This window comes from Janthinobacterium sp. FT14W (assembly GCF_009208755.1).
GTDB classification, from domain to species: Bacteria; Pseudomonadota; Gammaproteobacteria; order Burkholderiales; family Burkholderiaceae_D; genus Janthinobacterium; species Janthinobacterium violaceinigrum.
Genome location: NZ_WFLL01000023.1, coordinates 1 through 56,717, shown reverse-complemented (window position 1 = coordinate 56,717; position 56,717 = coordinate 1). Strand labels below are relative to the sequence as shown.

Sequence of the window (56,717 nt, the reverse complement as noted above, 5' to 3'; positions counted from 1 at the left end):
GCACATGTTCGTGCAAGTCGATGCGCCGCGGTTTGTCGTGCTGGAAAGCCTGGTGCAGGGAGAGCAAGCGTTCCTGACGTGGGAGTTTCGCTTTCGCATGAAACGCTTGGTATCTGGCGAACAATGTATTCGCGGCGCAAGCCATATCCGTTTCGATGGGCAGGGACGGGTGGTCGTGCACCGCGATTATTGGGATGCCGCGGAAGAATTGTATGAAAAACTGCCATTGCTGGGCCCTTTCATGCGCCTGCTCCGGCGGGCCAGCCAGCGTTAAGCCTGTCTGTTGATGCTTTTAAGCAAAAAATAGAAAAAAGAAAAAGTAAATTGTGTGAAATCGGGCAGCGGAAAACTTGATTTCGATCAATGTGTCGTTTTTTTGACACAAATATGTCGAAATATTGAGAAGGCAACATTGTAAGAAATTGTTTCAACTGATGCGCAATTTGCAAGCAAGAGTCGTCCTCATCCGTTCCATGCCGGTAGCGGACTCTTGTGCAGAAAAACATGGAAAACATTTCTATGTGAGCAATTTAAATTACTGAAAAGTCAGTAATTGTGTTGATATTCTGCCTATTTTCCGGCCGCCCGCGCCGACGTGCGAAATGGCGCCTACGCCCCTGAATAATGCGGCAACGCACCAAAACAGGGCGCGATATTTCCCGTTTTTGGGCATCCGGCAGCAAACATTGGCGATGCCGTGTATGCTTCGTCCCGTTTATCCATTATCGCCTGACAAATTGCGCGCTTTGTCGCGTAAATGATGCAGGGCAAATGATGGGTAAAGCATGTTGACGTTTTAATCACTCGCCTGATACTGTTGCACTAATACAACGGGTGCCAGCAAGCCATGCGCTATGATGGAATAGTCAATCAGGCCAATGCATTGGTTGGCAAGGGGCACTGGCTCTGTCGCGTAGTACGGTTGGCGATGGTCGGGATGCCTGAAAAAGCCCCCGGCCTGGTACCGGAAGTAACATGTTGGAACTTGATGGAATGTGAAACGGTCGTTATAGTGCCGCTTCCGGTGCCCTTTGAGCACCCGAAATGGCGCACGAATGACGGTCGTTATGCAGCCTTCAAGCTTATCGGTGCAATAGCGTGCCGATACCGATATGAATGTTCCCCTGACCGGAACAGCAATGTGGCAGGTGGAGACCTTGCCCTCACTCATAAAAAGCGCTCTGCTAGAGCGCAGCTCGAGATGCATAGGCTGTATTACTTTTTGCTTCAAAAATTAAAGGAAATTGCAATGAAAAAAACTCTGATCACCCTGGCAGTTCTGGCAGCAGCCACTGGCGTAGCCCAAGCTCAATCGAGCGTTGTTATCTACGGTACCGTTGACGCTGGTTTCGTCAGCGAGCGCGGCGGCGTTAACGGCAACGTTAACAAACTGGACAGCGGCGTTGCTTCGGCTTCCCGTCTGGGCTTCAAAGGCACCGAAGATCTGGGCAGCGGCCTGTCGGCTCTGTTCCTGTTGGAATCGGGCTTCAGCGTTGACAACGGTCAACAAGACGTTGCAGGTACCTTGTTCAATCGTCAAGCTTACGTTGGTCTGAGCAGCAAAACGACCGGTACCCTGACCCTGGGTCGTCAATACACCCCTTGGTACAACACCCTGTCGAAAGTTGCTGACCCATTCGCAGCTGGCTACGCTGGTTCGGCCAAGAACTTGTTCCCATCGAACACCCGCACCAGCAACACCGTGCTGTACACCTCGCCAAACTTCAACGGTTTTGACGGCGACGTAGCGTACACCTTCGGCGAAAACGCTGACTCGAACAAAATCGGCCGCAAAATCGGCGCGTCGGTTGGTTACAGCAATGGTCCTTTGAATGCTCGTCTGGCATACAACAACACCAGCAACGACACCGCAACGACCGAAGCCGGTAGCGGCCGTAACTGGTTGGCTGCAGCTAACTACGACTTCGCAGTTGCTAAAGCTTACGTTGCATACGGCGTGAACAAAGGCGCAAACAGCGCAAACCACAACAATGCAGACCGCTTTGCTTACAGCCTGACCCAAGCATCGGCAGCTCCTAGCATCGACAGCAACAACATCCTGGTCGGCGCAACCGTACCTGTTGGCCCAGCTGGCACCGTAATGGCTTCGTTCATCCGCACGAACGACAAAACCGCTGCCAACGCTGACGCTGATCAATGGGCACTGGGCTACTCGTACGCTCTGTCGAAGCGCACCAGCACCTACGCTTCGTACGCTAAAATCAAGAACAAAAACAACGCTGGCTACACCGTTGGTAACAACAGCAATGTTGGTACGGGCGATAAAGCCTTCAACGTTGGCGTTCGTCACTCGTTCTAATATTCGCGCAAGCGAAGCTTAGTACCGCTGCCAGCATCCCTTCGGGGATGCTGATAAGCAAGGAAACGCGTCTCCAGGCTAGTCCTGGGGGCGCGTTTTTGCATTGATGGCGCAGTTATAATGTTGCCGTCACTACAGTAAAGGAATGCCATGTATCCATACACATCGCCGCGCCTGGCCGCCATGCTGGCCGCCTTGTTGCTCGCCAGCGCCACGGGTGCCGCTTTTGCCGCGGCCAAGGGCAAGAAACCGGCCGGACTGGAGCGCTATGGCGTGGCCGTCTATTCGGACCTGTGCCTGCAAAAGGATAGCGGTGAAATCGGCGGCCAGCGCGTCACCCTGCACCGCTTTGCCGAGGCCGATTCCGTCATCTATGAATTCACGGCCGGCGCCCTGAGCTGGCCCATCGTCGCCAACGACGTCAACCTGGACGCGGCCACGGGCGCCTTCGACTTCACCATCGCCGGTGCCGACAGCGAAGAGCGCACCATCGTCGGCAAGTTTTCCAAGGATGGGCAGACCCTGACCCTGGAAGGCGATTACTGCGGCGGCAATGTGCGCATGCCCATGAAATTGAGCCGCGTGCGCGATTTCGCCCGTCCCCTGAAGCATTGCACGCCATGCCCGCCCGCGCCGCCCGCGCCGGCGCAGGACGGCGCCGAGGCGCCTGTCGCGTAAGCGTTTTGACTGTCTGACAATGAAAAAGGCCCGGTATCGACCGGGCCTTGTTGTTTGTAGTGCTGAAACGGACTTACTTGGCCGCCTGCGCCTTTTCCGCCGTGGCGCGGATGGTGGCCAGGGTGGCGTTCGGCGTGATCAGGTTGCCGTCGTAGCGCAGCTCGATCAGGGCCGGCAAGTTGTTGGCTCTGGCGTGCGCCAGCGCCCGTTGCAGGGCAGGGGCGAACTCTTCCGTCGTATTCACCACTTCGCCATGCGCGCCATATGCTTGCGCCAGCGCCGCAAAATCCGGGTTGTGCAGGGTCGTGCCCGAGACGCGACCCGGGTAGTCGCGCTCCTGGTGCATGCGGATGGTGCCGAACATCTGGTTATTGAAGACGATGATGACCACGCCCGCCTGGTATTGCACTGCTGTGGCCAGTTCCTGGCCATTCATCATGTATTCGCCATCGCCGGCAAAGGTGATCACGGTGCGCTCCGGATGCACGATCTTCGCCGCCACGCCGGACGGCACGCCATAGCCCATGGCGCCGTTGGTGGGCGCCAGCTGCGTGCGCATGCCGCCGTAGCGGTAGAAGCGGTGCGCCCACGAGGCGTAATTGCCGGCGCCGTTCGTCAGGATGGTGTCCGCGGGCGCCTGCGCCATGATCTCCTGCGTGACTTGCCACAGGTCCAGCGGCGCCTGGCCATCCCGGAAGATGGGCGGCTGCTCCTGGTAGGCAGCCAGTTCGGCCTTCGCTTCGGCCGGCGTATGCAGCCAGGCGGACGCGTCGACGGGTTCCATGGCGGCCAGCATGGCGCACACTTGCGGCATGCCGCTGTTGATCATCAGTTCTGCCTGGTAAACGCTGCCCAGCTCTTCGGCATCCGTATGGATGTGCACGAGGCGCTGGCGCGGCACGGGCGAGTCGAACAGGGTGTAGCCGCCCGTCGTCATTTCGCCCAGGCGGGGGCCGATGGCGATGACGAGGTCGGCATTTTTCACGCGCGCGGCCAGTTTCGGGTTGATGCCGATGCCCACATCGCCGATGTAGTTCGGGTGGGCATTGTCGAGCAAGTCCTGGAAGCGGAAGGCGCAGGCGACGGGCAAGTGATTCGTTTCGGCAAACTGTTGCAGGTCGGCGCACGCCTGCGGCGTCCAGGTGGTGCCGCCCAGCAAGACCAGCGGCCGCTTCGCGGTGGCCAGCATGGCGCGCAGCTGCTGCAGCTGCGCATCCGATGGGGCCGCCTGCACGGGCTGGTAGGCGCGCGTGTCGGCCACCGTGGCCAGCGAAATGAGCATGTCTTCCGGCAAGGCCAGCACGACGGGGCCGGGTCGGCCGCTGGTGGCCACCTGGAAGGCGCGCGCCAGGTATTCGGGAATGCGCTCGGCACGGTCGATCTGCGCCACCCATTTGGCCATCTGGCCGTACATGCGGCGGTAGTCGATTTCCTGGAACGCTTCGCGGTCGACGAAATCGTTGCCCACCTGGCCGATGAACAGAATCATCGGCGTGGAATCCTGGTAGGCCGTGTGCACGCCGATCGAGGCGTTGGTGGCGCCCGGTCCCCGCGTTACGAAGCAGATGCCCGGCTTGCCCGTCAGCTTGCCGTAGGCTTCGGCCATGAAGGCGGCGCCGCCTTCCTGGCGGTTGATGATGAAGCGGATGCCCGAATCGTGCAGGGCGTCGAGCACGTCCAGGTAGCTTTCGCCAGGCACGCCAAAAGCGGTGTCGACACCGTGGATCTGCAGGGCATCGACCAGGATCTGGCCGCCGGTACGGGATTGTTGCGTCATGTTCGGCTCTTTATATTCTAGTTGGGTGGCAAAGAAGTGGGGCAAGCGGTACGCATGCGCTTGCATGCAAGCAGCTTGCCCCATTCTATGTGAGCCGATTTGGCCCGGCTTTTGAAATGGCGACACCGAATTACACAATCTCCCGGGCCGGGGCGGCGGCGCGGGCGCGCGGCGCCTGCGCAGGCCTTTTTGCAGAAACATGCTGCGGCGCGGTACAATGGCGGGTGAAGCAGGCCAGACAGTCGCTGGCCGGCGCAGCAATGCGCTGGCGGGAGGAAGGTCCGGACTCCATAGAGCGGGGTGACGGTTAACGGCCGTCCGCCGAAAGCCGCAAGGTATAAGGCGAGGAATAGGGCCACAGAGACGAGCGTATTAAGTTACGGTGAAACGCGGTAACCTCCACCTGGTGCAATTTCAAATAGGCACGCGATGATGCTGCTCGCGGAGCGTGCGGGTAGAAAGCTTGAGCGCCCGAGTAATCTGGCGCCTAGAGGAATGACTGTCATAGCGCCAACCTGCAAGGGAAGGTGCCGTAACAAAATCCGGCCTACCGGCCTGCTTCACTTGAATTCCTGCTCCCTGGCTTGCCGGGGAGCATACCGGCCGCAGCGGTTTGCCCGCTGCGCGCCACCCAAAAGCCCCCGCAACGGGGCTTTTTTTGTTTCTAAAAGTATAGCAATCAAGATAAAGTTGTATATACAACTAAAGTGAACAATTGGTTAAAGTTTCTTCGTTCTAATTAATTGCTGCATTGCAAAAATAGTTTTTCCGCTGCAGGCCAGGCCCGGAAAACAGGGGTGGTATGCGGCACGGAGGATTTTTCTTTGCCTGAAACCAAGTCTTTTGCAGCCGATGATTACTGTTGTGTCCGGATGACGAAAATATTGTCATGTGTCAACTAACTGTAAAAAATTCAATTTTTCGATTTCGTTTTTTTCGATGTTTACGGTAGGAAAACACATGTGTGCAGATGAGGTAGCACATTCACTATCTTCCATAAGTATCTAATTTATCGATATATTTTTATTTGAGACTCCTTCAACGATATGCGCTAAGTCCTTAATTTCATTAATAAAATTCCTGTTTTGCCAATCGGAAACCGCTTGACCACTATCTTTGCTTCCTCTAAAGTGGGCAACTGTGTGAAAAAGTGTGTTTTTGTGGGAAATTTTCCCTTTTCATCATGATGCGCAAGCGTCGCAACCCAAGCTCAAAAAAGGTCTTTCGTGTTTCAAGGCGCGTCCGCAATCAATCTCGATGCCAAAGGCAGGATGTCTATCCCTGCCAAGCACCGTGACGCGCTGGCGATTCAATGCGAAGGCCGCTTGACCCTGACCAAACACCCCGATGGCTGCCTGCTGTTTTTCCCCCGTCCCGTGTGGGAAAGCCACCGCCAGCAAATCGCCGCCTGGCCCATGTCGGCGCGCGCCTGGCAGCGCATCTTCCTCGGCAACGCCGTGGACGTCGAGCTGGACTCGGCCGGCCGCGTGCTGATCTCGCCTGAATTGCGTAACGCCGTGGGACTGGCGCGCGAAGTCATGATGATCGGCATGGGCAGTCACTTTGAAATATGGGATGCCGCCAAGTTGGCCGACAAAGAACAGCAGGCGATCGATGCCGGCACCCCCGATGTACTTTCCAATTTTTCTTTCTAAGGCTCCGTAATGACACAACTCACGGTGCCGGAATTTCAGCATCGCACGGTGCTGCTCGATGAAGCGGTCGATGCGCTCGACCTGACGGGCGACCGCGCGCATGGCGTTTACGTCGACGGCACGTTTGGCCGCGGCGGCCATAGCCGTCTGATCCTGTCGCGCCTGGCCGCCGATGCGCGCCTGATCGGCTTCGACAAGGACTTGCAGGCGATCGCCACGGCCGAACAGATCGGCGACTCCCGCTTTGAAATCGTCCATGACAGCTTTGCCACCATGACGGCCAGCCTGGCCGCGCGCGGCGTGCAGCAAGTGGACGGCATCCTGCTCGATCTGGGCATCTCGTCGCCGCAGGTCGACGACGCGGCGCGCGGTTTCAGCTTCCGCAACGACGGACCGCTGGACATGCGCATGGATACCACGCGCGGCATCTCCGCGGCCGAATGGCTGGCGGTGGAAACCGAGCAGAATTTAGAGAAAGTGATACGCGATTATGGGGAAGAACGGTTTGCTTTTCAGATTGCAAAGGCGATTGTTGCTGGCCGGGCAGTCCAGCCAATTTCAAGCACACGACAGCTTGCCGGCATCGTGGCAGGCGCCGTCAAGACCCGCGAGAAGGGTAAGGACCCCGCTACCCGCACCTTTCAGGCCATACGCATTTTCATTAACAAAGAGCTCGAGGATCTCGAGATCGGTCTGAACCAGGCCTATGCCTGCCTGGCGCCCGGCGCGCGCATGGCCGTGATCAGTTTTCATTCGCTGGAAGACCGCATGGTCAAGCGCTTCTTCGCCTCGAAGGCGAACGTGGAGCAGCCTGACCGCCGCCTGCCGATCCGCGCGGTGGACTTGCCGCAGCCGGAAATGAAGCTGATTTCGAAGATGAAGCCGTCCGACGCCGAGATCGAGGGCAATCCCCGCTCGCGTTCGGCCGTGATGCGCGTGGCGCAGCGCCTGCCGCTGGCCGCCCCTGCACATGGCGGCGCCCGATGACTGGCAAGCTGTGTGTCGTGCTGTCGGCCCTGCTGGTGTGCTGCGGCCTGTCGCTGGTGAACGCGCAGTACCAGTCGCGCCACCTGCTGATCGACCTGGAACGCGCGCAAGCGCTGTCGCGCCAGCTCGACATCGACTGGGCGCAGCTGCAGCTGGACCAGTCCACCCTGGGCAAGCATGAACGCATCGAGGCGATTGCACGGCGCGACCTGAGCATGACGCCATTGACGGCGGCACGGACGCAATACCTGACGGAGGGCGAATAATGAAGTTGGGCGGTAACAGCAACGGCCGGGTGGCGGCATCGAAAGGCGTGCCATTCTCGAAGAACCCCGTACTGGCGGTGCGCCTGCCCGTCTGGCGTTCGCGCGTCGTGCTGTTCCTGCTGTTCTTCGCATTCGCCGGCCTGGGCGCGCGCGCCCTGTGGCTGCAGGGCGTGTCGACGCAGTTTTTGCAGAAGCAGGGCAAGGCGCGCTACGAGCGTACCCTGGAACTGCCGGCCACGCGCGGCAAGATCACCGACCGCAACGGCCAGGTGCTCGCTTCGTCCGTGCCCGTGAAGGCCATCTGGGCGATTCCCGACGACGTGCTGCAGGCGTCGCCCGAGAAAATCAATGCGCTGGCCGGCCTGCTGGAAATGAACGTCAACGAATTGCGCAAGAAGCTCGATTCGGACCGCAGCTTCGTTTACCTGAAACGCCAGGTCGAGATGGACGTGGCCGACAAGATCTCCAAGCTGGGCATCGACGGCATCGACGAACGCAAGGAATACAAGCGCTTTTATCCACAGGGCGAAGTGATGACCCACGTGGTGGGCTTTACCAACGTGGAAGACGTGGGCCAGGAAAGCATGGAGCTGGCGCAGCAGAAAACCCTGGTCGGCACCACCGGCAGCCGCCGCGTGATCAAGGACCGTCTGGGCCACATCGTTGAAGACATCGGCTTCATCCACGAACCGCACGACGGCAAGGACCTGACCCTGTCCGTCGACAGCAAGATCCAGTACATCGCCTTCACGCAGCTGAAGGAAGCGGTGGAAAAGTTCAATGCGAAGGCCGGCGGCGCCGTGGTGCTCGACGTGCACACGGGCGAAGTGCTGGCCCTGGCCAATTACCCCAGCTACGACCCGAACGACCGCCGCAAGCTCACGGGCCAGCAGCTGCGCAACCGCGTCATGACCGACACGTTCGAGCCCGGTTCGACCCTGAAGCCGATCACGGTGTCGCTGGCGCTCGATACGGGCCGGGTCAAGCCGGGCACCCTGATCGACACTGGGCCGGGCCGCTACACCATCGCCGACCGCACGATTACCGACACCAAGCCGCACGGCGTGATCAATGTCTCCGAAATCATCGAAATGTCGTCGAATATCGGCACCTCGAAGATCGCGCTGGGCATGCCGTCGCAGGAAATGTGGGAAATGTTTACCAAGGTGGGCTTCGGCCAGCAGCCGAAATGGGGCTTCCCCGGCGCCGTGGCCGGCCGCGTGCGTCCCTATAAATCGTGGCGCCCGGTGGAACAGGCGACCATGAGCTACGGTAACGGCATTTCCGTCTCGCTGATCCAGCTGGCGCGCTCCTACATGATGTTCGCGCGCGATGGCGACACGATCCCCCTGTCGTTCCAGAAGGTCAATGAACTGCCCGTGGGCCAGCAGGTGATCAAGCCGAAGACGGCCGCCGAAATGCGCGCCATGCTGGAACTGGTGGTCTCCGGCGCGCACGGCTCGGCCAAGCGCGCGCAGGTCGCCGGCTACCGCGTGGGCGGCAAGACGGGTACCGCGTACAAAGTGGAAAACGGCCGCTATGCGATGCCGCGCAAATATATCGGCTCGTTCGTGGGCATGGTGCCGATGTCGGCGCCGCGCTTCATCATTGCCGTGATGATCGATGAACCGACCGGCCCTGCCCACTATGGCGGCCAGGTTGCCGCTCCCGCTTTCGCGGCGATTGCGACCAACGCGCTGCGCGCGATGAACGTACCGCCCGATTCCTCCGTTACCGAAATCGTGGTCCCGGCCAATGCCGGTCCGGAGGCCATGTGAAGTCACTCATGACCATACAAGACATCAGTTTGTGGATCAAAGCGGCTGCCCCGTCCGGGCAGCTGACGTCCGACTCGCGCCGCGTGCAGCGCGGCGACGTGTTTTTCGCCTATGCGAACGCCACCCATTTCATCGACGCCGCCATCGAGCAGGGCGCCGCCGCCATCGTGCATGACGCCGTTGAATGGAACGCCGCATGGAATGTGCCGCATCTGCTGGTCGGCGACCTGAAACGCCTGGCTGGCCCCGTGGCGCATGCTGTTTACGACATGCCCGACAGCGCCATGTTCAGCGCCGGCGTCACGGGCACGAACGGCAAGACCTCGTGCGCGCTGTGGCTGGCGCAGGCCCTGGCACGCCTGGGCGAAACGTCGTCCGTCATCGGCACCCTGGGCGTGGGCCTGTGCAAGCCGCGCGGCGCCATCGAATTCGACGTGACCGGCTACACCACGCCCGATGCGGTGCTGCTGGCGCGCAAGCTGGCCGCCATGCGCGATGCCGGCGCCAAGGCCGTTGCCATCGAAGTGTCGTCGATCGGCCTGGACCAGGAACGCGCGGCCGGCATGCATTTCGATGTCGCCATGTTTACCAATCTGACGCGCGACCACCTCGACTACCATGGCGACATGGCAGCCTACGAGGCGGCCAAAGTCAAACTGTTCGACTGGCCCGGCCTGAAAACGGCCGTCATCAACCTGGACGACCCCATGGGCTTGCGCCTGGTCCGCCATGTGGACGGCAAGCTGGCAGGCGAGTATCCGGTCATCGGCTATACCCTGCAGGATGCCGCGGCCTTGCCCGATTTGCCGGGCGTGCTGATGCTGCGCGCCAGCCAGTTCCGCAGCCGCAATGCCGGCACCGACTTCCACCTGGAATGCGCGCTGGGCGTGGCGCTGATCAAGACGCAGCTGGTGGGGCACTTCAATATCAGCAATGCGCTGGCCGTGCTGGGCGCCTTGCTGGCGCACGGCACCGGCCTGCGCGCCGCCATCGACGGCATCGAATCGCTGCAGCCGGCCCCGGGCCGCATGCAGCAGGTGGGCGGCCAGGAAGCGCCGATGGTCGTCATCGACTACGCGCACACGCCGGACGCCCTGGAAAAAACCCTGTCCGCCTTGCGCCAGGTGGCGCAGGAACGGGGCGGCCAGCTGTGGTGCGTGTTTGGCTGCGGCGGCGACCGCGATCCGGGCAAGCGTCCGCAGATGGGCGCCATCGCGCAGCTGGCCGATCACGTGCTGGTCACCAGCGACAATCCGCGCAGCGAAGATCCGCACGCCATCATCGCGCAGATCGTCGCCGGCATGCGTGCCGACGGCCCGCAGCCGCAGGCCATCGAAGACCGTGCCGCCGCGATCCTGTCAGCCATCAAGCACGCCGCCAAGCCGGACGTGATCCTGCTGGCGGGCAAGGGCCATGAGCCGTACCAGGAAATCAAGGGCAAGAAACTGCCGTTCTCCGATGCCGACCATGCGCAGCTGGCCTTGTCCGCGCGCCTGACGATGATGAGGACGAATTGATGGATCGCCTCATGCACGCAACCCTGACGGAACTGATGCCATCGCTGCACGGCGCGCAGCAGACGGGCGACGCCAGTTTTTCCGGCGTATCCACGGACAGCCGCAGCGCGCCGGCCGGCTCGCTGTTCGTGGCACTGCGCGGCGAGAGTTTCGACGCCCACGATTTTCTGGAGCAGGTGGCCGCCAGCGGCGTCGCCGCCGTGGTGGTCGAACGCCTGCCCGAAGGCTGGGACAGCAGCAAGGTGCCCGCCATCGTGGTCGCCGATACCCTGGCGGCGCTGGGCCGCATCGCCAATCACTGGCGCCGCCGTTTCAGCCTGCCCGTCATCGGCGTCACCGGCAGCAATGGCAAGACCACCGTCAAGGAGATGATTTCGTCGATCCTGGCAGCAGCCTTTGGCGACGAGGGACGGCTGGCCACGCGCGGCAACCTGAATAATGAAATCGGCGTGCCCTTGACGCTTTTCCGCTTGAATGAAGAGCACAAGGCGGCCGTCATCGAGATGGGCATGAACCATCCGGGCGAGATCGCCCGCCTGGCGGCGATTGCCGCGCCGACCCTGGCGATGGTCAACAATGCGCAGCGCGAGCACCAGGAATTCATGCATACGGTGGAAGCGGTGGCGCGCGAGAACGGCGCCGCACTGGCTGCCCTGGGCGACGACGGCGTGGCCGTCTTCCCGCACGGCGACGAATTCACGTCCCTGTGGCGCGAACTGGCCGGCGCGCGCGCCGTCATCACGTTCGGCTTGTCGAAAGAGGCGGACGTCAGCTGCACGCACCGCGCGGCCGAGGATTTTGGCAGCGACATGTTCGTCAGCGTGCGTGCGCCCGATGGCAGCTTGCGCCAGTTCTTCGTCGGCCTGCAGGCGGCCGGCGAGCACAATGTGCGCAATGCGCTGGCGGCGGCGGCATGCGCCGTTGGCGCGGGCATCGCCATCGAACATATCAAGCAGGGCCTGGAGGCGTTCGCGCCCGTGAACGGCCGGCTGCAGAAAAAACGTGCCGCCAACGGCGCCACCATCATCGACGACACCTACAACGCCAATCCGGATTCGGCGCGCGCGGCCATCGATGTGCTGGCGCAGGCCGCGGCACCGCGCATCCTGGTGCTGGGCGAGATGGGCGAAGTCGGTACGCAGGGACAGCAGTTCCACGAAGAGATCGGCGCCTACGCCGCCGCCAAAGGCATCGAACACGTGCTGGCGACGGGCGGCCTGGCGCGCCATCTGGTGAATGCGGCGCAGGCTGCCGCCAGCCAGGAATCAGGCACGGTCGTGGAGTATTTCGAACAGTTCGACGGTTTGCTGGCGGCGCTCGATGCGCATTTGTCCGGCCGTTCGGACGCAACAGTATTAATCAAGGGCTCCCGCTTCATGAAAATGGAACGGGCCGTGCAGCATTTGATTGGTTCAAACAACAATAACAAGGAAGCTCACTAATCATGCTGCTCTGGCTCGCTCATTATTTCCAGGACGACATTGGCCCATTGCGGGTCTTTAACTTCATCACTTTCCGCGCCGTCTTCGCCACGTTGACGGCCATCCTGATCGGCCTGTGCGCCGGTCCCGCCGTGATCCGCATGCTCACGCGCATGAAGGTCGGCCAGGCCGTGCGCACGGACGGCCCGCAGACGCATCTGAAAAAACACGGCACGCCCACCATGGGCGGCGTGCTGATCCTCATCGCCATCGGCATTTCCACCCTGCTGTGGGCCGACCTGTCGAACCGCTTCATCTGGCCTGTGCTGATCGTCACCCTGGGCTTTGGCGCCGTCGGCTGGGCCGACGACTACCGCAAGGTGGTGCACCAGGACCCGGAAGGCATGCGCTCGCGCGAAAAATACTTCTGGCAGTCGCTGATCGGCATCGTTGCCGCCTTCTACCTGGCGTTTTCCGTCTCCGTGTCGGAACCGGACGCGGGCCACGTGTGGAACCTGATCTACGCCTGGGTGCAGTCCGGCTTCGCCATGGACCTGCCGCCGAAGGCCGACCTGATCGTCCCGTTCTTCAAGACCATCAGCTATCCGCTGGGCGTGTGGGGCTTCATCGCGCTGACCTACTGCGTCATCGTCGGCACCAGCAATGCCGTCAACTTCACGGACGGCCTCGATGGCCTGGCCATCATGCCGACCGTGATGGTGGGCACGGCCCTGGGCCTGTTCGCCTACCTGACGGGCAATGCCACGTATGCGCGCTACCTGTTCATCCCGCACATTCCGGGCGCCGGCGAACTGGTGATCTTCTGCGGCGCGCTGGCCGGTTCCGGCCTGGCCTTCCTCTGGTATAACACGCATCCCGCCAAGGTCTTCATGGGCGACGTGGGCGCACTGGCGCTGGGCGGCGCACTGGGCACCATCGCCGTCATCGTGCGCCAGGAAATCGTCCTGTTCATCATGGGCGGCATCTTCGTCGTCGAAACGCTGTCCGTGATCATCCAGGTCGTCTGGTTCAAATACACCAAGAAACGCTATGGCGCGGGCCGCCGCGTCTTCCTGATGGCGCCACTGCACCACCATTTCGAACAAAAAGGCTGGAAAGAGACGCAGGTTGTCGTGCGTTTCTGGATCATCACCATGATGCTGGTGCTGCTCGGCCTGACCACCTTGAAGCTGCGATGATGATGTACGACGCTAAAACCGCACTGGTACTGGGCCTCGGCGAATCGGGGCTGGCCATGGCCCTGTGGCTGGCGCGCTGCGGCGCCTGCGTGCGCGTGGCCGACACAAGGGAAACCCCGGAGCGCCTGGCCGCGCTGCAGGCCGCCGTGCCGCAAGCGCAATTCATCGCCGGCGCCTTCACGGCCGAACTGCTCGACGGCGTCGATTTCGTCGCCGTCAGCCCCGGCCTGGCGCCGGGCCGCGAACTGGCGCACATTGCGCCGGCCGCGCAGGAAAAGAATATCCCCGTGTGGGGCGAGATCGAACTGTTCGCGCAGGCGCTGGCGTTCCTCAAGACGGAACGCGGCTATGCGCCGAAGGTCATCGCCATCACGGGCACCAACGGCAAGACGACCGTCACCAGCCTGGTCGGCCTGCTGTGCGAACGCGCCGGCCTGGCCACGCGCCTGGCCGGCAATATCAGCCCTGCCGCGCTGGACGTGCTGCGCGAAGTGCTCGATGCGGAGCCGGTTCCTGTTCCGGCACCGGCGCCGGCCGCCGCGGAAGACGGCGGCGACGCGGCGGAACCCGCCGAAGCCGTGGCCAGCAGCCTGCCGCAGGCGTGGATATTGGAACTGTCCAGCTTTCAGCTGCACACGACGTTCAGCCTGCAGGCCGACGCGGCCACGGTGCTGAACCTGTCGCAGGACCACCTGGACTGGCATGGCGACATGGCCGCCTACGCAGCCGACAAGGCGCGCATCTTCGGCGCCGAGACCGTGCGCATATTGAACCGCGACGATGCCTTAGTCATGCACATGGCCGATCCGCTGGCGGAGACCATCACCTTCGGCACGGGCGAACCGGCGGAAGCCGACAGCTTTGGCCTGGTCAACGAGCGCGGCATCTTCTGGCTGGCGCAAGCCGTGCCCAGCGAAGAAGTGATCGAGAAGAAGCGCAAGAAGAACGATCCGGCGCCGGAACCGGTGCCGACGATGGCAAAGAAACTGATGCCGGCCGACGCGCTGAAGATCCGTGGCCAGCACAATGCCGCGAATGCGCTGGCCGCGCTGGCCCTGTGCCGCGCCATCGGCCTGCCGTTCGCGCCGCTGCTGCACGGCTTGCGCGAATACCAGGGCGAGCCGCACCGCGTGGAACTGATCACGGCCGTCAATGACGTCGAATACTACGACGACAGCAAGGGCACGAATGTGGGCGCCACGGTGGCGGCCCTGTTCGGCCTGGGCAAGGCGTTTGGCGGCGCGGAACAGCGCCTGGTGCTGATCGCCGGCGGCGACGGCAAGGGGCAGGATTTCTCGCCGCTGGCCGAACCCGTGTCGCGCTACGTGCGCGCCGTGGTGCTGATCGGCCGCGACGCGCCGGCGCTGCGCGCGGCCCTGGAACCGGCTGGCGTGGACCTCATCGACTGCGCCACCTTGCCGGAAGCGGTCAAGCGCGCCAGCAGCCTGGCGCTGGCCGGCGATGCCGTGCTGCTGTCGCCCGCGTGCGCCAGCCTGGACATGTTCAAGAACTATGCGCACCGCGCGCAGGTGTTTGTCGACGCCGTGCGCGACATCGCCCTGGAAAACGGACAGGATATCTGATGGCCTTCCAGCTGCCCTTCAGCTTTGGTTCCGGCTCGGCTGCCAAGCCGCTGGATAGCCGCGCGCGGCAGTCGAAGATGATGGACTACGACAAGCCGCTGGTGTGGGTCGTCCTGCTGCTGATGTTGCTGGGCATGGTGATGGTGTATTCGGCGTCGATTTCGCTGTCCGATGCGCGCAAGTTTGCCGCCTACACGAACAATTATTTCGTCGTGCGCCAGGCGCTGTTCATCGGCGTGTCGATCGTCGTCGCCGCCATGGTATTCCGCATCCGCATCGCCACCTGGCAAAAGATCGCGCCGTGGCTGTTCATCGGCACCCTGGTGCTGCTGGTGATGGTACTGATCCCGGGCCTGGGCGTGTCGGTCAACGGCGGCCGCCGCTGGCTGAACTTGCCGGGCCTGCGTCCGCAGCCGTCCGAGCTGATGAAGGTGGTGATGGTGCTGTACGCGGCCGACTACACGGTGCGCAAGCAGGAATACATGCACAAGCTGACCAAGGGCTTCATGCCGATGGCGCTGGCCGTCAGCTTCGTCGGCCTGCTGCTGCTGATGGAGCCCGACCTGGGCGCTTTCGGCGTGATCGTCTGCATCGCCATGGGCATCCTGTTTTTGGGCGGCGTCAACGCCATCTGGTTCGGCGGCATCGGCGCCATGCTGACGGCGATCTTCGTCACCATCATCGCCTTGTCGAAATTCCGCCGCGAGCGGTTTTTTGCGTATCTCGACCCGTGGCAGGAAGACAATGCGTTGAACAAGGCCTACCAGCTGACGCACTCGCTGATCGCCTTCGGACGCGGCGAACTGTTTGGCGTGGGACTGGGCGGCAGCGTGGAAAAGCTGCACTACCTGCCCGAAGCGCACACGGACTTTCTGCTGGCCGTGATCGGCGAGGAACTGGGCCTGGTGGGCGTGCTGATCGTGATCGGCATGTTTTACTGGATTATCAAGCGCGCGTTCGACATCGGCCGCCAGGCGATCGCCATCGACCAGACTTTCGCCGGCCTGACGGCGAAAGGCATCGCCATCTGGATCGGCGTGCAGACCTTCATCAACATGGGCGTGAACCTGGGCCTGCTGCCGACCAAGGGGCTGACCTTGCCCTTGATGAGCTATGGCGGCACGGGCGTACTGATTAACTGTATCGGCCTGGCGATCCTGCTGCGCATCGATTACGAAAACCGGATCCTGATGCGGGGAGGCCGGCTATGAACAACGTGACGAACTTGAAAACGACGAAAAGACTGATGATCATGGCGGCCGGCACCGGCGGCCATATCTTCCCGGGCCTGGCGATTGCGCAGACCATGCGCGCGCGCGGCTGGGAAGTGAGCTGGCTGGGCACGACCCACGGCATGGAGCAGGACCTGGTGCCGAAGAGCGGCATTCCCATGGATGCCATCGCCTTCTCGGGCATGCGCGGCAAGGGCCTGGCGCACACGGTCAAGGGTGGCTTCAGGATGCTGGCCAGCTTCTTTGCCATCCGCCGTTTCATTGCCAGCCGCAAGCCGGACGTGGTGATGGGCATGGGCGGCTACGTCACCGTGCCGGGCGGCCTGATGGCGCGCCTGAAGGGCGTGCCGCTGGTGCTGGTGAATGCCGACGCGGCGCTGCTGTTGTCGAACAAGACGCTGGTGCCGCTGGCGCAGCAAGTATGCTTCGGTTTTCCCGCCGATTTCGGCAGTGCGGCCGGCAAGGCCGTCGTCACGGGCAATCCCGTGCGCGCGGAAATCCTCGCCATGGCGCCGCCGGCCGCGCGTTTCGCGGGCCGCAGCGGCCCGCTGCGCATCCTGGTGGTGGGCGGCAGCCTGGGCGCGAAAGCGCTGAACGACAGCCTGCCTGCCGCGCTGGCCCTGATGCCTGTGGGCGAACGTCCGCTGGTGACGCACCAGTCGGGCAAGAAGAATATCGACGCCCTGCATGCCGCGTATGCGCAAGCGGGCGTGCAGGCCAATGTGGTCGACTTCATCGACGACATGGCCAGGGCGTATACCGAGGCCGACCTGGTGATCTGCCGCGCTGGCGCCATCACCCTGTCGGAATTGACGGCGGCCGGCGTGGCCAGCGTGCTCGTGCCGCTGGTGGCGTCGACCACCAGCCACCAGCGCGACAACGCGCAATGGATGGCAAAACAAGGTGCGGCGATTCATTTGCCGCAGACGGAAATGAGTGCGGCGTCGCTGAGCGCGCTGCTGGCGTCGCTGAGCCGCGACACTTGCCGGCAGATGGCGCAAGCGGCACTGGCAGCAGGCAAGCGCGACGCCAATGAGGCGATCGCACACGTATTGGAAAAACTGGCATGAGGTTAGCTCCGTGAAGCATAAAGTAAACAATATCCACTTTGTCGGCATTGGCGGCAGCGGCATGAGCGGCATCGCCGAAGTGCTGGTCAACCTGGGCTACAAGGTGTCGGGCTCCGACCTGGGCAGCAATGCGGCGACGCAGCGCCTGGCGAGCCTGGGCGCGACCGTCATGCTCGGTCACGCGGCGGAAAATATCGGCGACGCCGATGCGGTGGTGACGTCGGGCGCCGTCCCGCAGGACAATCCGGAAGTGGCCGCTGCGCGTGCGCGCAAGATTCCGCTGGTGCCGCGCGCCGTGATGCTCGGTGAATTGATGCGCTTGAAACGCGGTATCGCGATCGCGGGCACGCATGGCAAGACGACAACGACCAGCCTGGTCGCTTCCGTGCTGGCGCAGGGCGGCCTCGATCCCACCTTCGTCATCGGCGGCCGTCTGACCAGCGCCGGCGCGAACGCCAAGCTGGGTTCGGGCGACTACCTGGTGGCCGAAGCCGATGAGTCGGACGCCTCGTTCCTGAACCTGACGCCGATGATCGAAGTGATCACGAACATCGACGCCGATCACATGGACACCTACGAGCACGATTTCGAAAAGCTCAAGCAGGCTTTCGTGCAGTTCACGCACCGCCTGCCGTTCTATGGCCGCGCCATGCTGTGCATCGACGATCCGCACGTGCGCGCCATCATCCCGGCCGTCACCAAGCCCGTCACCACCTACGGTTTCGCGGAAGACGCGCAAGTGCGCGCCGTCAACGCGCGCGCCGTGGGCCTGGAAATGCATTTCACCGTGCTGCAGGAAGGCTATCCCGACCTGGACGTGGTGCTGAACCAGCCCGGCATGCACAATGTGCAGAATGCCTGCTCGGCCATCGCCATCGCGCGCGAAATCGGCATCGCCGACAGCGCCACGCAGCAGGGCCTGGCCGAGTTCTCCGGCGTGGGCCGGCGCTTTACGCGCTACGGCGAAGTGGCGCTGCCGAACGGCGGCACCTTTGCGCTGGTCGATGATTTCGGCCACCATCCGGTGGAAACGGAAGTGACGCTGGCTGCCGCGCGCGCCGCCTATCCTGGCCGCCGCCTGGTGCTGGCGTTCCAGCCGCACCGCTACAGCCGCACGCGCGACCTGTTCGAGGATTTCGTCAAGGTGCTGGGCGCGCCCGACGTGCTGCTGCTGTCCGAAGTGTATGCGGCAGGCGAAGCGCCTATCGTCGCCGCCGACGGCCGCGCACTGGCGCATGCGCTGCGCGCGCGCGGCAAGATCGAACCGATTTTCGTCGAGTCCATGACGGACATGGCCGACACCATCATGAGCGTGGCGCGCGACGGCGACGTCGTGCTGACCATGGGAGCAGGCTCGATCAGCGGCATCCCGAATCAACTGACAACGTATCAATCTCACACTGTAAAGGCCTGACGTGAACCAAGCTTCAGCTATCGACGTTAAACAATTGGGCAAGGTCGGCGTCCTGTTCGGCGGCCGCTCGGCCGAGCGCGAAGTGTCGCTGATGTCCGGCGCCGGCGTGCTGGCCGCATTGAAGAGCCATGGCGTGGATGCGCATGGCTTCGATACGGGCGAACGCAGCCTGGCCGAACTGGCTGCCGAGAAATTTGACCGCGTCTTCATCGCGCTGCACGGCCGCTTCGGCGAAGACGGCAGCCTGCAGGGCGCGCTGGAGCAGCTGGGCATTCCGTACACGGGCAGCGGCGTGATGGCCTGCTCGGTTGGCATGGACAAGGTCTACACCAAGATGATCTGGCTGATGCACCAGCTGCCGACGCCCAAGTACGCGGTGCTGGACGACAGCTCCGACCTGGCCAAGGTCGCCGCGGAACTGGGCTTGCCGCTGATCGTCAAGCCGCCGCATGAAGGCTCGAGCATCGGCATCACGACGGTCAATGAAGCGTCGGCCTTCCAGGCTGCCTACGACATCGCCGCCGGCCTCGATGATTCGGTGCTGGCCGAGGAATTCATCAAGGGCCGCGAATTCACCGTCGCGATCCTGGGCAAGGGCGCCACGGCGCGCGCGCTGCCGCCGATCGAAATCGTCGCGCCGCAAGGCAACTACGACTATCAGAACAAGTACTTCACGGACGATACGCAGTATTTCTGCCCGCCGCAGCTCGATGGCGCGATCATCGCAGAGATGGAACGCATCGCCCTTGCCGCCTACCGCGCCCTGGACTGCGAAGGCTGGGGACGCGTCGACGTGCTGATGCGTGCGGCCGACAGCAAGCTGTTTTTGCTGGAAGTGAATACCTCGCCGGGCATGACGGGCCACTCGCTCGTGCCGATGGCGGCGCGCGCGGAAGGCACCAGTTATGAAGACCTGTGCCTGGAAATCGTCGCCGGCGCAAGCCTGAAAATGCACAAGGGAAAACGCTGATATGTGGCATGACGCTAAAAGCCTCAATACGACTGCCAACGGCTTGCTGGCCGCGGTCCTGGTCGTGTGCGTGGCCGCCGGCGTCTGGTGGGTGTCGCAGCGTCCCATGTTCGACCTGCGCACGATCAAGGTGGAAAGCGCGGACGACAAGGGCCTGCGCCACGTGAATTACCTGACCCTGCGCAGCGGCACCCTGGGCCGCATCAAGGGCAATTTCTTCACGACCAACCTGGAAAGCGTGCGCGGCGTGTTCGAATCCGTGCCCTGGGTGCGCCGCGCCAGCGTGCGGCGCGAGTGGCCGAACCAGCTGATCGTGGCGCTGGAAGAACACGAGGCGCTGGGCACGTGGGGCGAGGATGGACGCCTGCTGTCGGTCAAGGGCGATGTGTTTACTGCGAATGTGGCCGAAGCCGAAGATGACCATGAATTGCCCGCCTTCGCTGGCCCGGACGGCAGCGAGAAGGAAGTACTGGCCACGTATGTGCAGCTGGAAAAGTGGTTCGCGCCCCTGAAAATGGTGCCGGAATCGCTGTCTCTGTCGAGCCGCTATGCGTGGACCGTGAAACTGAACAACGGCATGAGCGTGGCGCTGGGACGCGAGCAGAATCATACGACCCTGAAGGCGCGGGTCGACCGGCTGGTGGGCATTTACCCGCAGCTGGCGAGCCGGCTGGAGAATATCGACACGATCGATATGCGCTACCAGAATGGCCTGGCGCTCAGCTCCGCAGGCCTGGTGATACCGGCCGAAGGCAAGGATGGACGGCCAGCGGCAGCGATCAGGAAGAAAAATGGCAGTCCGATTAAAAAACCGACTTAACTTAATACTCAATTTAACAATAGCCCAAAAAACTAGGCGACAGAAATGACAAAAGACGCGAAAAACCTGATCGTCGGCCTCGACATCGGCACCTCGAAAGTGGTGGCGGTGGTAGCCGAAGTGATGTCCGACGGGCGCCACGAAGTGATCGGGCTGGGCCAGCACGAATCGAAGGGCCTGAAAAAAGGCGTGGTGGTCAATATCGAGGCCACGGTGGAGTCCATCCAGCGCGCGCTGGAAGAGGCCGAGCTGATGGCCGACTGCAAGATCCGCAATGTCTACGCGGGCATTGCGGGCAGCCATATCCGCAGCTTCAATTCCAGCGGCATGGTGGCCATCAAGGACAAGGAGGTGACGGCGACCGACGTGGCGCGCGTCATCGAGACGGCAAAAGCGGTTAACATTCCGACCGATCAGCAATTGCTGCACACGGTGCCGCAAGAGTTCATCGTCGACAGCCAGGAAGACGTGCGCGAGCCGATCGGCATGAGCGGCATCCGCCTGGAGGTGAAGGTGCATATCGTCACCGGCGCCGTGTCGGCAGTGCAGAACATCGTCAAGTGCGTGCGCCGCTGCGGCCTGGAAGTGTCGGACCTGATCCTGCAGCCGATGGCGTCCGCCGATGCGGTGCTCACGCCCGACGAGAAGGAGCTGGGCGTGGTGCTGATCGACATCGGCGGCGGCACGACCGATGTGGCGGTATTCTCCGATGGCGCGATCCGCCATACGGCAGTCATTCCCATCGCCGGCGACCAGATCACCAACGACATCGCCATGGCCTTGCGTACCCCGACCGCGGAAGCGGAAGAAATCAAGATCCGCTATGGCGTGGCCAAGCAGGTCCTGGCCGATCCCGGCGAATCGCTGGAAGTGCCGGGCCTGGGCGACCGCGGCCCGCGCAACCTGTCGCGCCAGGCGCTAGCGGCAGTGATCGAGCCGCGCGTCGAGGAGCTGTTCGCCATGGTGCACCAGGTGGTGCGCGAATCCGGTTACGAAGGCGTGCTGTCGTCGGGCATCGTGCTCACGGGCGGCACTTCCATCATGCCCGGCATGGTGGAAATGGCGGAAGACATTTTCCTGAAACCGGCGCGCCTGGGCACGCCCGAGTATCGGGGCCAGCTGGCCGACGTGGTGCGCAGTCCGCGCTATGCCACGGTGTTGGGCCTGCTGCTGGAAGCGAAGAAGCAATACCTGCGCGGCCACATCGTGACGCGTCAGGACGGCTCGGTGAAGGCAGTCTGGCAGCGCATGAAGGAATGGTTTTTAGGGAATTTTTAAGGGCCTGATTTACGCCCGGCAGTACAGGTTTTTTGGCAGCATCGCAGGTACACACACATAACTTTATTTTATATTTAACCGCAGTTTTCAATCTCCAGTTCTCCTACCAATATGAGGCCTGGCGCTTGGAAACCGCATCTGATAGGAGCACATCATGGAGTTCGATATGGTCGATAACACAGCTTTAGGTACCGTCATCAAGGTCGTCGGCGTCGGCGGTGCGGGTGGCAATGCAGTCCAACACATGATCAACAAAGGCATGTCGGGTGTGGAGTTCATTGCCGCCAACACCGACGCACAAGCCCTGTCGACATCGAAGGCCCACAACATCATCCAGATCGGCGATACGGGCCTGGGTGCCGGCATGAAGCCTGCCGTCGGCCGCCAGCTGGCCGAAGAATCGCGCACGCGCATCGCCGATTCGCTGCGCGGCGCGCACATGGTCTTCATCGCTGCCGGCATGGGCGGCGGCACGGGCACGGGCGCCGCTCCTATCGTGGCCGAAGTGGCCAAGGAACTGGGCGCGCTGACGGTGGCCGTGGTTTCCAAGCCATTCTCGTACGAAGGCCAGAAGTGCATGGACATCGCCGATGAAGGCCTGGAGCAGCTGTCCCTGCACGTCGATTCGCTGATCATCATCCTGAATGAAAAACTGGAAGAGATCTACGAAGACGAAAGCATGCTGGAATGGATGCAGCATGCCGATGATGTGCTCAACAACGCGGTGGCCGGCATTGCCGAGATCATCAACGTGCCTGGCCATATCAACGTCGACTTCAACGACGTGAAAACCATCATGGGCGAACAGGGCAAGGCCATGATGGGCACGGCGACGGCGTCCGGCGTCGACCGCGCGCGCATCGCGGCCGAACAGGCTGTCGCTTCGCCGCTGCTCGATGGCATCGACCTGTCCGGCGCGCGCGGTGTGCTGGTCAACGTCACGGCCAGCCGTGGCCTGAAAGGCAAGGAGATCAAGGAAGTCATGGCTGCCGTGCGCGCGTTTGCCGCACCGGACGCGTCGATCGCGCAAGGCATCGCCTACGACGACGCCATGGGTGACGATATCCGCGTCACCGTGGTGGCCACGGGCCTGGGCCGTGCGAAGAAAAACATCCAGCTGGTACCGCAGCAAGTGCTGCGCACCGGTACGCACAACAGCCCGCTGACCCCATCGGCAGCGATGGGCGGCGCGCAGGCGGCGACGACCACCGTGGGCGTGGCCACGCCGGCAGCCGGTTTCGACGGCATGAAGGCGCCGGCAGTATGGCGCCGCGAATCGGCTTCCGAGCAGGTGCGCGCGATGGAGAAGAACGGTATGGAGACGTACGACATTCCCGCTTTCCTGCGCAAACAGGCGGATTAAGCGCAGTGGAAAAAGCCCATGGCGGGGTTGCATCGCCTTGCCCTGAGCATGTTTCATGCGCGTCAATGTGAAAAGGTGATTTGATGTTTGCAATGACGACGGCGGCCTGAGGGCCGCCGTTTTTTTATCTTTTTCTTGATGTCGGCCTTTGCCTTTCCGGCCATTTTCTGCACAAATGCGGCAAGTCAGGCATACTATCGCGCAGTGTCGGCATCATGCCGGCAGAACCAGATCACGGGCGCTGTCCGCTCCATGCGGCGGGCAGCGTCTTCAACCGACAGTACACAAGGAGTCAACATGACCATCAAGATCGGCGACACCCTGCCAGAAGGCACCCTGGCTGAATTCATCGAAAGCGAAACCGAAGGCTGCGCACTGGGCCCGAACACGTTCAACGTGCAAGACCTGGTCAAGGGCAAGAAGATCGCCATCTTCGGCCTGCCGGGCGCCTACACCCCGACCTGCTCCGCACAGCACGTGCCAGGCTACGTCAAGCACGCTGCCGACCTGAAAGCTGCTGGCGTCGATGAAATCTGGTGCATCTCCGTCAACGACGCGTTCGTGATGGGCGCCTGGGGCCGCGATCAGAAAGCCACCGGCGTGGTGCGCATGATGGCTGACGGCAACGCCGCCTACAGCAAGGCCCTGGGCCTGGACGCCGACTTCAGCAAGTTCGGCATGGGCACGCGCTCGCAGCGCTACTCGATGCTGGTCGACAATGGCGTCGTGACGCAATTGAACATCGAGCAGGGCGGCAAGTTTGAAGTGTCGAATGCCGAGACGCTGCTGGGCCAGTTGGCTTGATGGTCGGGGTCAGACCCTGAGGGTCTGACCCCGGCAATTGATGTCGGGTTAATGCCCAGCTAAAGCTTGCTACCGACCCAAATCAAAATCTGGGGTCGGGCCCAAAGGGTCCGACCCCATTTTTATTGCACCTGCGGTTTTGTCGCCTCGAACATGGCCGCGTCGATGCTGAACGAATAATCGTCCTGCAGCGCGAAATAGCGCCGGGCTTCGTCAGGCGCGCCGTCGAACAGGTTGCGGATGGCCGCCACCCGTTCGCCCGGGGTGCGCATGCGCGCCACCCACTCGTCGAATTGCATGGGCAGTTTCCACACGCTGCGCAGGCTGTGCGTAAAGCCCGCATTGTCGAACTTGGCGCCCCATTCGCACGTGCGGTAGTCGCGCACGTGGGACGCGTCGCGCAGCATTTCCACCGCCTGCAAGGTGCTGTCGTACAGGGCCGTTTTCGGCGCCACGATGTCGACCACCAGCAAGGTGCCGTTCGGACGCAGCACGCGCCAGGCTTCCGCCAGCGCGGCCGCCACGTCGTTCCAGTGGTGCGCGGAAAAGCGCGTGACGACCATGTCGAAGCTGGCGTCGGCAAACGGCAGGCGGGCCACGTCGCCCTGCTGCGTGCTGATGTTGTGCAAGCCCCGCTGCGCCCTGGCGTGGTCCACCACGTCGAGCATCGGCTGGGCCAGGTCGTAGGCGACGACGGAGCGCGCCACGGGGGCGACGGCAAAGCTGGCGTGGCCGGCGCCGCAGCCCAGGTCCAGTACCGCCGGCTTGCCATGGCGGCGCGCGCATTCCTGCATCAGCACCAGGTCGACGCCTTGCGCGTGGACCGCGCTGCTCAGGTAGGCATTGGCCGTCTTGCCAAACTGTTCGGTGACAACATCGTGCTGCTGCATGGTTTTCTCCTGTGGATGGGTGAGTTCCTGCAGAATAAGGATAAAATTATCCTGTAACAAGGCCATAACTTATACTGGTATATCTACTACCATGCATCCCCGTCATGTCGAGCAAACTCGCTGAATTCATCCGCGCCCGGCGCGAAGCCCTCACTCCCGCCATGGCCGGCCTGCCCGGCGGCGGGCGCCGGCGCACGCCCGGCTTGCGGCGCGAAGAGCTGGCACAGCTGTGCGATGTCAGCCCCACCTGGCTGACGTGGCTGGAGCAGGGGCGGCCCGTGTCCGCGTCGGCCAAGATGCTGGCGCGCCTGGCCCAGGTGCTGCAGCTGAGCCCGGCCGAGCGCGCCTATCTGTTCGAAGTGGCCGACAAGCATGACCCCAGCCATGGCACGGGCGAGGGCGGGGGACCTGCCGCCGCCGAGCTGGCCGCCATCGTCGCCGCCATCGACGCGCCCGCGTATATCCTGGACCGCGCATGGAATGCGGTGGCGTGGAATGACGCCGCCGCCGCCCTGTTCGCGGGATGGCTGCATGCGGAAGCGGCCGCGCCGAACCAGCTGCGCTTCATGTTCCTGGAACCGGGCGCGCGCGAACTGGTCGTCGGCTGGCCCGAGCGGGCGCAGCGGCTGGTGGCGGAGTTCCGCGCCGATATCGGCCGCCACGCGGACCAGATGCCGCTGGCCGGCCTGATCGCCGAGCTGGCCGGGGCCAGCGCGCCATTTCGGCTATGCTGGGATGCGCAGCAGGTGCAGGGCCGCGACGGGGGCTTGCGCCGTTTCCAGCATCCGCAGCAAGGCTTGCTGGCGTTCAACCAGGTGACCCTGCACCTGGCGCGCCAGCACGACTTGAAACTGGTGATGCTGCTGCCCGTATAGTTACCCCTTTGAAAATATAAAACGGCCGCGCTTGCTATAATCGGGCTGACCGCCTGGCCCTGTCTTTCCCGGCCATGCTGTCCTGGCTCCGGCCGTCGCCATGATGACGGTCCCGCTCTTTTGCCAGGAGTCTGTCCTGATACCCCGCAATCCCAACCTGCGCAGCATCTATGTGATGCTGGTCGCGGTCGCCATGTTTTCCCTGATGGACACGGCCATGAAGCTGCTGTCCGCCCATTATCCCGCCATGCAGGTGACGGCCTTGCGCGCCCTGTCGTCGTTGCCGCTGGTCTGCCTGTACCTGCTGTACCGCGGCGCCTTCAGGAACGTGCTGCGGGTGCGCTGGCCGCTGCACCTGCTGCGCGGCGCGCTGGGCGTGATGATGATTACCCTGTTCGCCTATGGCTTGAAGCGCATGTCGCTGGCCGAGGCGTATTCGCTGTTCTTCGTCGCGCCCTTGCTGATCACGGTCCTGTCGGTGTTTATCCTGAAGGAACGCGTCGACGTGGCGCGCTGGTGCGCCATCGCCGTGGGCCTCTTGGGTGTGCTGGTGGCGCTGCGCCCCGACGGTTCGGGATTTTTCTCGCTGGCGGGGCTGGCCGTGCTGGGCTCTGCCGCCTGTTACGCCATTTCCGCCGTCACGGGCCGCATCCTCAGCCGCACGGACGCCAGCGAAAGCATGGTCTTCTGGCTGATGGTGATGATGGCCATCGGCGGCGTGGCCCTGTCGGCGCACGAATGGGTGAGCATCCGCGGCGAAGACTGGTGGCTGCTGGCGGGCCTGTCCGTCAGCGGCTTCCTGGGGCAATTGGCCATCACGGAGGCGTTTCGCCATGGCAAGGCGTCCAGCGTGGCGCCGTTCGAATATTCGGCCCTGGCCTGGGGCATGGCCCTGGACTGGCTGCTGTGGCGCGCCTTGCCCGACCACTACACTCTGATCGGCGCGGCCATCATCATCGGCAGCGGCATTTACCTGGTGCGCCGCGAAGCCGTGCATGCGGAAAACGAACATCCCTGACGGCCCATTGTGGTTTTTATGGCGTGGACCATGCCGCGTCGCAACGAAAATCGCGCAACTGGATATAATCGACAGATGTTAAAACAACGCACTATCAAACAACTGGTCCGCACCATCGGTGTCGGTTTGCACTCTGGCACCAAGGTGGAGCTGACCTTGCGTCCTGCCGCGATCGACACGGGCATCGTGTTTCGCCGCATCGACCTCGACCCTATCGTCGAGTTTCCCGCCAGCGCCATGGCCGTGGGCGATACGCGCATGGCTTCCGTGCTGATCAAGGATGGCGCCAGGGTGTCCACCGTGGAACACCTGATGTCGGCGGCAGCCGGCCTGGGCGTGGACAATATGTACATCGACGTGAATGCGGAAGAAATTCCCATCATGGACGGGTCCGCCTCGTCCTTCGTCTACCTGCTGCAGCAGGCGGGAGTGGAAGAGCAGGAAGCGCCGAAAAAGTTCATCAAGGTCATCAAGCCCGTGGAAGTGCGTCACGGCAAGGGCGACGCGGAGAAATGGGCGCGCTTGTCGCCGTACGACGGTTTCAAGCTCGACTTCTTCATCGAATTCAATCATCCGGCCGTCGATGGCACGATGCAGCGCGCCTCCGTCGACTTCGGCGACGTGTCGTATGTGCACGACGTGGCGCGCGCGCGCACGTTCGGCTTCATGCAGGACGTGGAAAGCTTGCGCGGCATGGGCCTGGCCCGTGGCGGTTCGCTGGAAAACGCCATCGTCATGGACGAGTACCGCATCCTCAACGCGGACGGCTTGCGCTATGACGACGAGTTCGTGCGCCACAAGATTCTCGACGCCATCGGCGACCTGTACCTGGTGGGCCACCCCTTGCTCGCGTATTACACGGCGCACAAGTCGGGCCATGCGCTGAACAACCAGCTGCTGCTGGCGCTGCTGGAACAGCCGGATGCGTATGAAATCGTCTCGTTTGCCACCAACGAGGCGGCGCCGCAGTCGTATCTCCGTCAAATGGAGCGCGAGTGGTCGCTGACCTGATCTGAGCGACACCTCATTAAACCTACTGCGCGTCGGTATAGGCGGCCTGCGATGCTCACCGGCTCGGCGCCCCCGTACTTCGTACGGTTGCGCTTGTTAGCCACCTCTCCCTTCCGCTCGCTACGGTTTTCTGAGGTGTCAACATGTCGTCGGACAGTCTTAATCTTTAGGTTCGCGGTGGTGGCGCACTAAACTGCGCAGCGCCGCGATCAACTGCTCGTTCTGCTTCGATGCGGGCAGGGCCGTGCTCAGCTCTTCCAGGGCCGCCATGGCTTTTTCCGGCAAGACCAGCGCCCGCGTATGCACGATGGGCGCGATGCTCTTGATTACTTGCACTTTCAGCTTGATGCCTGAAATCTGCCAGCCTTTCCTTTCCAGTTCCCCTTGCAGTTTCGGCAATTGCTGCTTGAGCTTGGCCGCCAGCGCCGCATTCGGCGTGGCCAGCACCAGCTGGCCGCTTTCGAATTGCAGGATGTCGCAATGCTCGAACATGGCCGGCAAGGCCTTGGCGCAATCCTTTTGCAGGGCGGCCAGGCGCGTGACGGTGGGCATCAGCGATGCCATCGTCGCGTTGCCACGCAGAAAGTCGGTTGCGCCCGTGACGGCCGGACCGGAGCGGGCAAAGCCGTAGCCGCGGCGCGGTGCCGGAGAATAAGTGGGAGTTCGCATGGCCGAAACATAGCACACTCGCCCGCGCATGACGAGTGCGGCGGCGGGTGCGGCGCGGGCGCGGGCAGCGTATTGCCTTACAGTATGGAAAATGTCCGCATTTTCTGCCATTTGTTTGTCATTAAGCTATTGTTATATGGCGCATTACCCCAACCATGTCGGGAACGCATGATAAAATCATCGTCTTTTGCCATAGTCGAACTCCGTGCGGTCACGCGATTGTTACCTCGTCGTCACCTGCCGAGCTTTTTTTAACGGCGTTTTTTCAAGAATTCAAGCATGTCATTACTGACCCAGATTTTCGGTAGCCGCAACCAGCGGCTGCTCAAGCAATACCAAAAAACGGTACGCGAGATCAATGCGCTCGAGCCGGCCATCGAAAAGCTGTCGGATGCCGAGCTGCAAGCGAAGACGCCTGCCTTCAAGGAACGCATCGCCGCCGGCGAATCGCTCGATGCCTTGTTGCCGGAAGCCTTTGCCGTCTGCCGCGAGGCCAGCAAGCGCGTCCTGCGCATGCGCCACTTCGATGTGCAGATGATCGGCGGCATGGTCTTGCATTTTGGCAAGATCGCGGAGATGGGCACGGGCGAGGGCAAGACCCTGATGGCAACCCTGCCAGCCTACCTGAATGCCTTGTCGGGCAAGGGCGTGCATATCGTCACCGTCAATGATTACCTGGCGCAGCGCGATGCCGAGACCATGGGCCGCCTGTATGCGTGGCTGGGCCTGTCGACGGGCGTGAACATGTCGCAGATGGAGCACAGCGCCAAGCAGCAGGCGTACAACTCGGACATCACCTACGGTACGAACAATGAATTCGGTTTCGACTTCCTGCGCGACAACATGGTCTACGAAGCGCGCGAGCGCGTGCAGCGCAGCCTGAACTTCGGCATCGTCGATGAAGTCGACTCGATCCTGATCGACGAAGCGCGTACGCCGCTGATCATTTCGGGCCAGGCCGAGAACCATACGGACCTGTATCACAAGATCAATGCAGTGCCAGCGCGCCTGACGTTGCAGATCGGCGAAGAAACGCCGGACGGCAAGGGCAAGGTTGAAGTGCCGGGCGACTATACCAAGGATGAAAAAGCGCACCAGGTGCTGCTGACGGAAGCGGGCCACGAAAAGGCCGAAGGCATCCTGATGGAGATGGGCCTGCTGCCGGAAGGCGCCTCGCTGTACGATTCGGCCAACATCACCCTCGTGCACCATCTGTATGCGGCCTTGCGCGCGCATGCGCTGTACTTCAAGGACCAGCACTACGTGGTGCAGAACAATGAAGTGGTGATCGTCGATGAATTCACGGGCCGTCTGATGACGGGCCGCCGCTGGTCCGATGGCTTGCACCAGGCCGTCGAAGCGAAAGAAGGCGTCAAGATCCAGAACGAGAACCAGACCCTGGCCTCGATCACCTTCCAGAACTACTTCCGCATGTACGCCAAGCTGGCCGGCATGACGGGTACGGCCGATACGGAAGCGTACGAATTCCAGGAAATCTACGGCCTGGAAACGGTCGTGATTCCGCAAAACCGTCCGCTGCAGCGCAAGGACCGCCAGGATCAGGTCTACAAGTCGTCGGCGGAAAAGTACAACGCGATGCTGAACGACATCCGCGACTGCTACGAGCGCGGCCAGCCCGTGCTGGTGGGTACGACCTCGATCGAGAACTCGGAATTGCTGTCGGGCATCCTGACCAAGGCCGGTTTGCCGCACAACGTGCTGAACGCGAAGCAGCATGCGCGCGAAGCGGAAATCATCGCCCAGGCAGGCCGTCCGAAAGCCATCACCATCGCCACCAACATGGCCGGTCGCGGTACGGACATCGTGTTGGGCGGTAACGTCGAAAACCAGATCAAGTTCATCGAAGCCAATCCTGAGCTGAGCGATGCCGACAAGGCCGCCCAGTCGCAGAAGCTGCGCGATGAATGGCAATCCCTGCACGACCACGTGGTCAATGCGGGCGGCTTGCACATCATCGGCACCGAACGTCATGAATCGCGCCGCGTCGACAATCAGCTGCGCGGCCGTGCCGGCCGCCAGGGCGACCCCGGTTCGTCGCGCTTCTACCTGTCGCTCGACGACGCGCTGCTGCGCATCTTCGCCGGCGACCGCGTGCGCGCCGTGATGGACCGCCTGAAAATGCCGGAAGGCGAACCGATCGAAGCGGGCATCGTCTCGCGGTCGATCGAATCGGCCCAGCGCAAGGTCGAGGCGCGCAACTTCGACATCCGCAAGCAATTGCTGGAATACGATGACGTCGCCAACGACCAGCGCAAGGTGATCTACCAGCAGCGCAACGAGCTGCTGGAAACGACCGATATTTCCGAAATGATCGGCTCGCTGCGCCATGGCGTGTTCACCGACCTGGTGCACGAGTACGTGCCGCACGAATCGGTGGAAGAGCAGTGGGATATCAAGGGCCTGGAAAACACCCTGGCCAGCGAATGGCAACTCGACTTGCCGCTGCAGCAAATGCTGGAAGCCGATTCGACCCTGACGGACGAAGAGATCCTGGAAAAAGTGCTGGCCGCGGCCGATGCCGTGTACCAGTCGAAGATCGATATCGTCGGCAAGGAATCGTTTGGCGGCTTCGAGCGCAACGTCATGCTGCAAAGCGTCGACAGCCACTGGCGCGAACATCTGGCGGCGCTGGACCATCTGCGCCAGGGTATCCACCTGCGCGGCTATGCGCAGAAGAACCCGAAACAGGAATACAAGCGCGAAGCGTTTGAACTGTTTGGCCAGATGCTCGACATGATCAAGAACGACGTCACGAAGCATGTGATGACGGTGCGTATCCAGTCGCGCGAAGAAGTCGATGCAGCCGAACAGGCGATGCAGCAGTCGCACGTGGAAAACGTGCACTACCAGCACGCCGAATTCGACCCGAACGCGGCGCCGGAAGAACTGCTGGCGCCTACGGCCGGCGGCAACATGGACAACGTCGACGACATGAGCGTGAGCATGGGCGTCAAAGTGGGCCGCAACGATCCATGCCCTTGCGGCAGCGGCAAGAAATACAAGGCTTGCCACGGCAAGCTGGCCTAAGCCGGCTTGATCGGCCCGGGAAGAACGGAGACTGCGGCCTCCGTTTTTTTTTGCCGGCCGCGCGTGGCCGGCCGTTCAGGGGAAGGCCCAGTACTGGGGCGCCTGCGCCGGAATGCCTTTCAGGCCGCCGCGGTTCCTGGCCCGCTGTCCCGTCTTGATCAGGGTGGCGATATCGGTCAGCAGGACGCGGTTGCTGGCGAAGTAGTCATGGCCCATGAAGTTCATGATGACGGCCGAGGCGTCGACGAGCTCCATGCCGGGAATGCCGACGACGGGGCCGCGGATGTCGCCTATCCTGTCCCAGTCGGCAAAGCTGTAGGAGGCGCGGATGGCCTTGTCGTTCGCGGAGGCGTAGAGGGTGGCGGAGAGCTTGAGGCTGGCAAAGCGCGGGGCGATCTGGTCGCGGAAAACGTCGGCATTGATGTCCGGCGCCGCCAGCACCACCTGCTTGAACAGGGGCAGCAGGTCGGGACGCTTTTCCAGCAGGTTGGCCAGGGCGACGGTCATCGGACGGTTGCCCATGCTGTGGGCGATGATGTAGATATCGGTGGCCGAGGAGTGCTCCGCGAAGTCTGCCAGGAAAGCCTCCAGGTGCGCCTGCGTCCATTCGGCGGAATTCTCGTCGAACTCATAGCCGGCAAACGTGCCTTTCGATGGCCAGCTGTAGAACACGGGCAGGGCGCCGATGTCGAGGTCGACCGCCATCTGCGCCGTGCGCCGGGCGGCGTCGTCGAAGGAATTGCTGTAGCCGTGGATATAGATGAAGGCGGCCCGCCGTTCCGGAGCCGCCTGAATGCGCGCCTTGACGGTGGCGAGGAAATCCGCGCGCGACTGGCGCGTGGCGCCCTGGATCAGCACATATTTTTGCGCATCGTCGCCGGACAGGAGGGCGTACCAGGGCGGCAGCGGCATCTCGCCCGGCGCTCTTTTTTCCGGAATGCTCACCAGCACGCTGCCGTAGCTCAGGTAGGGTGCCGCGCGGTTCGGTTGCCAGCCATAGTTGTTGCTGTCCGGCTGGTATTTCCTGTCGGTGGCGTAGTACACGACGACCTGCGTGGCGCCGGCGACGCCCCCTGCCTTGACGGGCGCGGCGGCCTTGCCTATGGCGGCCCCGCCGCCCCGCTTGCCGAGGCTGCCGAACAGCCCGCCCAGGCCAGACCATGAACTGGTCCAGGGACTGGTTTGTGGCGGGCGTACCGGCTTGCCGGGCGGCGCAGGGGCGGGTGGCTGAACTTGCGCTGTGGGCGGCGCAGCATCCTTGGCAGGCGGCGCATCGGGCGCTGGCGGCGCCGGGGGCGTTTGTTCCTCGGCAGAAGGGGAAAGGTGGGTATTGTCGGCCGGTTCGCCCGGCACCGTGCATGCCGTCAGCCAGATTGGCAGGCAAAGCAGGTACAACAGGCGGGAGCGTCCCCGCGCGTTACCATGTATGTAATAGGATTTGCCATGCGCCATGACACTCCCTCCCCGGGCGCTTGTGCGAGACGCGTGATCGTCTGTTCCTACACCTTAGCGCCGCCAGGCGGCGCCGTTCTGATAAATCGCAAGCCTGGCCATGCTGCCGTTCCGCCGCGCGCTTGCCGGGCCGGCGCGACTATTCAGTTGCCGCATGTTCAGCGGTGGCGCGAAGGCGCTACAATAGCGCTTCCATTTTCCCTCGCAGAAGAACTCATATGGCCGTCAATTCTCCCAAGCCCGTCGCCGCCGACTTGAAAGCCGTCGCCGGCATTGAAATCGGTGTTGCCGAAGCCGGCATCAAGAAACCCAACCGCAAGGATTTGCTGGTATTGAAACTGGCGCCGACGGCCACCGTGGCCGGCGTGTTCACCTTGAACCGCTTCTGCGCCGCGCCCGTGCAAATCTCGAAGGCCAACCTGGCCGCCGTGACGGCCGGCGCCGCGCCGATCCGCGCGCTGCTGGTCAATACGGGCAACGCGAACGCGGGCACGGGCGAATCGGGCCTGGCCGACGCGCAGGCCAGCTGCGCCGCGCTGGCCGAGCTGCTGGGCTGCACGCCGCAGCAGATCCTGCCGTTTTCCACCGGCGTGATCCTGGAACCGTTGCCCGTGCAGCGCCTGGTCGCCGGCTTGCCGCAAGCGGTGGCCGCGCTCACGTCGGACAACTGGTTCTCGGCCGCCGAAGCCATCATGACCACGGATACGCAGCCGAAAGCGGGCTCGCGCACCGTCACCATCGGTGGCCATGCGGTGACCCTGACGGGCATCAGCAAGGGCGCCGGCATGATCAAGCCGAACATGGCCACCATGCTGGGCTTCCTCGCGTTCGACGCCACCGTGGCGCAACCGGTGCTGGACCAGCTGGTGAAACAGGCGGCCGACAAGTCGTTCAACTGCATCACCATCGATGGCGACACCTCCACCAATGACTCGTTCATGCTGGTGGCCACGGGCGCCGGCAGCCTGGTCATCGATTCCGTCGACTCGCCGCACTATGCGGCACTGGCCGCCGCCGTCACCGAACTGTCTACTTTTCTCGCGCAAGCCATCGTGCGCGACGGCGAAGGCGCCACCAAGTTCATGACCGTGACCGTGGAAGACGGCCGCAACGTGGAAGAGTGCCGCAAGATCGCCTATTCCATCGCCCATTCGCCGCTGGTGAAAACGGCGTTCTTCGCCTCCGATCCGAACCTGGGCCGCATCCTGGCCGCCATCGGCTACGCGGGCGTGGACGACCTGGACGTGGGCCAGCTGAACCTGTACCTGGACGACGTGTGGGTGGCCAAGAATGGCGGCCGCAACCCCGACTACCAGGAGCAGGATGGCCAGCGCGTGATGCAGCAAAGCGAAATCACCATCCGCGTGAAACTGGCGCGCGGCGATGCCACGGCTACTTTGTGGACGTGCGACCTGTCGCATGACTACGTGTCGATCAACGCCGACTACCGCTCATGACCGGCCTCGATCAATTCCTGATCCGTGCCGAGGCCTTGCTGGCGCGGGTGGAAGCGATCCTGCCGCAGGCCGCGCCCGCGCCGGACTGGAACAGCTTTGCCTTCCGCTGGCGCCGGCGCCCTGGCGCCGTGCCGTATCTGCAGGCCGTGGCCCACGTGTCGTCCATCGCCCTCGGCGACTTGCACAACATCGGCACGCAAAAGGGGCAGATCGAGCAGAACACGCGCCAGTTCGTCAGCGGACGTCCCGCCAACAACGTGCTGCTGACGGGCGCACGGGGCACGGGCAAGTCCTCGCTGATCAAGGCATGCCTGAACCAGTTCGCCGGGCAAGGCCTGCGCCTGATCGAAGTGGATAAAGCCGACCTGGCCGATTTGCCCGACATCGTCGACCTGGTGGCGGCGCGCCCCGAGCGCTTCATCATCTTTTGCGACGACCTGTCGTTCGAAGAGGGCGAGAGCGGCTACAAGGCGCTGAAAGTGGCGCTCGACGGCAGCATCGCCGCGCAATCGGAGAATGTGCTGATCTATGCCACCTCGAACCGCCGTCACCTGATGCCGGAGCGCATGTCCGACAACAGCAGCTACAAGACGGACGACGACGGCGACCTGCATCCGGGCGAAACGGTGGAAGAGAAAATCTCGCTGTCCGAGCGCTTCGGCCTGTGGCTGTCGTTCTACCCGTTCAAGCAGGACGATTACCTCGATATCGCCGCCCACTGGCTGGCCTCGTTCGGCTGCACGCCGGAGCAGATCGCGCAAGCGCGCGGCGACGCCCTGCGCTGGGCCTTGCAGCGCGGTTCGCGCTCGGGCCGGGTGGCCTGGCAATTTGCGCGCGACTACGCGGGAAAGCTGGCGCAATGAGCGCAGTGACCTTGAAGGAAAAAATCCAGCCTGTCGATGTGGCTGTGGGCATCCTGATGAAGCCGAATGGCGACGTGCTGCTGGGCCAGCGCCCGGCCGGCAAGCCGTACGACGGTTATTGGGAATTTCCTGGTGGCAAAGTCGAGCCGGGCGAGGCCATTTTGGATGCCTTGAAACGCGAGTTTGTCGAGGAACTGGGGCTGTATATCGACAGTGCCGAAGCCTGGTGCGGCGTCGAATATGTGTATCCGCATGCCCATGTGCGCCTGCATTTCTACATCAGCCGCGAGTGGCGGGGCGAGCCGCAAAGCCTGGAAGGCCAGGCGTTCGCCTGGCAGGGCACGGTCGGCGTGGAACCCTTATTGCCTGCCACCATTCCCCTGCTGGAATGGCTGGATGAAGTCCGCCGGGACTCCCTGGCCACCGCTTGACCATCCTGGCGCCAGCGCGCGGCCCGGTGCTGCGCGCTGGCGCAAGCTTGCCGCGGACTCCCCTTGTATCGCGCGCGCTTTGCGCTACAGTGCTGTAATCAAGCACTGGGGAGTTGCGCATGGCCCTGACCCTGACCTTTACCGATACCGATGAATTGCTGATTGCCGCCTTGCACAAGCGTGCGCGCGCGCATGGGCGCAGCCTCGAAGACGAGCACCGCGACATCCTGCGCAGCGCCCTGCGGCCGCTGCCGAAGCGCCCGCTCGTGGATATTTTGCGCGGCATGCCCGACGTGGGGCTCGACACGGATTTCGAGCGCCGCTGCTGACGCGTCATGGCCGCCTGCCTGGTCGATACGGATGTGATCGTTGCGGCACGCAAAGGGACCAGCGCACCGGCGGGCATTGCCGCCTTTTTCGAGCGGGTGCCGCCGGACATGCGCTATGTGCCCGTGCAAGTGATCGCGCAATTGCGTGCGGGCATACAGTGCAGCTGGCGGCGCGAAGCGGCCCTGGAAGCGCTGGCTCTGGAAGGCTGGCTGGAAGCGTTGCTGGCAGATTATGCGCCGCGGCTGCTGGAGTTCGACCTCGATTGCGCGCTGGTCTGCGCCCGCCTGTGTGAGCGGGGCCATGCGCATGGCGTCGATGGGCAGATTGCGGCGATGGGTATCGCCTATGGCTTGACGGTGGTCAGTGGCAGGCTCGACAGTTTCGTGGCGCAAGGGTTGCGCCTGGAAAATCCGTTTCGCTGAGAATTATTGCGGCTTGTTGTCTTCGTCCGCGAGGGGATCTTCGAACGGGTCGGCGGCGGGTATCGTGTATTTTTCCTCGGCCCAGGCACCCAGGTCGATCTGCTTGCAGCGTTCCGAGCAGAAGGGGCGGAATTTGTTGGCTTCAGTCCATTCGACTTTGGCGGCACAGGTGGGGCAGTTGACTACGGTCATGATGGGGCAAATAAGTAACAGTTAAAAATTACAGAGCGTCAGCTCGAACGGGACATCTTCTTCCAGCGGCTTGGGTTTCAGGTCGCCACCCTGGGTGGTGAAGCGTACCCATAGCATGTATTTATTGGCGGAAATTTCCGGGATGGCGCCGCTGCTTTCATCCAGGCTCAGGCGCAACATCTGGTACACCTTGCCTTGCAGCATTTGCTGGTAGCTGCCGCCATTGGCGATCAGTTTAACGGGGCCGCCGGAATCGCGCAGCAGGCGCAAGACGAGGGCCAGCGCATCGAACAGGGGAGCCAGGGGGGCAAACCAGGCGTGGATATCGGCCAGGCGCTGTTCCGAACTGCGTTTTTGCCAGGCAAAATACGACGGCAAGTCGAATTCGCAGGCGCCGCCCGGGATGATGGTGCGTCCACGGATGCTCATCAGCCATTCATTGTCGCGGATATTCTGGCCCGTCTTGCCCTGCGCGGCCACCAGGGCGCCGCTGACACTGTCGAGTTCACCGAGGATGGCGTCCAGGGTTTCCGGTTCCACGTTGGGATTGCTGCGGTAGCCCAGCAGGCTTTGGCGCTGGCGCTCGAGCTCCTGCAGCAGGTCGGACTTCAGGTCGGCGCGGCCGGCCACTTCGAGCATGTCGAAAATAGTTGCCAACGCGACATGGTGTTGCATTGCGTGCTCTTGCTGGATGAAGAACTTGAATTTGTCGTACAGGTCTTCCAGCCGCAACAAGGTACGTATGCGTTCGTTGAAAGGGTATTCGTAGACAATCAAAATAATTCCCTTAAGTAAGGACCTGCAAACAATCCCGTGATTTTGAACCAAGCGTCGACAAATTACAAACGTTGCGACCCGATTCCGGCCATTCTTTTTGAAAATGCCAGATATAAATCGTGCAACTGGGCAATCTGCGGCTCCAGGGCCGCCAAATCGCCATTGTTGTCGATCACATCGTCCGCCGCCGCCAGGCGCATGGCGCGCGTGGCTTGCGTGGCCATGATGGCTTTGACTTGTTCTTCCGATAAGCCGTTGCGTGCCATCACGCGCGACACTTGCAGGCTTTCCAGGCAGTCGATGACCAGCACGCGGTTGACGCGCTCCACCCAGCCGCCGGACTCGACGAGCAGGGGCACGGCAAAGATCACATAGCTGCCCGTCGCTTCGGCGGCCGCCGCCAGGGTGGCCTGGCGGATGCGTGGATGCAGGATGGCTTCCAGCCTGGCCTTGGCGGCGGCGTCGGAAAACACGAGCTTGCGCATCTTGGCGCGGTCGAGTGCGCCGTGCGCATCGGCGTAGTCCGGGCCGAACTCCGCCAGCAGGGCCGGCATGGCGGCGCCGTCCGCTGCCGTCAGGCTGTGTGCGATCTGGTCGGTATCGACGATGGAGGCACCGCGCGCGGCAAACAGGTCGGCCACCGTGCTCTTGCCGCAGCCGATGCCGCCGGTGAGTCCCACGCTGAAGTAGGGAACGTTGTGTGTTTGCATGTGTTTATCCATAGGGGCGCAGCGTTGCGCCGGTCAGCTGGCCAGGCCCAGGGTGAGCTGCGACAGGGGCGCGCGGTACAGCAGGGCGATCAGCCCCGCCGCCGCCAGGTAGGGGCCGAAGGGGATGGGTTTGTCGCGCCCCCGCCTGGCGAAGACGATCAGGCCGATGCCCACCACGGCGCCGACCAGCGACGACAATAATATGATCGTCGGCAACATGGTCCAGCCCAGCCAGGCGCCTAGCGCCGCCAGCAATTTGAAGTCACCATAGCCCATTCCCTCCTTGCCTGTCGCCAGCTTGAAGGCCCAGTACACGCTCCACAGGGCCAGGTAGCCGGCGGCTGCGCCGATGACGGCGTCCTGCAGGGGCACGAAGGTGCTGTTGATGTTGACCAGCAAGCCCGCCCACAGCAGGGGGAAGGTGAGGTCGTCGGGCAGCATTTGCGTATCGGCATCGATGAAGGTCATGGCGATCAGCAGCCAGGCAAACACGAGCGTGGCCAGGCCCGTCCAGCCGCTGCCGAAGTGCCAGACCAGCACGGCCGACAGCGCGCCCGTCAGCAGTTCCACCAGCGGATAGCGCGCGGAGATGGGCGCCCTGCAGGCGCTGCACTTGCCGCGCAGCAGCAGGTAGCTGATGACGGGAATGTTTTCCATGGCCGTGATGCGGTGGCCGCACGCGGTGCAGTTCGAGTGCGGCAGCATCAGGTTGTAGCGGTCCGTGTGCGGCAAGGGCAAGCCGCTTTCTTCCGCCACGTAATTGTCGGATTCGCGCTGCATCATTTTCGGCACGCGATGGATCACCACGTTCAGGAAGCTGCCGACGATCAGGCCGAACAGGGCGGCAACGAGGGTGACGGGCAGGTTGCCGGGCGCGGCGAACAGCAGGGTATCTTGCAGCATGGTGATTTGTCTGAGGTGAAGATTGCTGCCGCGCAAACATTGCCTGGCACTGCCGCAGTGTAAAACATCTGCCCGCGCATGGCGATGTTTTGCGCAGGGGCGGCCGTCAAATCACGGCGCCGAGCTTGAAAATCGGCAAATACAGGGCGATCACGAGGGAGCCGACCAGCACGCCCAGCACCACCATCAGCGCCGGTTCCAGCAGCGAGGCGAGGATGGCGACGGTGGTTTCGACCTCGCCTTCGATGATGTCGGCCGCGCGCGACAGCATGGCGTCGAGGGCGCCCGATTCCTCGCCGATCAGGGCCAGCTGCGTCAGCAGCGGGGGAAACACGGCGCTGTGTTCCATGGCCAGGGCCAGGCTGCCGCCGGCACGGATTTCACGTTCGATGCGCATCGTCGCCTCCTGGTACAGCGGGTGGCCGGCGGCGGCGCCCACCAGGCTGAGCGAATCGAGCAGCGGCACGCCGGCGGCGAACATGGCGGCCAGGGTGCGCGTCCAGCGGGCAATCGCCGCCTTGCGCAGCAGGGGGCCGAACAGGGGCAGGCGCAATGCCTGCAGCTGCGCGGTTCGCCGCAAGGCGGGCCAGCGGCGCCAGGCCAGGCGCAGCAGCACGCAGGCCAGCACCAGCGCCGCCAGCAAGGCCGGCCAGTAATGCACGAAAAAGGCGGACAAGCCCATGACGACCAGGGTGGGCAGGGGCAATGGCGCGCCGAAGCTGTCGTATACCTGGCGGAAAGCGGGCACGACCACGCTCATGATGATGGCCGTGACGACGATGGCGACGAGGACGATCACCAGCGGATACATCAGCGCGCCGCGCACCTGCCGCCGCAGGGCGATGGCCTTTTCCTGGTGCGTGGCCAGGCGCGCCAGCAAGTCCTGCACGATGCCGGCCTGTTCGCCAGCGGCCAGCAGGTTGCAATACAGTTCGTCGAACAGCAGGGGGAACTGGCGGAATGCCTGCTGCAGGCTGCTGCCCGCTTCGATCGCATGGCGCAAGTCCCGCATCAGTTCCGTGACGGCGGGCTTGGCGTGGCCCTTGCCGGCGATGTCGAAGGCGTGCAGCAGCGGCACGCCGGCCGCCATCATGGTCGACAGCTGGCGCGTGAACAGCGCGATATCCTTGCGCGTGATGGCCTTGCCTGGCGCGGCGCGCGCGGCCTGCACCCGGGTGGCCAGGATGCCCTGGCGCCGCAAGGCCGTGCCCGCAGCGGCGGCATCGGCGGCGCGCAGAACGCCGTCGACCGCCTTGCCATGGCGGTCCGTGCCCTTCCATGCAAAGCGCCGTTCGGCCGCCATGTGCACCTCCTGCCGTCACGGTAGCAGCGTGCGGCAAAAGCACCAGCGGCGCTGGCGGCAAGCTTGATCTGGCTCAGCCCTTGGTCGTTTGCACTTCCGTCTGGACAACGGCCTGGGCCTTGATGTCGGCCGCGTCTTCTTCCTCGCTATCCGTGCCCTTGCTGATGCTTTCGCCATCGTCGCGGCGCAAGGTCCAGAAGGTCAGCGAAGACAGCACCGTCAGGGCGGCCAGGGTGAGGAAGGCATGGTGCAGGGCGGTGCTGAGCATGGCGCGGTCCGATTGCGGCATGTCGCCCAGGTACCAGCCCGTGATCAGCGAACCGAAGGCCAGGCCAAAGCTCATCGACAGCTGCTGCATCGAGCTGGCGATGGTGCTGGCCATGCTGGAATCGGTCTTGTCGACATCGGCATACGCGATGGTGTTCATGCTGGAAAACTGCAGCGAATTGAAAAAGCCCATGCACAGGCTGATGGCGACGATCACGTACAGGGGCGTGCCCGCGCTCACCTGCGAAAACATGGCGATGGTGACGCCGATCAGCACGGTGTTGACGATCAGCACCTGGCGGTAGCCGAAGCGGCCCAGCACGCGCGCGGAAATGAATTTCATGCCCATGGCGGCGGCCGCCGACGGCATCATCAGCAAGCCCGACTGCCAGGCGGGCAAGCCCAGGCCCAGCTGGTACAGCAGGGGCAGCAGGAACGGCAGGCCACCCACGCCCAGGCGCGTGACGAAGCCGCCCACCACCGAGACGCGGAAGGTGCGGATCTTGAACAGGGTCAGGCGCAGCAGCGGGTGCAGCACTTCGCTCGAATGCCAGGCATACGCGGCCAGCAGGCTGATGGAGATGAACAGCAGCACGGCGGCCGAGGTGGCGTCGATCTTGTGTTCGCCAAAGATTTCCAGCAGCCACGACAGCAGCGCGATGCCCGTGCCGAACAGCACCAGGCCGATCAAATCCAGCGGACGGGGCTTGTCGCCGTAGTAATCGGGCATGTAGCGGTGCGCCAGGTACAGCGCTGCCAGGCCGACGGGCACGTTGACGAAGAAAATCTCGCGCCATGACAGCCAGTGCACGATCAGTCCGCCCACCGTGGGGCCCAGCAGGGGGCCGATCAGGGCGGGAATGATGACGAAATTCATGGCCGCCAGCAATTGCGACTTGGGAAACGTGCGGATGATGGTCAGCCTGCCCACCGGCATCATCATGGCCGCACCCATGCCTTGCAGCAGGCGCGCGGCCACCAGCATGGGCGCATTCACGGACAGGCCGCACAGGATGGAGGCGATGGTAAAGATGGCAACGGCGGCGGAAAACACGCGCCGCGTGCCGAAGCGGTCGGCCATCCAGCCGCTGATGGGAATGCACACGGCCAGGCTGAGGATGTAGCTGGTGACGACGGCCTTGAGGCTCAGCGGCGTCACGTTGAGGCTGGCGGCCATGGCGGGGATGGCGGTGTTGACGATGGTGGAGTCGAGTTGCTCCATGAACAGGGCGGTGGCAACCACCCAGGGAAGGTAGCTTTTGATGGGGGAACTGGTCATGGATGCGAGCCTGAGGAGTAGAAGCGGAGCCGACAGTACGACGGATTGTCACATAAATGGCGTGCGCGTGCCGCCCGCGCCAGCCATGTTGGCAGCGTGCCGCGGGCGTTGTCCATGGAACATTTGTTCTATGGCAATAGATTGCGGGCACGGCTAGCATGGATTTTCTGGCAGTTCAGGCCTCCTCTTTCCCCGAAAGTCACACCACATGAAAAATGCATTTACCTTCCTTGTCCTGGGCGCCGCCCTGTCCGCCTGCGGTGGCGGCAGCGATGGCGGCACGCCTGCGACGCCGGAGACACCGCCCGTCGTGGTTACGCCTCCCGTCGTCCCCGCCGACAGCGTGGCTGCGGCATCGGAAGCCGTGGCCAGGGACGCGGGCCTGAGCGTCATTGCCGGCGCCAGCGCCGCTGAAAGCGTGTATGACGTGGCGGCCGATATCGGCGACACCTGGCGCATCACGTTCGACAGCGCGAAGAAGACCTATGCCATTCGCGTCCTGTCGACGCAGTTCGGCTTGAGCGACCGCAGCGGCACGTTCAGCGCCGCCACCGCCGGCAATCTCACGACCTACACGGCAACGGATTTCAGCGTCACCGTCGATGCGCGCACGCGCTTGTTGAGCGGAAATATCAAGCTGGGCAACATGGCCTCGACCGTCAGCGGCACCGGCTACGCGGTGGGCGACGTGGCCAGACTGGCCGGCAGCTACCTGTTCGTGGGCGCCATGCGCAATGCCAGGGGCGGCGGCGACCGCTTCAATCCGAAAGGCAGCGTCAGGATCGCCGCCAATGGCACGGCGCAGCTGTGCAATGGCGGTATTTTCAATGCCCAGGGCGCTTGTTCGGCCGTGCCGGGCTTGCCGCAGCCGGAAAGCGCGGATCTGACCCTGGTCAAGGATGCAAAGAACGGCTTGCTCGTCGCCCGCCAGGGTGGCCAGGATTTTGGCATCGTGCACGTGCATGCCGGGGACCGGGGGCTGGCGCTGTTCATCGACCGCTATAGCCTGAACCAGGAAAACGTGCTGCGCGTGGGCAGCATCGTGGCCGCCAGACAGCAGAAGATCGGCACGGAAATCAATGGCAGCTATGCTTGTGCCGAGCAGGGCGGCACGACGGGCAGGATCGACATCGCGGGCAATGTGGCGACCGTCACCAACAATGGCACGGGCAAGGTGCACACGGAAAACGTGACCCTGAACAAGCTGGGCACAGGCGCCCAGGCCGTCGATTTCGATGGCATCGCCGTACTCAAGGACCCGGCCGACGTGCAGGCCGATTACGCGCTGTTCATGCCCGTCTCGTCGAGCATGGCGGTGCAGTTTTCGACCGACCGGTCCTTCCTGACGACGTGCCTGAAACAGTAAGGCCTAGCGCGGCAGCGCGTCGAGCGCCGCCAGCAGCGGCAGCGCCGCGTCGGCGATGCGCTCCAGGCTGGCCTCGCGCAGGGCGGCGGTGTTCACCGTGCGGCCGCAGTCCAGCCCCGCCCAGCGCAGCAGGGCCGCACACGCGGCGGGCGTGTCGAACAGGCCGTGCAGATAGCTGCCGAGGATTTGCCCGTCGCCCGACACCGCCCCTTCCGGCCGCCCGTCGATCGTAAACGCCGGCTGCTGCAGGGCGGCTCCATGCGAGACGCCCATGTGGATTTCATAGCCAGCCACGGGCACGCCGGCCGCGCCGGCAAAGGTGCAGTGCCCGGCCACCTGCTGCAGGCGCTTGTCCGCCGTCAGTTCCGTCGCCATGTCGAGCAATCCCAGCGCGATGGACTCTCCCGCCGCGCCTTCCACGCCCAGCGGATCGCGCACGCACTGCCCCAGCATCTGGAAGCCGCCGCAGATGCCGATCACCTTGCCGCCGTAGCGCAGGTGTTTTGCCAGGTAGGCGGGCCAGCCCTGCTGCTGCAGCCAGGCCAGGTCGCCCCGCGTGTTCTTGCTGCCGGGCAGGATCACCAGGTCGGCAGGCGGAATCGGCTGCCCCTGCTTGATGAAGCACAAGTCGATATCGGGGTGGGCGCGCAGCGCGTCGAGATCCGTGTGGTTGCTGATGCGCGGCAGTTGCGGCACCACCACCTTGAAGGCGCCCCGTTCGGCCTGCATGGCTTCGACGGCGTCTTCCGCATCGAGGAACAGGCCTTGCAGGTAGGGCAGCACGGCCAGCACGGGCTTGCCCGTCTGCTGTTCCAGCCACTCGATGCCGGGAGCCAGCAGCGAGATGTCGCCGCGGAAGCGGTTGATGACGAAGCCGAGGATGCGCGCCCGTTCGCTGTCGGACAGGCAGGCCAGGGTGCCGATGATGTGGGCAAAGACGCCGCCCCGGTCGATGTCGGCCACCAGGATCACGGGGCAGTCGACGGCTTCCGCAAAGCCCATGTTGGCGATGTCGCGCGCGCGCAGGTTCACTTCTGCCGGACTGCCCGCGCCTTCGACGACGACGGCGTCGTACTGCTGGCGCAAGCGCGTGTAGGATTCCAGCACGGCGCCCATGGCGATGCTCTTGTATTGCTGGTAGTCGCGCGCATCCATCTCGGCGCGCACCTTGCCATGGATGATCACCTGCGCGCCCGTGTTCGACGACGGTTTCAGCAGCACCGGATTCATGTCCGTGTGCGGCGCAATGCCGCAGGCCAGCGCCTGCAGGGCTTGCGCGCGGCCGATCTCGCCGCCGTCGCTCGTCACGGCGCTGTTCAAGGCCATGTTCTGCGGCTTGAATGGCGCGACCGTCACGCCGCGCCGTTTCAACAGGCGGCACAGGGCCGCGACGACGGTGCTCTTGCCCGCGTCCGAGGTCGTGCCCTGCACCATCAGGGCGGGGAAGGGAGTGCTCATGGCTGGCGCTCCTGCCTGTCTTGCCACTGCGCGACGATGTCGCTGATCTGGCGCAAGCCCTCCGTGATGGCGGCCGGGCCGGGAGACAGAATGTCGGGCGATTTGATCTCGAACAGCATCTGGTTCTGTACGGCGGGGATCGCATCCCAGCCCGGGCGTGCCGTCAGCTGCGCCGGCTGGAACTTCTTGCCGCACCAGGTGGCGATGATGATGTCGGGCGCGCGCCGCACCACGGCCAGAGGATCGGCGATGATGCGCTCCTTTGCCCCCGGATGCGCGGACAGCTCGGGAAAGGCGTCCGTGCCGCCGGCGATGCCGATCAATTCGGCCGCCCAGCCGATGCCGCTCATCAGAGGATCATTCCACTCTTCAAAGTAAATCACGGGCTTGCGCGTCCAGGAGGCGGCGCGCGCTTGCGCGGCGGCGATGTCCGCGCGCAGGCTGGCGATCAGTGCGCGTCCCGCTTCCTCGCGCTGCACCAGCGCGGCCAGCACGCCGATCATGCGCAGGATGCCCTCCACCGTGCGCTGGTTGAACTGGTGTACCTCGACGCCGGCCTTGACCAGGTCGCGGCAGATATCGGCCTGCATGTCGCAAAAGCCGATCACGAGGTCGGGCTTGACGGCCAGGATGCGCTCCAGGCTGGAAGATGAAAAACCGCTGATCCTGGTTTTTTCCTCGCGCGCGCGGGGCGGCCTTACGGTGAAGCCGGAAATGCCCGCGATGACGTCGTCCGCGCCCAGCGCATACAGCGTCTCCACGGCTTCCGTCGACAGGCAGGCGATGCGCTGGTAATGGCTCATGGCGCGGCCTTTGCCGCCGGCGCGGTGCGGCGCTGGCGGGCCACTTCCACTTGCTCGCACATGGCGGCCGTGCCCTCGATCATGCGCGGACCGGCGCGGTTCAGCAGGTCGCCATTCAGGCGGAACAGATTATTCCGGCGCACGGCCGTCAGCGACGGGAAGGCGCGCCACATGGCCAGGCCGCCTTCGCTGCGCGGATCGCTTTTTTCGCTGGTGCCGAAAATGGCTTCCGGGTCTTCCTGCAGCACGCCTTCCGGCGTGACGACGGGCGCCACCACCTTCATCGCGGCAAAGATATTCTGCGCGCCGCACAGGCGCATGGAATCGCTGATGATGCTCGCGCCGCTGAGGGTGTACAGGGGCTTGTCCCACACCTGGTAAAACACGCGCACGGGCGGACGCTGCGCGTATTGCGTCGTCAGGCTGGCCAGTTTGGCGCGCAGCTGGGCGGCGGCCGGCTTGGCGACGTTTTCCGTTCCCATCAGCCGGCCCAGGCGCTCCATGCTGTCGGGGATATCGGACAGCTTGCGCGGTTCGCTGTGATAGATGGGCACCTTCAGCTGGCGCAGCATGGCGATCTGGCGCTCGGCGCTGCCATGCATCCACACGACGATGAGGTCCGGCTTCATGGCGATGATGCGCTCCATGTCGTACTGGCGGTTGTCGCCCACCTGCGGCAGCTTCTTCGCCGCTTCCGGGTAGTCGCTGTAGCTGACGACGCCGGCGATCCTGTCGCCGCCACCGGCCGCGAACAGCAGCTCCGTCACGTGCGGCGCCAGCGCCAGGATGCGCTGCGCCGGTTTTTGCACGGTGACGGTATTGCCGTCGTCGTCGCGCACGGTGATGGCGGCCTGCGCGTGCAGCGAGACCAGTCCGGCCAGCAGCAGTGCGGTTTTCAAGTGGTTCATATGTGCTTCCATGCGGTGAGGGCCTGCTGCAGGCGCAGCCAGGCGGGTTCGTCGGGGGGCAGGCCCAGGCGGATGCCGTGGGCGGCGTGGCGGAACAGGCGCACCCAGATGCCCGATTCCGCCATGTGGCGCCAGAATGCCTCGGCGCGTTCTTCCGGCCACCATTGAAACAGCGCCGTGCCGCTGCTGGCGATGCCGTGCGCGGCCAATAGCTGGCGCAGGCGCGTGCCTTCGCCGCGCAGGCGCTCGCGCATCGCTGCCTGCCAGTGCGTATCGCGCAAGGCGGCCAGCGCCACGTGCTGCGCCGGGCCGCTGACGGTCCATGGGCCCAGCAGGTCGGCCAGCTGTGCCAGCAGCACGGGATGGGCGGCGACAAAGCCCAGGCGCAGTCCCGCCAGGCCAAAGAATTTGCCGACGGAGCGCAGCACGACGAGTCCCGGCCGGGCAGAGTGGGAGCCCAGGCTGGCGCGCGCTTCCGTGTCGCCAAACGCTTCATCGACCACCAGCCAGCCGCCGCGCGCGGCCAGCCTGTCCGCCCACTCCAGCAGCAGCTCGGGCGCGATGCGCTCCCCGGTGGGATTGTTCGGGTTGCAGATCACCAGCACGTCGCAGTGGTCGACCGCATCGGCCAGCTGCGCATACGGCACTTGCCGCAACTGGTGGCCATGCTGGCCCCAGTGGTGTGCATGTTCCGCATACGACGGTGCGGCCACCACCACGCGCGAGGGCGCGCGCAGCCGGGGCAGGGCCTGGATGGCCGCCTGCGTGCCCGCCACGGGCAGCATGGCCGGCGCGTCGTAGTGGGCGCAGGCGGCAGCGGCCAGCGCGGGATCGGCTTCCGGCAGCCGGTGCCAGGCGTTGGCGCCGGGTGCTGGCGCCGCATACCAGTGGGGGTTGATGCCGGTCGACAGGTCGATCCAGTCTTCCAGCGGCCTGCCGTATTCGCGCGCGGCGTCGCGCAGGTTGCCGCCATGTTCAAGCAAGGTATTTCCCCTTCAGGTAGAACAGGCCCGCCAGCAACGCCATCCAGATCAGCCACAGCACGGCGGTTTCAGCCACCAGGCGCCAGGCACGGTCGATGTCGCGGGCGTCGGCCGGGCGGCCGTTGCCCAGCGGCGGACGGCGTTCCAGCTCGCCGTCGTAGATGGCGTCGCCGCCGAGTGCCAGGCCCAGGGCGCCGGCGCCGCTGGCCATCACGGGCCCCGCATTCGGGCTGCCCCAGTTGGGGGCCTGGCTGCGCCAGCAGTGCCAGGCGCGCCGCTTGTCGGCCATGGTCTTGCCCAGCAAGACATAGGACAGGGCCGTCAGGCGCGCCGGCAGATAATTGAGGATGTCGTCGATGCGCGCGGCGCAGCAGCCGAACCAGTCGTAGCGTTCGTTGCGGTAGCCCCACATGGCGTCCAGCGTATTGGCCAGCCGGAACAGCACGGCGCCGGGCCCGCCCGCCACGGCAAACCAGAACAGGGTGCCGAAGACGGCGTCGTTGCCGTTTTCCAGCAAGGACTCCGTGCTGGCCTTGGCCAGGCCGGCCGCGTCGGCATTCGCCGTGTCGCGGCTGACGATGCGCGCCGTCAGCAGGCGCGCGTTGTCCAGGTCGTCGATGGCCAGGGCGTCGGCGATGGGCTGGTTATGGTCGCGCAGGCTGCGCAGGCCCAGGCACAGGTACAGCAGGAAAACGTGGAGGGCGGCGCCCGCCAGCCCGCACAGCCGGTAGGCGGCATAGCTGATGGGCAGCACGGCCAATGACCAGGCCAGCGCGCCGCGCAGAAAACGTCCGCGGCCCCGGTTCAGCAGGCGTTCCAGCGCGCTGGCGAGGCGGCCGAAGCCCACCAGCGGATGCCAGCGGCGCGTCTCGCCCAGCAGGATGTCGAGCAGCACGCCGGCCGTCATCAAGGCGGCCAGCATGGGCAGCGACAGGCCGCTCAGCATGGGCCGCCTTTCAGATGCAGCGGCAGGCCGGCGGCGACCAACACGGCCCTGTCGCAGATGGCCGCCACGGCCTGGTTCAGGCGGCCCGCTTCGTCGGTGAAGCAGCGCGAGATGGCGCCGTACGGCACGATGCCCATGCCCACTTCATTCGATACCAGGACAAGGTCGCAGCCGCTTTCCTCGATTTCAGCCAGCGCATACAGCAGATGCGCGCGCTCGCTGTGGAACAGCTCGGGCAGGGCGATGTCGCCCACGTCCGGATAGGTCTCGCCGGTGGAAAACATCAGGTTCGTCAGCCACAGGGTCAGGCAGTCGACCAGCAGCAGGCGGCCCGGGTGCGCCTGCCGCAGGATGGCGTCGCCCAGGCGCAGCGGCTCTTCCACGGTGGTCCACCCGGCCGGGCGCTGTACCCGGTGATGCGCGATGCGCGTGGCCATCTCGCTGTCGCCGGCCTGCGCGGTGGCGATGTAGATGACTTCCTTGCCGGACGCCCGCGCCAGCTGCTCGGCGTAGGCGCTCTTGCCGGATCGGGCGCCGCCGAAGACCAGGGTGCGCGTCATGGCGCTGTTACCACTCGGTGCCGAGTTGCGCGCCGATGCCGGCCGCATACGCATGCTTGACGACGGCCATTTCCGTGACGGTGTCGGCGATGGCGATCAGTTCGTCCGGCGCGCCGCGGCCCGTGATGACCACGTGCTGCATGGCCGGGCGTTCCAGCAGGTCGGCGATGACCTTGTGCACGTCGAGGTATTTGTATTTGAGGGCGATATTGAGTTCGTCGAACAGCACCAGGCCGTAGCTGGGGTCGGCCAGAAAGGTCTTTGCCTGTTCCCATGCCAGTTCGGCCTTTTCGATGTCGCGTTCGCGGTTCTGCGTTTCCCAGGTATAGCCTTCGCCCATCGCATGAAAACTGATTTCGTCGGGGAAGCGGCGCAGGAATTTTTCTTCGCCCGTCGACATGGCGCCCTTGATGAACTGCACCACGCCCACTTTCATGCCGTGGCCCATGGCGCGGATGGCCATGCCGAAGCCGCTTGAGCTCTTGCCCTTGCCATTGCCCGTGTTGACGATGATGATGCCGATTTCCTTGTCGGCCTTGGCGATGGCCGCATCGATGATGGCTTTCTTGCGCTCCATGCGCACGCGGTGGCGCTCGTTGATGGCGGCGGTGTCCGCGTCGATGTTCTTGTTGTCGCTCATGTCAGTCCTCTTTCGGTATGAATATCTTGCGTTTGCCGTGATCGATGATCTCGATAGGGTGGCCCAGGTAGTCGCCCAGGGTGGATGCCTGCATCACCTCTGCCACGGGACCGGCCAGCCAGCCGCCGTCGCCCATCAGCAGCAGCGCGTGGGTCGAGACGCTGTGCGCCAGGTTCAGGTCATGTCCCACCATGACCACGGTTTTCTGCTGCTCGCGGCACAGCTTCGATAACAGGCCCATGACGCTGACCTGGTGCGCCAGGTCCAGCGCATTGGCCGGCTCGTCCAGCAGCAGCAAGGGCGTGTCCTGCGCCAGCATGGCGGCGATGGCCACGCGCTGGCGTTCGCCGCCGGACAGGCTGCGCACGTCGCGCTCGGCCAGGTGTTCCACTTCCATCGACACCAGCGCCGCCAGGGCGATGCGCTGGTCGTCGCTGCCTTCCCAGTAATGGTTGTCGTGATATGGATGGCGCGCCGACAGCACCGTTTCGATGACGCGGTACGAAAATGCGTCATGCCGCGCCTGCGCCAGGAACGCGCGCTCGCGGGCCAGTTCTTCCAGCGGCCAGTCGACCAGGGCGCGGCCCTGTATCGTCACGTGGCCCGCATCCGGTTCGCGCAAGCCGGCCAGGGCGCGCAGCAGGGTGCTTTTTCCCGCGCCATTGCGGCCGATCACGCTCCAGCATTCGCCATCCCTGATTTGCCAGGTGAGGTTTTCCACGAGGGAGCGTGGGCCTGCTTTCAGGCCCAGTTGGTAGGTGCGTATCATGCTCGTTTCATCTCCTGCGCAATCGATGGAGCTGGTACAGGAAGACGGGCGCGCCTATCATGGCCGTGACCACGCCGACGGGCAGCTGCAACGGCGCCAGCACGGTGCGCGCCAAAGTATCGGCCAGCACGAGGAAGGTGCCGCCGGCCAGTGCGGCGGCCGGTATCAGCAGGCGATGATCGGGGCCGCAGGCAAAGCGCAGCGCATGCGGCACGATGAGGCCCACGAAACCCACGCTGCCGGCGCTGGTGACGGCGCTGGCCGTAAGCAGGCCGGAACAGAAGAACAGGCCTTTGCGCAGGGCGCCCACGCGTACGCCCAGGGTGCTGGCCGCTTCCGCGTGCAGCGCCATGATGTTCAGCGAGCGCGCGCAGCGCAAGGCGAAGACCAGGGCGCCGGCCAGCACCAGCCAGGGCATCAGCCGCGCGGGCGCGCCGGACAGGTCGCCGATCATCCAGAACACCATGCTGCGCAAGCGGCTTTCCGGGGCGATGGACAGCATCAGGGTGACGATGGCCATGCAGGCCGAGGCCAGGATCACGCCCGTCAATAGTAATAAAGAAGCGCTACCTTCGGCCGCCGTGCCGCCGCGCAGGTCGCGGCGGGCAAAGAAATACAGCAGCATGGACACGCCGACGGCGCCGGCAAAGGCCGCCGCGTCGACTACCCACAGCGCGCACATGAACAGCAGCGCGGCCAGCGCGCCGACGGAGGCGCCGGCGGAAACGCCCAGCACATACGGGTCGGCCAGGGGATTGCGCAGCAGCGCCTGCATCATCAGGCCGGCCAGCGACAGTGCTGCGCCGGTGACAAAGGCGGTCAGCGCGCGGCCCAGGCGCAGGTCGAGCAAGGTGGCGGCGAGGGTATCGGTCTTGCCCTGCACGACATGGAACAGGGCGGAAGGCAGGTCGGCGAGCGGAATCGCGATCGAACCGATCATGCCGGAGAAAATCAGGCTGGCAACGGCGCACACGATCAGCACCGTGAGGATGACGGTGGCGCGGTGGCGCATATTGCGGAAAAATGGGTGCATGTACTGCCTTAGGTGAAACGGGAGCGGTGCAAGTGACTGCGGACTTCCTCAGATGCGTTGGTGGGGCGTATACGAAAAATGGCCCGCATGCGATTGCGCGTACGGGCCATTGTAATCAACTCCTGGCCGCTTTAGAAATCGTAGCGTGCCGACAGTTTCATCTGCCGGCCATTGCTAGGATAGATACCACCTTTGCAGCTGAAGGCGTTGGTGAAGTACTGCTTGTCCGTCAGGTTCAAGGCATTGACAGCCACTTCCCAGGCGCCGAACTTGCGAGCATAGCGGGCGTCGAAGGTGGTGAACGACGGGATCTTGGCAGAGCAGGTATTGGCAAAATCGCTGCCATAGCGCTGGCTGTCCACCCATTGCGCGCCGAAGTCGGCGCTCTGGCCATCTTTCGGCACCCACGACAGGCGGGCCGACAGGGTGTTTTTCGGGATCAGGGTCAGTTCCTTGCCCGAATTGACGCCTTCGCTGAAGGTGGCCTTCACGTGCTGGTAGTGGCCGCTGATGCGCCAGTCAGCAGCGACATTCGTGCTGGCATCGAGTTCGAAGCCCTGGTGCTTGGTCGGGTCCAGATTGGTGTTGGCGCCACCGCCAAATTGACCTGCTGTCGGATCGTAATAGATCTCGTTGGTCAGCTTGTGGCGGAAGACGCGGGCATCGAGCTTGACGATACTGTTGTTATAGGACGCACCGAGTTCGAGATCATGCGAGGTCTGGCCTTGCAAAGGTTTGTTTTCTACCGGTGTGTAGCCGTTTTCATCAGCGTTTGCCACGCGGTAGCTCTGGCCAGCCTTGGCATACAGATTTACCTGGGGTATGACGTCGAAGCTGCCCTGAACATCCCAGGCATTGAAATTCTGCTTGATTTTGTAGGTGGCTGTGGTGAACGGTACCGGATCGACGGAGTCCTTGTCGAACGTTTCGTGGCGCACGCCAGCGGCGACGCGGAAGTTTTGCGGGCCAGCGAATTTCAGCTCATCGCGTACATAGAATGCCTGCGATTTCTGCTTTGCCTTGGCTTGGGAGTACGAAGCGTCGACCGCCAGGTCCCACTTGATGAAGTCGGCGCCAGCGACGATTTCATTGAGCATGCCGTCGAATTGGCCCAGGTGGCGCAAACGCGGCGAGAACTGGTTCTGCTTGGTTTTACGTTCCGATGCGGATGGACCGAAGCTGCTGAAATAGGTCGACTTGGCCGTCTTTTCGCGGTGCGACAGTTCGGCTGCCAGGTCTACGGCACCCAGGCGGCCTTCGGCGAAGGCGGTGTAGCGGTCGCTGTCGACTGAACCGAAATCTTTCGGAGTCTTTGCCTGACGTGGGTTGTCTTCAAATTGGGCCAATGTGATCGAGCCAGGGAGGCGGCTGTCCTGACGCGTGCTGTCGATACGCACACCTGCGCGGACATTCTTGTCCTGCCATTGCGCGCCGCCGCCGAAGTTGGTCTGCTTGTATTCGTTATTGTCGCGATAGTTGTCGGTTTCCTGCTTGCCGACAGCGGCGTCGAGGGTGACGTTATTCCAGGTCTGGGCTACGGAGCCGCGCACTTCGCGCTGGCCCAGTTGGCCGACTTCGGCAAAGACGGTACCGCGGCCTGCCCGCTTGCCTGGACGCTTGGTGACGATGTTGATCACGCCGCCCGTGGCGCCGTCGCCGTACAGGACGCTGCTGCCGCCGCGCGTGATTTCGATGCGTTCGACGCTATCGATGGGGATGCTGGCCAGGACGGGATCGGTCAGTTCATTTTCCGACAGGCGCACGCCGTCGAGGACCACGACCGTGTTCTGGCTGGCGGTAGCGCCGAAGCCGCGCAGATCGAGGGTGAAGTCAGGGCTGCCGGTGAGGCTTTGACGGCCATAGACGCCGCCGATCTTGCGGATGGCCTGGTTCACATCGCTGATGCCTGCGCGGCGGATTTCATCGGCCGTGATGACGGTGGCGCCGATCGGTTGCAATGCCGGGTCGCTGTTGAAGCGGGAGCCGGTGACGACGATCTGGTCTAGCGTGTTGTTTGCGGTTTGCGCGAATGCTGGAGCGGCGGCGATGAAGCACAGGGAAATTGCGGAAACCAGGGCGCGCGGCGCCATTGCCGGCGCGCGGCGGTGTAATACGGGAGCAGTCATGATATCGTTTTCTTCGGAAAAAGCACCCGGCTCGCGTCCCCGCAAGCCAGATTCAACGGAAGGCGCGGCGCCCGGCAAGGCCCGCACTTCCACCTGTCCTGGCCGGTATCCGGGCTGGCAAGTAGGGCTATCCCACCTTCCCATGCTCGAAGATTGCAAGCACAGTGGTTGTCAGAGATAGCTTGTCGCCCGCTTCCTGTGGGGAGGGGCGACACTTGCTTACCGTTGCGGGGGCAGCACACGCTCGCCGCGGTCGCGGCATCGTGTTTCCCGTTTAACTGCGCTCATGGACATGAACGCGGGCACCAAAACCCCGCCATTATACGTGCAGCAGGCATGGACTGACATGGTCGGCTGGACAATTCAATATCAGAAATCGACGACGACAGTCGCACCGTAGGCGATTTTATGGGCGGAATTGGCGGCCAGCAGGGCGGTTTCCTCCAATGGCAGCCCCGCTTGCAATGCGCAGAGCAGGCGGATGGTGCCCGCATGGCAGATGATGACGGCTGTTTCGTGTTGTTCGCGCAACAAATCGCCCAGAAACGCATCGACGCGGGCGGCCATCGCCAGCACATTTTCACCGCCGCCGGGGCGGTAGTGGGCCAGGCCGGCCGCCCAGGCATCGATGTCTTCACGTGCAATCGCGTGCCAGGGTTGCATTTCCCAAGTGCCGAAATCCATTTCGGCCAGCCGCGCGTCGAAACGCAGGGCGCTCGAGGGCAAGTCCTGCGCCAGTGCCGTCGCCAGTTCGGCGCAGCGGCGCAGGGGACTGGCATACAGGGGCACATGCGGCGGCAGGGTCGTTTGCAGGCTGGCGCGCACGGTGGTCAGCGCGTGCGGCGTTACCGCCACGTCGCTGCGGCCATAGCAGGTGCCGCTGCTCACTTGGGGCGCGGGGTGGCGGACGAGGATCAGGCGCATGCTGGTTTAATAGAAGCGCACGGGAGGCTGGAAGCTGGAGAGGATGGCCAGGTAAATCGCCACTTCCGCCACTTGCTGCACGGCGCCCAGGCAGTCGCCCGTGTAGCCTTGCAGGCGGCGCTGGCATTTGCGGCCCAGCCAGAATGCGCAGGCGGCCGCCGCCACGATGGCAAAGGCCAGCGCACCCCAGTCGAGTATCCCCAGCACGCCGCAGGCGACGGCGGGCAGCAGGCCGCAGACGGCGGCGATGATGAATTCACCCGTGCGCATTTCCTGCGCCATGGGTTTGGACTTGCCTTCGTCGCGCGCGTAATCCATGAACCGGATCAGCGAGACGGCGGCCAGGCGCGAGAGCGGATGGGCGATGCACAGTGTCGCCACGATGACGGCGGGCGGCAGCGCAACCAGCGCCGCGCATTTGATGGCCAGCAGGCAGACGATGCCGATAGCGCCATAGGCGCCGATGCGCGAATCCTTCATGATCTCGAGCACGCGCTCGCGCGTCAAGCCGCCGCCGAAGCCGTCGCACATATCGGCGAAACCATCTTCATGGAAGGCGCCCGTCAGGTAAATGCCGGCGGCGACGGCCAGCAGCACGGCCACTGGCGACGGCAGCAGCCAGCTGGCCAGCACATACACGGCGCCGCAGATGGCCGCCACCACCACACCCACCAGGGGAAAGTAGCGCGAGGCATGCTGCAGCCAGGCTGGCTCGAATCCCACCCAGCGGGGGATGGGCAGGCGCGTGAAAAATTGCAGCGCGATGAAAAAGAGACGGCACTGGTGGATTGCTGCGGCAAAGGGATTGGCCATGGTCTTAGTCTGGCGTGGACTTTTCGCTGACCTGGGCCGAGGCGAAGGTGGCCATCTCGCGCATGAAATTGACGGCCGCGTGCAGCAGCGGCAAAGCCAGCGCGGAACCCGTGCCTTCGCCCAGGCGCAGGTCCAGTTGCAGCAGCGGCCGCGCATCCAGGCTGGCCAGCAGCTGGCGGTGGCCGTTCTCATCGGAGCAGTGCGAAAACACGCAGTAGTCGAGGATGGCCGGCTGCAAACGGGCCGCCACCAGCAGGGCGCTGCTGACGATGAAGCCATCGATCAGCAGGACCATGCGCCGTTCGGCTGCTTTGAGCATGGCGCCGGCCATCATGGCGATCTCGAAACCGCCAAAGGTGGCCAGCACATCGAGCGGCTCATTGGCTGCCGCATGATGGGCGACAGCCGCTTCGATCACCTGCTGCTTATGTCGTATGCCTTCTTTCGAGAGGCCCGTGCCGGCACCGACGCAATCGGCGACGGGCGTACCGGTCAGCTTGTGCATCAGTGCGGCGGCAGCCGTGGTATTGCCGATGCCCATTTCGCCAAAACCCAGCACGTTGCCGTCTAAGGTGGCGACCAGATCCATCCCGGCCTGCATGGCGGCCAGGCATTGCTCCTGGCTCATGGCGGGGTCCGTGGCAAAGTTGCGTGTGCCAGGGCCTTGCTTGCGGTCGAGCAGGCCGTCGCGCGCACCGAAGTCGTGGTTCACGCCCGCGTCTACTATATAGAGGGCGCAATCGGCCTGGCGGGCGAAGACATTGATGGCGGCGCCGTTGCCGAGGAAGTTTTCCACCATTTGCCAGGTCACGCTTTGTGGATAGGCGGAAATGCCTTCGGCGACGACGCCATGGTCGGCCGCAAAAACGATGATGGCAGGCTGGTGCAGCGCCAGTTGCGTGCTTTGCTGGATCAGGCCGATCTGGCGGGCCAGGGTTTCCAGCATGCCGAGGCTGCCCAATGGCTTGGTCTTGCTATTGATGGCATGTTCGAGTGCGCTGGTCAGGGCGGGATTGGCGGTGGGGGAGATGTGTGGGATAGGCATGGGAATCTATGTGGATGAGGCAGAGTGTGGTCGGCGCTACGATATCACACAGCAATATTTGCCCAACTGCAAAATAGCGCTTGCGGGGCGTGCGGGGCACGGCTATAATTCGCCCCCTCGCTGAACGATGCATGCAAATGCCGAGTAAAACGAGAGAAAAAGAAGGAGTTGACGATTGTGCTGAAATGCTTCATACTCTTCCTTCTTCGCAGCTGACAAACACAACGCTTTGTCGATAGCGCGAAAGCAGTAAATAAGCAGTACCGAATACAGTTCTTTAACAATTAACAGTCGATAAGTGTGGGCATTTGATG

The 56,717-nt window shown here is 63.6% G+C and carries 53 protein-coding genes, 1 other RNA gene and 1 riboswitch (1 of these 55 running past the window's edge); of the genes, 30 read left to right on the top strand and 24 right to left on the bottom strand.

From position 1 onward, the window contains the following. The 3 genes from GCN74_RS16485 to GCN74_RS16475 all read left to right on the top strand — a co-directional run. A protein-coding gene (locus GCN74_RS16485) for a nuclear transport factor 2 family protein (protein ID WP_152257683.1) crosses the window boundary here: on the top strand, positions 1-274 show its 3' portion. The gene continues 182 nt to the left of window position 1, outside the view; only the last 274 of its 456 coding nucleotides appear in the window; its start codon lies off the left edge, out of view; it ends in the stop codon at positions 272-274. Between the two features lie 573 nt (positions 275-847). Further along, entirely contained in the window at positions 848-2,320 is a 1,473-nt protein-coding gene (locus tag GCN74_RS16480) for a porin (RefSeq protein ID WP_319633465.1), read from the top strand. A gap of 150 nt (positions 2,321-2,470) precedes the next feature. Further along, positions 2,471-2,998 carry a hypothetical protein gene (locus GCN74_RS16475; RefSeq protein ID WP_152257682.1) on the top strand — a complete coding sequence of 176 codons (528 nt, stop codon included), beginning with the start codon at positions 2,471-2,473 and terminating at the stop codon, positions 2,996-2,998. A 73-nt stretch (positions 2,999-3,071) separates the two neighbouring features. Here GCN74_RS16475 and GCN74_RS16470 read toward each other — a convergent pair whose 3' ends face one another. Then, positions 3,072-4,775, bottom strand: a complete 1,704-nt coding sequence (locus GCN74_RS16470; protein WP_152257681.1) for a thiamine pyrophosphate-binding protein — start codon at positions 4,773-4,775, stop codon at positions 3,072-3,074. Positions 4,776-5,001: 226 nt separating this feature from the next. Here GCN74_RS16470 and rnpB point away from each other — a divergent pair. From rnpB to GCN74_RS16385, 17 genes are all read left to right on the top strand, one after another. Then, an RNA gene (gene rnpB, locus GCN74_RS16465) (RNase P RNA component class A) lies at positions 5,002-5,341 on the top strand. A gap of 660 nt (positions 5,342-6,001) precedes the next feature. Then, positions 6,002-6,430, top strand: coding sequence for a division/cell wall cluster transcriptional repressor MraZ (gene mraZ, locus GCN74_RS16460; RefSeq protein ID WP_034748899.1), 429 nt, complete (start codon positions 6,002-6,004; stop codon positions 6,428-6,430). Between the two features lie 9 nt (positions 6,431-6,439). Next, the gene (rsmH, locus tag GCN74_RS16455; protein ID WP_152257680.1) at positions 6,440-7,417 is read left to right on the top strand and encodes a 16S rRNA (cytosine(1402)-N(4))-methyltransferase RsmH; all 978 of its coding nucleotides are present in this window, start codon (positions 6,440-6,442) and stop codon (positions 7,415-7,417) included. Continuing rightward, the gene (gene ftsL / locus GCN74_RS16450; RefSeq protein ID WP_010394930.1) at positions 7,414-7,683 is read left to right on the top strand and encodes a cell division protein FtsL; all 270 of its coding nucleotides are present in this window, start codon (positions 7,414-7,416) and stop codon (positions 7,681-7,683) included. Before rsmH ends, ftsL begins: the two co-directional genes overlap by 4 nt. Then, positions 7,683-9,461, top strand: a complete 1,779-nt coding sequence (locus GCN74_RS16445; RefSeq protein WP_034748891.1) for a peptidoglycan D,D-transpeptidase FtsI family protein — start codon at positions 7,683-7,685, stop codon at positions 9,459-9,461. Before ftsL ends, GCN74_RS16445 begins: the two co-directional genes overlap by 1 nt. An 8-nt stretch (positions 9,462-9,469) precedes the next feature. Next, the gene (locus GCN74_RS16440; RefSeq protein ID WP_152257679.1) at positions 9,470-10,978 is read left to right on the top strand and encodes a UDP-N-acetylmuramoyl-L-alanyl-D-glutamate--2,6-diaminopimelate ligase; all 1,509 of its coding nucleotides are present in this window, start codon (positions 9,470-9,472) and stop codon (positions 10,976-10,978) included. 11 nt (positions 10,979-10,989) lie between these two features. After that, on the top strand, positions 10,990-12,420 hold the full coding sequence (locus GCN74_RS16435) for a UDP-N-acetylmuramoyl-tripeptide--D-alanyl-D-alanine ligase (RefSeq protein WP_152257678.1): 1,431 nt from the start codon (positions 10,990-10,992) through the stop codon (positions 12,418-12,420). Between the two features lie 2 nt (positions 12,421-12,422). Further along, positions 12,423-13,598, top strand: a complete 1,176-nt coding sequence (gene mraY, locus GCN74_RS16430) for a phospho-N-acetylmuramoyl-pentapeptide-transferase (protein ID WP_034748886.1) — start codon at positions 12,423-12,425, stop codon at positions 13,596-13,598. Then, a complete protein-coding gene (murD, locus tag GCN74_RS16425) occupies positions 13,598-15,181 on the top strand; it encodes a UDP-N-acetylmuramoyl-L-alanine--D-glutamate ligase (RefSeq protein WP_152257717.1) in 1,584 nt (527 codons plus the stop codon). Before mraY ends, murD begins: the two co-directional genes overlap by 1 nt. After that, entirely contained in the window at positions 15,181-16,392 is a 1,212-nt protein-coding gene (gene ftsW / locus GCN74_RS16420; RefSeq protein ID WP_152257677.1) for a putative lipid II flippase FtsW, read from the top strand. The genes murD and ftsW overlap by 1 nt, the downstream gene beginning before the upstream one ends. Beyond that, complete coding sequence (gene murG, locus GCN74_RS16415; RefSeq protein ID WP_152257676.1) at positions 16,389-17,483, top strand: undecaprenyldiphospho-muramoylpentapeptide beta-N-acetylglucosaminyltransferase; 1,095 nt, start codon at positions 16,389-16,391, stop codon at positions 17,481-17,483. Before ftsW ends, murG begins: the two co-directional genes overlap by 4 nt. 10 nt (positions 17,484-17,493) lie before the next feature. Next, positions 17,494-18,897 (top strand): UDP-N-acetylmuramate--L-alanine ligase, encoded by a 1,404-nt coding sequence (murC, locus tag GCN74_RS16410; RefSeq protein ID WP_152257675.1) that lies wholly within the window; start codon positions 17,494-17,496, stop codon positions 18,895-18,897. A 1-nt stretch (position 18,898) separates the two neighbouring features. Then, a complete protein-coding gene (locus GCN74_RS16405) occupies positions 18,899-19,867 on the top strand; it encodes a D-alanine--D-alanine ligase (RefSeq protein WP_226939081.1) in 969 nt (322 codons plus the stop codon). 1 nt (position 19,868) lies between these two features. Continuing rightward, positions 19,869-20,687: a cell division protein FtsQ/DivIB gene (locus GCN74_RS16400; RefSeq protein WP_152257674.1), complete on the top strand. Its 819-nt coding sequence runs from the start codon at positions 19,869-19,871 to the stop codon at positions 20,685-20,687. A 45-nt stretch (positions 20,688-20,732) separates the two neighbouring features. After that, the gene (gene ftsA / locus GCN74_RS16395; protein WP_010394955.1) at positions 20,733-21,965 is read left to right on the top strand and encodes a cell division protein FtsA; all 1,233 of its coding nucleotides are present in this window, start codon (positions 20,733-20,735) and stop codon (positions 21,963-21,965) included. 154 nt (positions 21,966-22,119) lie between these two features. Next, positions 22,120-23,328: a cell division protein FtsZ gene (ftsZ, locus tag GCN74_RS16390; protein ID WP_152257673.1), complete on the top strand. Its 1,209-nt coding sequence runs from the start codon at positions 22,120-22,122 to the stop codon at positions 23,326-23,328. 297 nt (positions 23,329-23,625) lie between these two features. After that, entirely contained in the window at positions 23,626-24,132 is a 507-nt protein-coding gene (locus tag GCN74_RS16385; RefSeq protein WP_152257672.1) for a peroxiredoxin, read from the top strand. A 122-nt stretch (positions 24,133-24,254) separates the two neighbouring features. Here the strand turns inward: GCN74_RS16385 and GCN74_RS16380 are convergent, their stop codons facing one another. Next, positions 24,255-25,022 (bottom strand): class I SAM-dependent methyltransferase, encoded by a 768-nt coding sequence (locus GCN74_RS16380; protein WP_152257671.1) that lies wholly within the window; start codon positions 25,020-25,022, stop codon positions 24,255-24,257. A 104-nt stretch (positions 25,023-25,126) separates the two neighbouring features. Here GCN74_RS16380 and GCN74_RS16375 point away from each other — a divergent pair, with 104 nt between their 5' ends. The 3 genes from GCN74_RS16375 (at position 25,127) to lpxC (ending at position 27,926) form a co-directional block, all read left to right on the top strand. Then, on the top strand, positions 25,127-25,897 hold the full coding sequence (locus GCN74_RS16375) for a helix-turn-helix transcriptional regulator (protein ID WP_152257670.1): 771 nt from the start codon (positions 25,127-25,129) through the stop codon (positions 25,895-25,897). Positions 25,898-26,072: 175 nt separating this feature from the next. After that, positions 26,073-26,915 (top strand): DMT family transporter, encoded by an 843-nt coding sequence (locus GCN74_RS16370; protein ID WP_152257715.1) that lies wholly within the window; start codon positions 26,073-26,075, stop codon positions 26,913-26,915. Between the two features lie 75 nt (positions 26,916-26,990). Continuing rightward, positions 26,991-27,926: a UDP-3-O-acyl-N-acetylglucosamine deacetylase gene (lpxC, locus tag GCN74_RS16365; protein ID WP_152257669.1), complete on the top strand. Its 936-nt coding sequence runs from the start codon at positions 26,991-26,993 to the stop codon at positions 27,924-27,926. 159 nt (positions 27,927-28,085) lie between these two features. On the opposite strand, the gene GCN74_RS16360 is transcribed toward lpxC, so the two are convergent. Then, complete coding sequence (locus GCN74_RS16360) at positions 28,086-28,595, bottom strand: DciA family protein (protein ID WP_152257668.1); 510 nt, start codon at positions 28,593-28,595, stop codon at positions 28,086-28,088. 279 nt (positions 28,596-28,874) lie between these two features. Here GCN74_RS16360 and secA point away from each other — a divergent pair, with 279 nt between their 5' ends. After that, entirely contained in the window at positions 28,875-31,643 is a 2,769-nt protein-coding gene (gene secA / locus GCN74_RS16355; RefSeq protein ID WP_152257667.1) for a preprotein translocase subunit SecA, read from the top strand. A 75-nt stretch (positions 31,644-31,718) separates the two neighbouring features. Here the strand turns inward: secA and GCN74_RS16350 are convergent, their stop codons facing one another. After that, positions 31,719-32,996 carry an alpha/beta hydrolase gene (locus GCN74_RS16350; RefSeq protein ID WP_193317117.1) on the bottom strand — a complete coding sequence of 426 codons (1,278 nt, stop codon included), beginning with the start codon at positions 32,994-32,996 and terminating at the stop codon, positions 31,719-31,721. 317 nt (positions 32,997-33,313) lie between these two features. Between GCN74_RS16350 and argJ the strand changes: the two genes are divergently transcribed. The 5 genes from argJ (at position 33,314) to GCN74_RS16325 (ending at position 36,598) form a co-directional block, all read left to right on the top strand. Further along, on the top strand, positions 33,314-34,552 hold the full coding sequence (gene argJ / locus GCN74_RS16345) for a bifunctional glutamate N-acetyltransferase/amino-acid acetyltransferase ArgJ (protein WP_152257665.1): 1,239 nt from the start codon (positions 33,314-33,316) through the stop codon (positions 34,550-34,552). Beyond that, complete coding sequence (locus tag GCN74_RS16340) at positions 34,549-35,415, top strand: ATP-binding protein (RefSeq protein WP_152257664.1); 867 nt, start codon at positions 34,549-34,551, stop codon at positions 35,413-35,415. The genes argJ and GCN74_RS16340 overlap by 4 nt, the downstream gene beginning before the upstream one ends. Further along, positions 35,412-35,846 carry an NUDIX domain-containing protein gene (locus tag GCN74_RS16335; protein WP_152257663.1) on the top strand — a complete coding sequence of 145 codons (435 nt, stop codon included), beginning with the start codon at positions 35,412-35,414 and terminating at the stop codon, positions 35,844-35,846. Before GCN74_RS16340 ends, GCN74_RS16335 begins: the two co-directional genes overlap by 4 nt. 119 nt (positions 35,847-35,965) lie before the next feature. Next, a complete protein-coding gene (locus GCN74_RS16330) occupies positions 35,966-36,175 on the top strand; it encodes a FitA-like ribbon-helix-helix domain-containing protein (protein ID WP_152257662.1) in 210 nt (69 codons plus the stop codon). 6 nt (positions 36,176-36,181) lie between these two features. Then, a complete protein-coding gene (locus GCN74_RS16325; RefSeq protein ID WP_152257661.1) occupies positions 36,182-36,598 on the top strand; it encodes a VapC toxin family PIN domain ribonuclease in 417 nt (138 codons plus the stop codon). Between the two features lie 3 nt (positions 36,599-36,601). Here the strand turns inward: GCN74_RS16325 and yacG are convergent, their stop codons facing one another. The 6 genes from yacG to GCN74_RS16295 form a co-directional block, all read right to left on the bottom strand. Beyond that, positions 36,602-36,793: a DNA gyrase inhibitor YacG gene (gene yacG / locus GCN74_RS16320; RefSeq protein WP_034748814.1), complete on the bottom strand. Its 192-nt coding sequence runs from the start codon at positions 36,791-36,793 to the stop codon at positions 36,602-36,604. A gap of 18 nt (positions 36,794-36,811) precedes the next feature. Next, complete coding sequence (gene zapD, locus GCN74_RS16315) at positions 36,812-37,567, bottom strand: cell division protein ZapD (protein ID WP_092803486.1); 756 nt, start codon at positions 37,565-37,567, stop codon at positions 36,812-36,814. Positions 37,568-37,629: 62 nt separating this feature from the next. After that, positions 37,630-38,277 carry a dephospho-CoA kinase gene (gene coaE / locus GCN74_RS16310; protein ID WP_152257660.1) on the bottom strand — a complete coding sequence of 216 codons (648 nt, stop codon included), beginning with the start codon at positions 38,275-38,277 and terminating at the stop codon, positions 37,630-37,632. Between the two features lie 33 nt (positions 38,278-38,310). Further along, positions 38,311-39,180: a prepilin peptidase gene (locus GCN74_RS16305; RefSeq protein ID WP_152257659.1), complete on the bottom strand. Its 870-nt coding sequence runs from the start codon at positions 39,178-39,180 to the stop codon at positions 38,311-38,313. A gap of 106 nt (positions 39,181-39,286) precedes the next feature. Then, entirely contained in the window at positions 39,287-40,483 is a 1,197-nt protein-coding gene (locus GCN74_RS16300; RefSeq protein WP_152257658.1) for a type II secretion system F family protein, read from the bottom strand. A 73-nt stretch (positions 40,484-40,556) separates the two neighbouring features. After that, positions 40,557-42,029: a DHA2 family efflux MFS transporter permease subunit gene (locus GCN74_RS16295; RefSeq protein ID WP_226939080.1), complete on the bottom strand. Its 1,473-nt coding sequence runs from the start codon at positions 42,027-42,029 to the stop codon at positions 40,557-40,559. Positions 42,030-42,237: 208 nt separating this feature from the next. On the opposite strand from GCN74_RS16295, the gene GCN74_RS16290 reads away from it, so the two are divergent. Then, positions 42,238-43,395, top strand: a complete 1,158-nt coding sequence (locus GCN74_RS16290) for a hypothetical protein (RefSeq protein WP_152257657.1) — start codon at positions 42,238-42,240, stop codon at positions 43,393-43,395. 3 nt (positions 43,396-43,398) lie between these two features. Here GCN74_RS16290 and GCN74_RS16285 read toward each other — a convergent pair whose 3' ends face one another. The 14 genes from GCN74_RS16285 to GCN74_RS29320 form a co-directional block, all read right to left on the bottom strand. Further along, positions 43,399-44,853 carry a cobyric acid synthase gene (locus tag GCN74_RS16285; RefSeq protein ID WP_152257656.1) on the bottom strand — a complete coding sequence of 485 codons (1,455 nt, stop codon included), beginning with the start codon at positions 44,851-44,853 and terminating at the stop codon, positions 43,399-43,401. Then, positions 44,850-45,656, bottom strand: coding sequence for an ABC transporter substrate-binding protein (locus tag GCN74_RS16280; RefSeq protein WP_152257655.1), 807 nt, complete (start codon positions 45,654-45,656; stop codon positions 44,850-44,852). The genes GCN74_RS16285 and GCN74_RS16280 overlap by 4 nt, the downstream gene beginning before the upstream one ends. Continuing rightward, positions 45,653-46,564, bottom strand: a complete 912-nt coding sequence (locus tag GCN74_RS16275; RefSeq protein ID WP_152257654.1) for a cobalamin-binding protein — start codon at positions 46,562-46,564, stop codon at positions 45,653-45,655. Before GCN74_RS16275 ends, GCN74_RS16280 begins: the two co-directional genes overlap by 4 nt. After that, positions 46,561-47,547 carry a threonine-phosphate decarboxylase CobD gene (cobD, locus tag GCN74_RS16270; protein WP_152257653.1) on the bottom strand — a complete coding sequence of 329 codons (987 nt, stop codon included), beginning with the start codon at positions 47,545-47,547 and terminating at the stop codon, positions 46,561-46,563. The genes GCN74_RS16275 and cobD overlap by 4 nt, the downstream gene beginning before the upstream one ends. Then, positions 47,540-48,493 (bottom strand): adenosylcobinamide-phosphate synthase CbiB, encoded by a 954-nt coding sequence (cbiB, locus tag GCN74_RS16265; RefSeq protein WP_152257652.1) that lies wholly within the window; start codon positions 48,491-48,493, stop codon positions 47,540-47,542. The genes cobD and cbiB overlap by 8 nt, the downstream gene beginning before the upstream one ends. Continuing rightward, a complete protein-coding gene (gene cobU, locus GCN74_RS16260; protein ID WP_152257651.1) occupies positions 48,487-49,053 on the bottom strand; it encodes a bifunctional adenosylcobinamide kinase/adenosylcobinamide-phosphate guanylyltransferase in 567 nt (188 codons plus the stop codon). The genes cbiB and cobU overlap by 7 nt, the downstream gene beginning before the upstream one ends. A gap of 7 nt (positions 49,054-49,060) precedes the next feature. Further along, positions 49,061-49,693 carry a cob(I)yrinic acid a,c-diamide adenosyltransferase gene (gene cobO, locus GCN74_RS16255; RefSeq protein ID WP_152257650.1) on the bottom strand — a complete coding sequence of 211 codons (633 nt, stop codon included), beginning with the start codon at positions 49,691-49,693 and terminating at the stop codon, positions 49,061-49,063. Position 49,694: 1 nt separating this feature from the next. After that, positions 49,695-50,462 (bottom strand): ABC transporter ATP-binding protein, encoded by a 768-nt coding sequence (locus tag GCN74_RS16250; RefSeq protein ID WP_152257649.1) that lies wholly within the window; start codon positions 50,460-50,462, stop codon positions 49,695-49,697. A gap of 7 nt (positions 50,463-50,469) precedes the next feature. Beyond that, positions 50,470-51,495, bottom strand: a complete 1,026-nt coding sequence (locus GCN74_RS16245; protein ID WP_152257648.1) for a FecCD family ABC transporter permease — start codon at positions 51,493-51,495, stop codon at positions 50,470-50,472. Between the two features lie 131 nt (positions 51,496-51,626). Continuing rightward, the gene (locus GCN74_RS16240) at positions 51,627-53,621 is read right to left on the bottom strand and encodes a TonB-dependent receptor (RefSeq protein WP_193317116.1); all 1,995 of its coding nucleotides are present in this window, start codon (positions 53,619-53,621) and stop codon (positions 51,627-51,629) included. An 82-nt stretch (positions 53,622-53,703) separates the two neighbouring features. Further along, positions 53,704-53,946, bottom strand: a riboswitch (cobalamin riboswitch). A gap of 44 nt (positions 53,947-53,990) precedes the next feature. Further along, on the bottom strand, positions 53,991-54,545 hold the full coding sequence (locus GCN74_RS16235) for a histidine phosphatase family protein (RefSeq protein ID WP_152257647.1): 555 nt from the start codon (positions 54,543-54,545) through the stop codon (positions 53,991-53,993). A 6-nt stretch (positions 54,546-54,551) separates the two neighbouring features. Continuing rightward, complete coding sequence (locus GCN74_RS16230) at positions 54,552-55,358, bottom strand: adenosylcobinamide-GDP ribazoletransferase (protein WP_152257646.1); 807 nt, start codon at positions 55,356-55,358, stop codon at positions 54,552-54,554. A gap of 4 nt (positions 55,359-55,362) precedes the next feature. Beyond that, on the bottom strand, positions 55,363-56,403 hold the full coding sequence (gene cobT / locus GCN74_RS16225) for a nicotinate-nucleotide--dimethylbenzimidazole phosphoribosyltransferase (RefSeq protein ID WP_152257645.1): 1,041 nt from the start codon (positions 56,401-56,403) through the stop codon (positions 55,363-55,365). A gap of 102 nt (positions 56,404-56,505) precedes the next feature. Then, positions 56,506-56,717 (bottom strand): hypothetical protein (locus GCN74_RS29320; protein ID WP_226939079.1); only part of this gene is annotated, 212 nt, incomplete at its 5' end.

Coding starts and splice junctions, on each gene's coding strand:
- lpxC (WP_152257669.1), top strand. CDS start 26,991: ATGTTAAAACAACGCACTATCAAACAACTGGTCCGCACCATCGGTGTC.
- cobT (WP_152257645.1), bottom strand. CDS start 56,403: ATGCCTATCCCACACATCTCCCCCACCGCCAATCCCGCCCTGACCAGC.
- GCN74_RS16385 (WP_152257672.1), top strand. CDS start 23,626: ATGACCATCAAGATCGGCGACACCCTGCCAGAAGGCACCCTGGCTGAA.
- GCN74_RS16440 (WP_152257679.1), top strand. CDS start 9,470: ATGACCATACAAGACATCAGTTTGTGGATCAAAGCGGCTGCCCCGTCC.
- GCN74_RS16275 (WP_152257654.1), bottom strand. CDS start 46,564: ATGAACCACTTGAAAACCGCACTGCTGCTGGCCGGACTGGTCTCGCTG.
- GCN74_RS16245 (WP_152257648.1), bottom strand. CDS start 51,495: ATGCACCCATTTTTCCGCAATATGCGCCACCGCGCCACCGTCATCCTC.
- murG (WP_152257676.1), top strand. CDS start 16,389: ATGAACAACGTGACGAACTTGAAAACGACGAAAAGACTGATGATCATG.
- argJ (WP_152257665.1), top strand. CDS start 33,314: ATGGCCGTCAATTCTCCCAAGCCCGTCGCCGCCGACTTGAAAGCCGTC.
- mraY (WP_034748886.1), top strand. CDS start 12,423: ATGCTGCTCTGGCTCGCTCATTATTTCCAGGACGACATTGGCCCATTG.
- GCN74_RS16230 (WP_152257646.1), bottom strand. CDS start 55,358: ATGGCCAATCCCTTTGCCGCAGCAATCCACCAGTGCCGTCTCTTTTTC.
- GCN74_RS16335 (WP_152257663.1), top strand. CDS start 35,412: ATGAGCGCAGTGACCTTGAAGGAAAAAATCCAGCCTGTCGATGTGGCT.
- ftsA (WP_010394955.1), top strand. CDS start 20,733: ATGACAAAAGACGCGAAAAACCTGATCGTCGGCCTCGACATCGGCACC.
- cobO (WP_152257650.1), bottom strand. CDS start 49,693: ATGAGCGACAACAAGAACATCGACGCGGACACCGCCGCCATCAACGAG.
- ftsZ (WP_152257673.1), top strand. CDS start 22,120: ATGGAGTTCGATATGGTCGATAACACAGCTTTAGGTACCGTCATCAAG.
- GCN74_RS16280 (WP_152257655.1), bottom strand. CDS start 45,656: ATGAGCCATTACCAGCGCATCGCCTGCCTGTCGACGGAAGCCGTGGAG.
- secA (WP_152257667.1), top strand. CDS start 28,875: ATGTCATTACTGACCCAGATTTTCGGTAGCCGCAACCAGCGGCTGCTC.
- GCN74_RS16470 (WP_152257681.1), bottom strand. CDS start 4,775: ATGACGCAACAATCCCGTACCGGCGGCCAGATCCTGGTCGATGCCCTG.
- GCN74_RS16360 (WP_152257668.1), bottom strand. CDS start 28,595: ATGCGAACTCCCACTTATTCTCCGGCACCGCGCCGCGGCTACGGCTTT.
- GCN74_RS16380 (WP_152257671.1), bottom strand. CDS start 25,022: ATGCAGCAGCACGATGTTGTCACCGAACAGTTTGGCAAGACGGCCAAT.
- GCN74_RS16370 (WP_152257715.1), top strand. CDS start 26,073: ATGCTGGTCGCGGTCGCCATGTTTTCCCTGATGGACACGGCCATGAAG.
- GCN74_RS16445 (WP_034748891.1), top strand. CDS start 7,683: ATGAAGTTGGGCGGTAACAGCAACGGCCGGGTGGCGGCATCGAAAGGC.
- murD (WP_152257717.1), top strand. CDS start 13,598: ATGATGTACGACGCTAAAACCGCACTGGTACTGGGCCTCGGCGAATCG.
- GCN74_RS16340 (WP_152257664.1), top strand. CDS start 34,549: ATGACCGGCCTCGATCAATTCCTGATCCGTGCCGAGGCCTTGCTGGCG.
- GCN74_RS16435 (WP_152257678.1), top strand. CDS start 10,990: ATGCACGCAACCCTGACGGAACTGATGCCATCGCTGCACGGCGCGCAG.
- cbiB (WP_152257652.1), bottom strand. CDS start 48,493: ATGCTGAGCGGCCTGTCGCTGCCCATGCTGGCCGCCTTGATGACGGCC.
- GCN74_RS16295 (WP_226939080.1), bottom strand. CDS start 42,029: ATGACCAGTTCCCCCATCAAAAGCTACCTTCCCTGGGTGGTTGCCACC.
- ftsW (WP_152257677.1), top strand. CDS start 15,181: ATGGCCTTCCAGCTGCCCTTCAGCTTTGGTTCCGGCTCGGCTGCCAAG.
- GCN74_RS16285 (WP_152257656.1), bottom strand. CDS start 44,853: ATGAGCACTCCCTTCCCCGCCCTGATGGTGCAGGGCACGACCTCGGAC.
- GCN74_RS16375 (WP_152257670.1), top strand. CDS start 25,127: ATGTCGAGCAAACTCGCTGAATTCATCCGCGCCCGGCGCGAAGCCCTC.
- cobU (WP_152257651.1), bottom strand. CDS start 49,053: ATGACGCGCACCCTGGTCTTCGGCGGCGCCCGATCCGGCAAGAGCGCC.
- GCN74_RS16305 (WP_152257659.1), bottom strand. CDS start 39,180: ATGCTGCAAGATACCCTGCTGTTCGCCGCGCCCGGCAACCTGCCCGTC.
- ftsL (WP_010394930.1), top strand. CDS start 7,414: ATGACTGGCAAGCTGTGTGTCGTGCTGTCGGCCCTGCTGGTGTGCTGC.
- GCN74_RS16250 (WP_152257649.1), bottom strand. CDS start 50,462: ATGATACGCACCTACCAACTGGGCCTGAAAGCAGGCCCACGCTCCCTC.
- GCN74_RS16290 (WP_152257657.1), top strand. CDS start 42,238: ATGAAAAATGCATTTACCTTCCTTGTCCTGGGCGCCGCCCTGTCCGCC.
- GCN74_RS16235 (WP_152257647.1), bottom strand. CDS start 54,545: ATGCGCCTGATCCTCGTCCGCCACCCCGCGCCCCAAGTGAGCAGCGGC.
- GCN74_RS16325 (WP_152257661.1), top strand. CDS start 36,182: ATGGCCGCCTGCCTGGTCGATACGGATGTGATCGTTGCGGCACGCAAA.
- GCN74_RS16300 (WP_152257658.1), bottom strand. CDS start 40,483: ATGGCGGCCGAACGGCGCTTTGCATGGAAGGGCACGGACCGCCATGGC.
- GCN74_RS16240 (WP_193317116.1), bottom strand. CDS start 53,621: ATGACTGCTCCCGTATTACACCGCCGCGCGCCGGCAATGGCGCCGCGC.
- GCN74_RS16475 (WP_152257682.1), top strand. CDS start 2,471: ATGTATCCATACACATCGCCGCGCCTGGCCGCCATGCTGGCCGCCTTG.
- GCN74_RS16330 (WP_152257662.1), top strand. CDS start 35,966: ATGGCCCTGACCCTGACCTTTACCGATACCGATGAATTGCTGATTGCC.
- GCN74_RS16480 (WP_319633465.1), top strand. CDS start 848: ATGCGCTATGATGGAATAGTCAATCAGGCCAATGCATTGGTTGGCAAG.
- rsmH (WP_152257680.1), top strand. CDS start 6,440: ATGACACAACTCACGGTGCCGGAATTTCAGCATCGCACGGTGCTGCTC.
- coaE (WP_152257660.1), bottom strand. CDS start 38,277: ATGCAAACACACAACGTTCCCTACTTCAGCGTGGGACTCACCGGCGGC.
- GCN74_RS16400 (WP_152257674.1), top strand. CDS start 19,869: ATGTGGCATGACGCTAAAAGCCTCAATACGACTGCCAACGGCTTGCTG.